Raw genomic sequence first — 57671 nt, forward strand, 5'->3', positions numbered from 1 at the left:
ACTATACAAGTCGGAAGTACCGTCAATTACTGTGGCGTTTTCAAATTAAGCAAAGCTTATCTCGACGGGGAAACTGTTGGGATAATAGCCCTATGGAGCGCTTCTTTAGAAGTCTGAAAACTGAATGGATAGCGACAACTGGATATCGTAATTTTACTGAAGCTCAACACGAAATTACACGATACATAATTGGATATTACTGTCAGCTTCGCCCACATCAATATAACGGCGGGCTGACGCCCAATGAATCAGAACGACTGTTCTGGTTAAACTCTAAGATCGTGGCCAATTTTAGTTGACCACTACAGAACGACTGCTCTGGTTAAACTCTAAGATCGTGGCCAATTTTAGTTGACCACTACAGTATCATGTGTTATGGTTTTGTTGCATCCGAAAATCTGTACCTACGATCAATCAAAAATAATTCTACGCGGATGCATTACAACAAATTAGGTAAGGGAGAGGTTTTTATGTCTGGAAGTAATGCCCGCGGGCGCTTTACGCCACGGAAAACATTGGCGGCTATTGCTGTCGGTTCGGTGCTGCTAATGTCTGCCCCTGCAGCAATGGCTGTGGATGGAAGTAGTATCGTCAAGGGGCAGGTTGCCTCTAGCACAGGAAGCAATATTGCGAATGCGACGATAACGCTTAAACATAAAACGAAAGGTCTAGTCTACACGGTTCAAACCAATGACAAGGGTGAGTACATTCTGCGTAATGTTCCCGTTGGCAAGTACGACATTACGATTAGTAAAGACGGGTTTATTCAGTCTGAACAGAATGATGTTGAAGTGACTATCGGCCAATCGATTATTCTTGATGGCCAACTCGCCACGCAAGGCGAGGACAATATTGAGCGCATTGCTGTTACCGGCAGTATGATTCGTCGCGTGGACATGGCTTCATCTACATCTGGGGTGACCTTTACTCAAAGTGATTTACAGTCGATGCCAGTTAATACTGGTTTCGAAAGTATCGCATTACTTGCCCCTGGTACTTCTGCACCTGGAGGCTCAAATTTCAAAGGTGCTTCGAGTTTTGGTGGGGCGTCAGCGGCTGAAAATGGTTATTATTTTAACGGTATGAATGTAACGAGTATTCGTACTGGTCTTGGCTCTATACGCCTACCTTGGGAAGCTATTTCTCAAACACAAGTTCAGACTGGTGGGGTGAGCCCTGAGTTTGGTGGAGCGCTTGGTGGTATCGTTAACGCGGTTTCTAAATCTGGTGAGAATGAATTTAGTTTTGGTACTGAAGTTCGTTGGGATCCATCATCAACGCGTTCAAGCCATGATTCGCTCTTCAACAGCGAAGGCGTTATTCAAACTAACACCGCTCAAGATAGTTACGATTTTAAAGAACTTCAATTATGGGCTAGCGGTGCGATTGTAGAAGATAAGCTGTTCTTCTACGGTTTATTTGCGCCTCGTCGTGAAGATCAAGATTGGGCCGGCTCAACCGTAAAGACCAATAGAGAAAGAGAGGAAGACCGTTGGTTTGCCAAGGTCGATTGGTTTATTAATTCAGATCATTCATTTGGTTTGTCAGCGATGAACAACAAACGTACTTGGACCAACACTAACTATGCTTACGACTGGGAGACGAACATCGTCGGTGAGTAAGAAGGCGTTGCAGCGCCTGGTGAAGATGGCGGGCAAATGTATAGCTTGAACTATAACGGCTATTTTTCTGATGATTTCTCGGTCTCTGCGGTTGTTGGTAGAACATCTGAAAACGTTGAAAATGTGGTCGCGTCGACCAATCCAAGTGTTTATGACTACCGCAATGGTTCATATCTTAGTACTCATACCAACTCTTCGGTATCAGAAGAAGAATACATTCGCGACCAAGCCCGTATCGATTTTAACTGGGATTTAGAGTCTCATTCTATTCAGTTTGGTGTTGACTACACTAAGGTGACAGTAGATTTCAGCTCTGGTCAGAATGGTGTTGGCGATGCGGAAGGTTGGTGGTCAGTTAAAACTGCGGGCGTAGATGATCGTTCTGGAGCGCCAGTGGGTACTGACTTTATCGAACGTCGTATTCGAACCCGTTACACCGATTCAGAAGTAACATCACTTGCTTTTTATGCGAATGACTCATGGCAGGTAACGGACCAGCTCGTGCTTAATCTAGGCCTACGTTATAGTGGTTTTGATAATACCGTATCCGATGGACGCGAATATGTGTCTATAGACAATCAAATTGCCCCACGTTTACAGGCTATTTATGACGTGTTTGGTGACGGTAGCGCTAAGGTGTTTGCGACTTACGGACGTTATTTCCAACCTGTCTCCGCCAACATGAACATTACTCAAGGCTCATCATCTATTGAATGGTTTGAGTATTCAGAGCTAGATCAAGTTGACGCCAATGGCCAGCCAATATTGGAAGCTGATGGTTCGCCAAGTCGCGGTGCAATGTTACGCGATAGATATTGGCGCCAACGTGGTATCACAGAGCCTGGACTGATTGCGTCAGCGAATTTAAAACCAATGTATTCAGATGAGTTTACAGTTGGTTACCAGCAAGAGTTGTTTGATACCATGAGTGGTGGTGTACGTTTTGTATATCGCGATTTAGGTCGTAGCGTAGAAGATACTGATGTGGGCCCTGTGTTAGCGAAGAAGTTACAAGAGTTAGGCATTGACGATAACGTGGGTCAAGGTTCTTATTATGTGCTGAATAACCCGGGTGAAGCGATTCAAATGTCTTATGACTTTGACGGTGATGGACAAGTTGACGATGTTACCCTGTCTGCCGAAGAGCTGATGTTGCCAAAGGCTGAGCGTAAGTACCTTGCTATGGAGTTCACATTAGATGGCAACGTGACTGATGATTTAACGATTAATAGTTCATACACATGGTCACACAGCTACGGTAACACTGAGGGATTGGTTAAGACTGATAACAATCAGGCAGATCCAGGCTGGACAACTTCTTATGACTATGGTGATCTGATGGATCATTCTAATGGTGACCTCCCTAACGACCATCGTCATTCGATTAAGATCAGTGGTGCCTACAAGATTACTGATGATCTTATTTTCGGTCTAGTAGCCAGAACTACCTCGGGACGTCCGCAGAGTATGTTCTCTCAACACCCTGATAGCGTAGATAGCTGTGCACCAGGTAATCCATGGGAAGATTGTATCAGTCGTTATTACGATCAAGCCTCGCACTATGATGAGAACGGAAATCCCGCTCCTCGTGGTACCGCGGGTAATTTACCTTGGGTGACCAATGTAGATATGTCTTTGATGTATAAGACTGAGTTACTTGGTGGTGGGTTTAGTGTCAAAGGTACTGTTTACAATGTACTTAATTCTGATACTGCAACTAATATTAACGAAGAGCGCGCCAGATACGCTGATACCGCCAATGGTTTAGAGTTGAATCCCGATTACGGTATGACAACCGATCGTCAAACTGAGCGATATTTCTCGCTAGTTGCTCGCTACGAGTTTTAAACATTATGACATGAGATAAAGGGGCCTTTTGGCCCCTTTTTTATTTAGAATTTAAACGCTTAATGATTGATGTAAATGGCGCAATAGCAAAACCTAATGCTTGCGAGTATTCTTATTAAGTCTTTAAAGCCAAGGTGCAGTCTGGATTTTTATGTATACATACGGTTAGTGTTTTATATTGTACATAGCAGACTTCATTGCTGGTCTAACGATTAAGAAGAGAAGAGCTAGCACCTTACTTATTGCGATACGCCATCCCTCTTTTTACGCCTAACTACCACCTTCTTTTACATTTACTCACTAAATTTACATTTTGACGTAAAACTTATCAAAATGACTTTTTATTCACCAGTCTTAGTCGCGTGACAGTATTTTCTATAATAATTAGCTGTTTAAATTATATTCATTTTCAAACCTCTTGATCACTGACTTATTAATCGTTTTTTATGGTTTTACATTCTTTTACTCATCATTGGTATATTGCATACAAAATACAATATGTGATACAAGTGTTGCCGCCTCGTAATGTCGCTGTAAATAATTGCCGCGCCACTGAAGCAATAAACCTATAAAAAAAGATTTGGGAGAACGGAAGCATGAAGTTTAATAAGATAGCTAAACTAGTGAGTTTGGCTTGTGGTGGTGTCGCTGCATTGTCTATGCCTGCGCATGCGGTTGAAGCTGATACAGACAAAAATGTTGAACGTATTGAAGTGACTGGCTCACGCCTAAAACGTGTCGATATGGAAGGTGCAAACCCTGTCACGACCATTACTGCAGACGATATGGCTACCGCTGGTTTTTCTACAGTAGGTGACGCACTACGCGCATCGACATTGAACTCGTTTGGCTCTTACGGCGGCACATCGAACAACAGCTGGTCGTCTCAAGCGACGATTCAGCTAAAAGGCGCCGATGCTAGCCACACTCTCACCTTACTTAACGGTAAGCGTATGGCTAAGTCACCTGTTTTAGGTGGTGGTGCCACCAACATTAATACCATCCCTACAGCGGCTGTTGAACGCATCGAGATTCTATCCGATGGGGCATCAGCGATTTACGGTACCGATGCGATAGCCGGTGTGATCAACATTATCTTAAAGAAAGACTTTGAAGGTGTTGAAGTTAAATTGCGTGCAGAGGAGCCAGATGCTGACGGTGGCGGAGATAATCATTCTGCTTCATTTACTGGTGGGTTGAGCTCTGATAAGGGCAACTTAATGTTCACGATTGAGCATTTTAAAAAGTCAGGCATATTGTTTGCTGATCGCCCCTATACCGCAGCGCATGTCAAAGATGGTGAAGATCCGAGTGATTTCAGAAGCTGGATTGGCTTAAGTCAAACTGGCCGTACTATCGATATGGGGCCCAATGGTGGTTGGGAGTACCAAACGCCATTTACCAATGCAGGTTTAGACTGTAAAGATGTCTATGGTGACAATTTTACTGGCCCACTCAATGACAGTAACTATGCTGGTGAAACATCTTGTGCGTACGACTATACAAAGGCTGCTTACAATGATGTTGATCAGGAGCGCACCTCAACCCTTATTAACTACAGTTATGAATTAAGTGATGATATCCAGTTAACAGCTCGCGCTTACTGGGCATCAAACAAGACTACTGATGTGTCAGCGCCTATCCCTGGCTACATAGTGTTTCCACAAGCTATGCCTGCCTATACCACTGCAGAGGGGTTAGATTTGCGTGCCGTACCAGAAGGTGGTGCTATGTTGTACCGTTTCGACACGGCGGGTAATCGTGTGCGCGAAAGTACAGACAACATTTATGACTTTCTCGTCGGGCTTGACGGCACGACCGACAGTTTCGATTGGAACGCCTCTGTGTCATATAACAAATATGACGTATTCAAATGGGGAACGGGTTACCAGTTGATCGGTGCAACAACCGATCTCGTTGGCGCATGGAATGATGATACTAATGCGTTCGAGGGTTGGGACCCACGTGATCCTAATTCTGAAATGCCTGGTGGTGCAACGGCTAACTCTGATGCGCGGTTAACCAGCAGTGCTTTAGAGATTGATGGTGGTTTGAGCTTTGAACTATTTGAACTCGCTGGTGGCTCAACAGGTTTATATGTGGGCGCCTCTTACCGTGAAGAGGAGTTAGACTCTCAAGTTGATGCGCTAGATGAAGCTGGTCTGATTGCAGGCGGCAGTGGTGGTGCTGGTGGTAGTGGTGATCGTGATGTGAAAGCTGTGTTTATGGAAATGACTTTCCCAATTCTTGACAACTTAGAGGTTAACCTTGCTGCACGTTACGATGATTACTCTGACTTTGGTGGTACTTTTAATCCGCAAGTCTCGGTACGATACAATGTGTTAGAGCCCTTGTTATTAAGAGCTTCGTGGGGAACAGGCTTTAGAGCACCGACTTTAGAAGATCTTAATCAGTCGACAAGTGTTGGCTATAACAATGTCACTAACTACCTTAAGTGCTATGAAGACGGTTTAGGTATTGATGGTTGTAGCATCGTTGATAACGTGCCTGTTTCTATTGAACGCAACGAGAACTTAGGTCCGGAAGAGTCTGAAAGCTATAACTTCGGCATGGTGTGGGATATTACTGACAACTTCAATATGACCATGGATTATTGGTCACTTGAAACAACGGGATTAATTGGGTCGTTGAATAACAGCGAGATAACCCGAACTCAAGCCGAGTTGTGGAAGGCTGCTGATGATGCAGGTCAACCGCGTCAAGATGTGAGTGCCATTTATCCTGGGACATCAATATCGCAAAATGGTGCAGGTAAGTTAACTGCGATGACCAATGTATTACAAAACATTGGTTTGAGTGAGCGCCAAGGTATCGATACTAAGTTTGCAGCAACGTTTGATTCAGAAGTGGGAGAGTTTAAGTTAGGTCTTGCTTGGTCTCATTACCTAAAATATACCGACTCTAGTCCAGAAGCTGGTGTGCAGACGATTTCACGTAACTGGAGCGGTACTCAAGATTATCCAGATGACCGTGTTAACTTCACTGCAAACTACTTGCTAGGTGATCATAGTGTGTACTATCAAGCAGATTATGTGGATCATCAGTCAACTACCGATACTAATGATGACGGTTCTCGCTACGAGATTGATTCAGTCATCTATCATACCCTAAGCTATTCTTATGCGACGCCATGGCGTAGCACTGTTTCTGCAGGTATCAACAACCTTACTGATGAAGATCCAAGGTTTGATGCGTACGGTGGATACAACGGAAGCATTTATGACATTATCGGTCGTTCATACTGGGTGTCATACACACAAACTTTCTAAGATTATTTAGCTGATTAGAAAACTAAAAAGGCCGCAGAAACGGCCTTTTTTATGTGATAAATCTTGATACTGATTAGTTTAAGATTTTAGCTAAGTCGATTTCTAGTGAAGTTTCCGGACGCTCAATAATACGGCCAACCTCTTCACCTTTTTGCATCACGATAAATGTTGGGATACGGGTGAATTCATATTGTGCGGCAAGCCCTTCAGGGTCTTGTTTCTTACGATCCACACCGATATAGGTCACCTTGATATTAGGATTGTTGACCTCTTCCATAATGCGAATAAAGCGCGGGGTTTCACGGTGGCAATCAGGGCACCAGGTACCGATGATCACGACAATCTCAGTAGGCTCTTTAATCCCTTTTAATGGGGTGATGGCTGCTGTATCGACTTGATACTCTTTATAGCCATGAGTGAACTCTTCAAGTTCAGTTACCAACGTTTGTGACGCGACTTGGCCTGTTAAAATCACTTCCTGTTTCTCCTCACTACAAGTGGCGATGAAGCCTTCTTGTTTTTCGTCAAAAGCACAACCGCTATTGGCAAGTGCCTGCGTGCTAAAAAAAAGCGCGGTGGTGGCAAGCAACGCTTTGATGTTGTTGGTCATGATAGTACCTCAGAGCAATAGAAAATGACTAGAGCAGTAATCTGCTTTATTACTCACTCCATTCAACCATCTTAAGTTAATGGGTAATAGAGGGGCTTTGAAGAGCTGTTAACTGGATCACTACCTAGGCAAGTAATCCCTTGGATTGATCACAGATGTCTGCAAGTTTGCAGCGTATATGGCGATATAGCTTACAAATTAACAGCAAATTAATAACTTCGCGATAGTACTCAAGCGCTTGTCGATAAAAAAAGCACCTGAAAAGGTGCTTATTACTAAACATTATTCGGTTGGCTACTTAAGCTTTAACTAACTTGTCTATATTGGCTGGTCGATAATATACCGATTTTAGTACTTTACCTTGGCGTACCACTTTACCTGCCATCTCAACATCTTTGGCGCATTTGGCAATAATGAAATCACCTTTTTGGCTACCCACAATCTCAACGCCTTGCTTAGCATAATGAGCGATGGTTTCTTCTAGTTCTTGTTCGTTGCGGCACACTTTGCTCATATTGCTCGAGTGAACCTCATCCCAGCAGCTAACAAAGTCGATATCACGGTTTTTTGCCACATGTAATAGCAGGTCGATAACATAGCTGATTTCTATGCGGTCGTTGACTCCTGTAGCGCCTAGGTGAACTAGGCGCCCCATCAATACATAAACAGAGTCCACAATGGCATCGGCTTGCTCAACACGGCTATCGGCTTCAGCCAATTCAGTAAGCTCTTCGATAGCGAGTGATGTGTGCAGCGTATCAGCTTTTTCATCCAGCGTAGTTTCGTCTTCAATTGGCAGGTCAAAGGTGGAGCGGAACTGGTGAATATCACGATATAAATGGTCGTAAAGTGGCTGGTCGAGTGCGGTGAGCTTCATCTATTGTGGCCTTGGCAGCTAAAATAATAATAACCCGCAATTCTAATTTACTGGCCACGTAATTGAAAGGCGCAGCCCGTTAACACCGCTATTCTTCTAGCTTTGATGAATTATTTGATTTAATTTTTGTTTAGCGATTATTAAAAATTGCTGCATAAGTAGTTAGATTAAATCGGATTGAGTGCATTTTTAGTCCGATTGCAATGAGGAGGTCGTCCGCTTAGTCGCTATGGTTGTAGTCGATACCTAGACGGGGTTGTTAATTTTGTGTAAAGATGTCCGGCCGCAATGTGCCTGCGAGCGGGCGAGGAGTGATTGAACGAAGATTCAACAACTCGACCAGCATAGGAATAATAAAAATTATAAAAAGGATGATCACATGACCTCTCATCAGCAGCCACCAAATAGTGATGGCGCAGACACTAAACCGAGCTCGGCAGTGACCCACAAAACCCCAACGCTATTAGATGCGCTGATCCCCATCATAGCCTTAGTCTGTATGTTGACGACGTCGGTGTACCTGTTTTCATCTGACAGCTCCTACGGCGCAAACCAAATTGCGCTCATCATGGCGGCCTGTATTGCATTAGTGGTTGGGGTTAAAAACGGCTACAGCTGGAAGGAGATGGAGGCGGGTATTGTTAAGAGTGTATCACTCTCAACTGGTGCCTTGTTGATTCTATTTTCTGTGGGCTCATTAATCGGCACCTGGATATTAGCAGGTACTGTGCCGACGATGATTTTTTACGGCATGAAAATTTTAAACCCAGACTACTTCTATGCTGCAAGCTGTCTGCTTTGTGCGGTCGTGGCCTTGAGTATTGGTAGTTCTTGGACTGTCGCCGGGACATTAGGTATTGCCTTAATTGGTGTCGCCGCCGCGATGGGGCTGAGCACAGAGATCACGGCTGGAGCCATCATTAGTGGGGCTTATTTTGGTGACAAAATGTCTCCTATGTCTGACACCACTAACTTAGCTCCCGCTGTTGCGGGCAGTGAACTATTTGCTCATATTCGCCATATGGTATGGACCACTACGCCGAGCATTATTATCGCCCTCATTGGCTTTTTAATTCTCGGGTTTAGTACCGAGTCCGGTGAAGGTGTGAGTAATTTGGCCACTACAATGGCGTTGATTGAACAGACCTATAATCCTGGGTTGCACCTGTTGTTGCCGCTATTGGTCGTACTGGTACTTGCCTACAAAAAGCTGCCCGCTTTTCCTACGGTAATTTTAGGCACATTAGCGGGCGCTATTTGTGCAGTATTATTTCAATTTGATGGTGTCATTAAGTTCGTCAATGATGACAGTTTGCCAACGCTCGTTGCCCTAATTAAAGGGGTGTGGGTGGCGATGTTTGATGGTTACACTGCCAACACGGGTGACGAAGTGCTCGACAGCCTACTGAGCCGAGGCGGCATGAGCAGTATGGTCAATACTGTATGGTTAATTTTATGCGCCATGGCATTTGGTGGTGTGATGGAGAAAACCGGATTACTCAAACGTCTGCTGCAAGGTGTGCTAAAGCTCGTCACGTCAAGTGGCAGCCTTATCATGACCACCTTGGTCAGTTGTATTGGTGCAAACTTGATCACTGGCGATCAGTTTATCGCGATTTTGTTACCTGGCCGAATGCTCAAAGTTGAGTATGAGAAACATGGGTTAGCACCTGTTAACCTCAGTCGCGCGCTTGAAGATTCGGCAACCATTACTAGCCCATTGGTACCATGGAATACCTGTGGCGCATATATGGCCAGTACACTGGGGGTAGCGACCATTGCTTACCTACCTTATGCCTTCTTCAATTTAGTGTGCCCATTGATCAGCGCGGCGTATGCGCGTTTTGATTTTAAGATTGAGCGCTTAGCACCAGCCCCTACCGAGGAAGCGTTGGCGTAAAACTTAAGCGGAGTGAGATTAGCGCAACTGTTGTAACGTCAGTTGCGTTTCAATTTCGCCAATCAGTTGCATCAAGCTTGCTTGCTGTTTTAGGGGAGCAAATATTGGATGTCGCTCAATCAGGGTGCTGGCCAGCCAACCCTGATTAATCGCTTGGATCAGATATCGATAAGCTTGCTCCTCTTTCCCCATCTTGCTGTAAATTAACGCCAGCGTGTAGCTATCACTCGGTCTATCTGAGCCCTTTGACAGGCGTTGTTGATAGAGCTGAATCAGCTGGCGGCTGTTGCTTAATTGGCTCTTGTTTAATTGAGAGGGATTCAAGCTGTTGTCGCTCGCGAGGTACTGCAATAACAGCCCTTGCTCCTGCATGTTGCTATCATCGCTCGCGATTAACTGTGCGGCGATAGAGAGGGTTTGCGATCTCTTATCAAGGTATAACGCGCTTTGGGCTAAACGCTCTAGAAACATCAGTTGCTCTGGATATTGGTTATTAAGGGCCTGATAGTATTGCCACGCTTGGGTAAATTCCCCCTGATGCAGATACCAGTGGCCAAGAGCCTCTTTGGCGAGGAGTGAATCGGGCTGAAGTAATAGGGCTCTATCTAAGGTATTTCTGGCTTGTGAGTATTGACCTAATGCCGTTAAGGTTTGTGCTTTATGTACCATACTAACGCTGTTTTTTGGGTTGGCTTTTAATGCTTTATTGGCCCAATTTAGCGACTGTTTTAGCTGGCCAAGCTCACGATAAATAAAGCTAAGGTTTGACATGGCCTCACTGTAATTGGGCGTCTTTTGCAGTGCTTTTAGATTGGCGTTTACTGCTTTTGTAAGCCAACCGCGGTTGTAATAGGCTAAACCTAATGACTTATACCCTTGGGCGAGGTTTGGCGCTAATGCGATCGACTTATATGCCGCGTCAATAGCCAGCTGTTGCCAGTGGCTCGGGGCATTAAATTGAAATACCCCTTGGCTATAGGCGTCTGACAGCCCGGCATAGGCGCGCGCCATATTGGGGTCGCGTTCAATCGCGGCCAAAAATAGATCGATGGCAAGGCGATTATCCTCTTGTCGATATCGGTGATAATACTCAAGTCCTTTCTGATAAAGCTCATTATCTAAACTATTAGCCATCACATCGACTAAAGAATCTTGATTTGGCTGAGAGAGGTGGTGATTAGATGACACCAAAATGGCTATGCAGCTAAAAAGCAGTAGGCAGGTAAATAAAACCAGCGAAGTAAGCTTCCAATAGGTGGGGTAGTTTTCTCCTTGTCTTAAAGGCAAATGGCCATCGGTTGCCAGATTAAGTGCTACTGATGGGTTACTGCTATGCAATGGTGTGACGTCTACTGAGGGCAGAATTCGATAGCCGCGGCCTCGTATCGCTTCGATATAAGTTGGGGCACTAGCATTATCGTTGAGCGATTTTCTTAATAACTTGATACGCTGCTTTAAGGTTTCGTCGCCCACTACATTATTGGGCCACACTTTTTCAATTAGACTTTGCTGACTGACAATCGCAGGTGCCGCCTCACACAAGGTGCATAGTAGTTGATAACTCAAGTGGGGCAACTGTACCTCTTCCCCTTGAGTATTGATCACAGTGCCGAGTTGGGTATTTAGAGTTAAGTTGGCAAACTGATATTGGTAATTGATGCTGTCATCCCTAAGCATTGTCTCTTATCGCTATTGTTGTAATACCCAAAGGTATCCTTTGTGTCCATAGGGTTTCACTTTACTGCTCTTTCACCGTTTCGCAACAGCTTTCACCAAGCTTCACCAACTATTCAGGTAGCCTTCACTCAGAGGGTCATCGGCAGGGTACCGATAAATGGTCAACGCATTATTGAAAAAAGTCCGTCCGGCTAAAGAGGTGGCGCGCTGCCGGACGGGAGCAATAAAAAGGGTAATGGTCATCGCTAGCCTTGGCTAATGAGGACGGGTTTGCAGGGTATTGCTTAAATTTGTTATTAAAGATGCTGTGGTGTCGCGTACTTTTGAGTGAGTCCTTCTAGGTAGGCTTGGATCGCTATGTCGCCCCAATCTAAGTAGCCGCGAAGAAAGCCGACCAAGTTGCCCTCGCCGTCAAATACGTATGTGGCAGGTACCACATCGGCAGGTAGCATCTTCTCCACCTGCTGTTGTGGGTCGATAAGCGTTGGATAATTTGGCTGTTGATGACGCGCTAAAAATGCGGCGACTTTGTCATACTCTGCATCGATAGACAGCGGCAGCACCACCAGGTTTTTGTCTTGGTTGTCACGACGTATCTTATCCATCATAGGGATCTCTTTAATACAGGGCGCGCACCAAGTAGCCCACAAGTTAATGAGTACTAACTTTCCTCTGTAGTCACTAAGTTTTACAGTATCGCCTTGGAGGTTTTGAAAGGGGACCTCGGTGACTTTGCGGGCGTAACTCATCTCTACAAACCTAGACATGATCATCGGCTTGGCCAGACTATCGCCTGTGGCGTAGACCTTCTCATTTGGCATTGAGGCGAAGCTTTGCGCACTTAAAAGTAACAGTGATAGGCCAAAGAGCCTTGCAAAAGGTTTAATCATGATGTGTATCCAATGAAGGCGGTTGTTGGGTTTGCGTGTTGCTGCGCCGGAGCCATAAAGCCCACGCAGCAATCAACGCGACTAAGAATAAAGGAAACAAGAATAGCACCATTGTGCCGGGCGCTAAGTTGGGCATATAACGTATCTTTTCACCGTAACGTTGCACCATAAAGTCGATGATCTGTGCTTCGCTGCGTCCCTGTTCAAGCTGAAGAAATATCTCAGCTTTTAGTTCGTTAGCGATGGGGGCTTGGGAGTCGAGTAAATTTTGATTGGTCGACATAGGGCAGCGTAACGTTTTAGCTATCGATAAGCCTATGGTTTTAATCTCTGTCTGGGTGTAATGCATGACAGAGGACTCTGCCGCCCAAATTGACGTTGAAATCAGTGTTGCGCTAAGCAAGAGCAGCGCAAGGCGTAATGTTATTATCTTCATGGTTGGCCTCCCGTTGCACTGATAAATGAGTACGGCTGCCAATACTTGCCTGAGTGAACAACTAACCTGCGTTGCCATAACACCATCAATCCCGCAAACATCATGAGTAGTGCGCCAATCCAGATCCAGCTCACCATAGGTTTGTCGCTAATGCGAACCAGATACTCCTGTTCACTGAGCTGGGTTCCCATAGAGATATAGATATCGCCAAATAGGCTACGATGGATCCCAGCTGCAGAGATCTCCATGGCGTTAGTGTTGAAAGTTTGGCGTTGAGGGTAAATGTAGGTGATCAGTCTATCTCGACTGTCTTTAACCGCTATTTTTGCCTGCAGTGCGCTATAGCTTGGATATTCAACCGTTTCGGTTGCTTCATAAATAAAAGTATAACCCGCTAAGGTTTTGCCTTGGCCTGGTCCCATTCGCAGCAGCTCCTCCTGTTCTAAATAGGAGACAGTCGTGGCGCCGAAAATGGATAGGGCAACGCCCATGTGGGCGATAAACATACCAACAAAGCGAGTCTGATCATGATGCGCTGACTTAGCGCGACGTTTTTGCCGCTCAGTGACACTTTTTATTAGGCATAGCGGCAGCCAAATGATGCAGAAAACCCCACTAATAAGGTACAAGTCTAGCTGTTGATAAAGTCCGATAGTGGTGACAATAGCCACAGCCAATACTCCTAAGGCGTAAATGGCCAACTTTTTTATCGCCTTGTGCGAACTGGTGTGCCAGCTAAGCAGCGGAGCCGCCCCCATTAGTAATACAATAAGTAACAGTAGCGGAATAAAGATACTATTGAAGTAAGGGGCACCAACAGAGATGGTTGCGCCAGTAAGCACCTCATAAAGTAAGGGATAGCAGGTACCGAGTAAAATAGATAACGCTGTGGCTAATAGTAAGAAATTGCCCAGCTGCAATGCGACGGTTTTACCCCCTAGCGTCACCTTGGCGGAACTTATTAATCCGGGTGCTCGATAAGCAAATAGCGCCAAACCACAACCGACAAATACCATCAACAGGATTAAAATCGACGTGCCACGGGTTGGGTCAGCCGCAAAGGCATGCACTGACTGAACCACCCCTGAGCGCACCAAAAATGTTCCTAAAAGGCAGAGTGCAAAGCCCAGCAGACAGATAAATAGGCTGGATGCATGAAAAGCGTTGCGTTTCTCGCTCAAAATTAACGCATGCACCATAGCGGTTGCAACGAGCCAGGGAATAAATGAGGCGTTCTCAACAGGATCCCAAAACCACCACCCGCCCCAGCCTAATTCGTTATACGCCCACCATGAGCCGAAGGCATTACCACCTGTCAGTGCGATCCAAGCGATAATCGCCCAGGGTCTTAACTGCTTGCAGTGTTGTTGTATTTTGTCTCGACTCTCGAGCAAAGCAGCCATTGCTCCAGCAAAACAGACGCTTAGACCAACATAGCCGATGAATAGCGCTGGAGGATGCAGAATCAAACCAATGTCCTGCAGTATAGGATTGAGGTCGCGCCCTTCAACAGGGATTTCTGGTAGCAAACGCGCAAAAGGGTTAGAGGTAAACAGCAAAAACAGTAGAAACCCCAATATCAGCATGGCGAGTATGGCGCAGAGGTATTGATGAAAATTGTCACTCTTGCGGGTGTTTAATGTGATGCAGCTATTCCAAATAGCGATAGCGACAATCCAAAACAACATTGAGCCTTCATGGCCACCCCACACTGCGGCGATTTTGTAGAGTGTCGCTAGTTGGGTGTTGGAGTTGTTGGCCACGTATGCGACAGAGAAATCATTACCAACAAATAACACACCAAGAGTAATTATCGCCGCCAATAATGCAGTGGTATTAAGGTGAACAAATAACGAAGTGTAACTTTTTAAATAACTGCTATTTTTTCTAACGGCAATAAAAGGTGTTATTGCAAGTAATAGAGATATTACGCTGGCAATAATAAGTAGTATTAATCCAATCTCTGCAGCCATGGTTTCATTACCTAATGTTATGTCTACTTTAACACTCGAATATTATGATGACCTTTTCAGTCAAGTTAGCACCTGAGTATCTGTCTTGTTACGTGACAGTAAGCTATTGGTCAGCGCTATTCTGTGAGCGACATCAGGTAAAAAATATCGATAGTTTTCTTTGTCAATTTTTAAAAAGTAAAACCAATCCATTAGCTTTTTTTAGATCTAAAAAATGCCAATTTAATTATTAAAACTTAAATATATAGCTCTGTAAGTTTATGTAATTGTTGGTACTTTTAATTTTTACCTTTGTTGAGATCTAATCCCTTTAGTGGTGTGCGCTAGGTCATGTTTTTACTCGGTTTTATATGGAGAATACTGAACTTGCTCAGTTGTATCAGTCGTTCGGTTAACGATTAGGTTTACTAAATCCAATAGATGGCTGCGTAATGGATGAGCAGTTATTCATTGGTCAATAAATATAAAACCAAAATAATATTTAGGAGTGAATGATGAGACGATGGAAACACAAGGTAGCTCTAAGCGTGCTATTTTGTTTCGGTGCCATTGCTAATGTTAACGCTGCTGGTGGTAAATATAACAGCGTACCAGAAATGGGCAAAACCGCTAAAGAAGCGATAGCCAACTACCAAGGAACAGAAAAAGTTAGTGGTGTAAAAACACTGCAAGATTATATTGTTCAAGAGGCTGAGTTATTCGATTTCTTATTCGAAAACCATCCAATGTTTAAGTATCAAGAAGCGGGAAACTTAGTGGGTGATTACCACATCAGTGACCGTGGTGAAGAGTATTTAGATACTGGCCATAGCCCCGAGTACAGTAAAAATGCTGGCGCTCCAAGAGCGGTTCAGTATCGTTTAGGTGCTAAATCTATTCTTGATTACCCCAATAATTTTGTTGGACCAGAAAAGTGTGCTGAGTGTCATGCGACGCAATATGAGAAGTGGAAACGCTCACGTCATGCAAAAACGATTCGCTTCCCTGGCGAACATCCAGAGGTCGATAACGACCTAGAAAAAACCATGTATAGCACTGAAGGTACCTCTATTTTACCAGATGGTATTACCCCTGATGCTATCTATGCAACGGTGGGGACACCCCGTACCAAGTATGGCTTTATCGATGCGTGGTTAGTGCGCGGCAGCTACCACATTGAAGGTGGTTTGCTCAAAGATGGCACTGGTAAAATGGTCGCAGGTGCAAACCAGTTCTCCCGTGGTTGGGCCGAATGGTTAACCCCTGAAGTATCGAAAAAAATTAATGCCGTTATTCCTGAGTTTCCACTGACGTTAGAAGACTTTGGCGCGTCTGGTTCTCACCAACGCGGTATGAGTTCTTATGGTGCTAAGTATCGTAAAGAGATGTTGTTCCAACCTGCCAGCTCTTACTGTGAAGTGTGCCATACATTCAAGTTTGATTTTAAGAACAAGCAAGAGTTTTTTGATGCGCTAGGTGATCCCAAGAAACTGCAAGAGCACACCATCAGCCGTGGTATCGCGTGTGAAGAGTGTCATGGCGCTGGTGGCCACTTAGATGGCGGTACAGGTGGCATGCAGTCAAATTGCGAACGTTGTCACCAACGTTTCCAATACGATCCTGTTATGGCTGAAACCGATGCAGCGAAAGAGAAACCTGAGCTTGCCTTTGGTGTGAAGATGAAGTCGTTATGCCCATCTTGTGGTACCGAGGGCTCGCAAATGTATGGCTCTGCGCACTATGAAAAAGGGATGCGTTGTACCACTTGTCATGATCCTCATGAGGTGACTGATGGTTCATGGATGACAGAGTTTACTAAGCCAAAGCTGAAGAAACAGTGTACTGACTGTCATGAAGCGCAAACCTTGATTGCGAGTAATACCGATACTCATAGCAACCAAACTTGCCAAAGCTGTCACATGCCTAACATGGGTAGCTGTGAAAACTTCAAGGCGATGCAGTTCCCTGATCAAGCCGGTTTCGACGCTGTGCGTAAGTCGCACATGTGGAAAATTGATGTTGATCCGACCCGTAAAACCCTTAACCCACCAGAAGGTGAGCCGCGTACACAAGGGCCTAAGGCGGGTAAAGGTTGGACGGTTGCTAAGAACGAAGAGGGTCGCACTTACCTTGATTTAATGTGGTCTTGTGCCCGTACCGCCATCTCGGATCACGATGTGGTTGACAATAAAGGTTGTCATAGCCAGTTCCAATCCGAGCTAGAAACCGGTCTTCACTACAAGGATCAGATGGAGATCTACGGTGAAGTGATGAAGTGGCAAAAGCCGATCAAACAGGTGTTTACTGAAGTTGAGCAAGCACTAGAGCGTATCGACCAGCTATTGGAAGTCACTAAGCTATCTACTGAAGACAAGACTCAAGTACTGATGCTTGCCGAGAAGGCACAGGAAACGGTGGATCTGATCAAGGCTGATGGTTCTTGGGGGGTTCATGGCTTCCGTTACAGCCAGAAACGTCTTGATGCCGCACTGACTTATGTCACGCAGGCGCAAAAAATCTTAGATGGTAGCGGCTATACAGCTAAAGCTAACTAAGTGGCGTAACCAATCTACCTCGGCACTTTTGTGTAACGAATAAAGGTGTCGGGGTATTCAGGAGAAATCCAATGAAACAACTTGCTGCAATAACCTTGGCTGGCATGTTGGGCATCACTAGCTTCACTTGCCAAGCTGGTGGCGGCTCTGAAATGGCACCTGCCCACCAGTATGAGCATACGCTACAAACCATCAGCCTAACCCAAGGCGAGGCGTTGTTAGCGCAGCCCGGAGTGCTTTTTTTTGATGTGAATACCCTAGAACTATGGGCGGAGGGCTTTATACCCGGTGCAATTTTTTTCAACGTCAGTAACTGGAAAGAGCTACTTCCCGAGGCCAAAGACACCGTCATGGTGTTCTATTGTGCTAATCGGCTTTGTAATGCCAGTGAAATAGCCGCCCATGAGGTGATAAAACTGGGATACACCAATGTCATGCAGATGCACGACGGTATCTATGGTTGGCGATTATCGGGCCGACCCACAGAAAAACCATAATAACAATATTGAGTGATTTATCTGTCATTTGAGCAATTAAATTTAGAGAGAAACTTTATGAAAATGTTCGCTAAAACAGCATTATCGACAACAACTTTTGCGGTGTTATGTGGCCTATCTTTTGTGGTATCAGCCAGTGAAACACGTCAACAAGTGGATGATGCATCCTATGCCTTGGGCGCATCTGTGGGTCACTACATTTCTGGAAAAATTTACAGCCAGGTTGAGCTAGGCGCCGAGGTCAACGTGGATATTGTGGTTGAGGGCGTTATCGATGCACTAAAAGGCAAAGGCAAGATGTCTGACGAAGAGATTTTAACTCACCTGAATGCACGTGTAGAGCTGCTTAATGCAGCCAAAGATGCGCGAATTGAGGCGATCTCGGTTAAGAACTTAGCTGAAGGTGCTGCTTACTTGGCAAACAATAAAACCAATTCGGCGGTAACGGTAACCAGCACGGGATTGCAATATGAGGTGCTTGAGCTGGGAGAAGGGGTCAAGCCGCTTGAATCCAACGTGGTTACGGTTCATTACAAAGGTCAACTCGTCGACGGCACTGTGTTTGATGACTCTTATGAGCGAAATGAACCTAACCGTTTCGCCCTTATGTCGGTGATTGACGGTTGGAAAGAGGGGATCGCACTGATGCCTGAAGGGTCAAAGTTTCGCTTAACTATCCCTGCTGAACTGGCTTACGGCAAAGAGCAGGTTGGCATTATTCCGCCAAGTTCCACCCTTATTTTTGATGTAGAGCTGCTTAAAGTTGAAGAGCCTGGCGCTAATTCTCATGGTATGGGACTGAGCGGTATGGGGATGGGCGGCATGATGGGAATGGGTCACTAAGTTTGGTCACCAGCAGTAGAGTATTGTTATGAATAGTCTTGTCATTGCCATAGTCGTCATCCTATTGAGTTTCATCGCTCCTTTATGGTTACTTCATCTCCGTGCCGTAAACCCCAATGACACTAGTGTTGCAACACCATCACTGACCCCTGCTAAGTTGATGTGGTTAATACCAACGATGATAACGCTTACTCTGCTGCTGGTAACCCTTACTGTTTATGTTCAAATTGGTCGTTTCGCCGATTGGGATAAAGGTTATGTCGATGAAAACATCGACTACCTTATCGCCGCCGATATTAACAAAAATGCCAAGGCAGTCAGCGAAACACCCCATGACAAGATAGCGCTGCTTAAGCTTGCGCATGCCTACGCCGAAGGGGGCTTATATGCCCAATCGGTTGAAACCTTAGATAAATTATTGGCGATAGAGTCCGACGCTGAAGTGCTTGGCATGAAGGCTAATGCACTCTATTACCGTGATGGTCGAGACATGAGCTTAGAGGTGTCAATCATCCTATCTCAAGCCCTTGCGATCGACCCAAATGAAATTCAATCTCTGCTGTTAATGGCGACCCATGCTTATCTGAATAAGGAATTTCAGCAAGCAATCGCTTATTGGCAGCAGTTGTTGGATAGCAACAACCCAAACGTAAACCGAGCATCAATAAACCGTGCGATTTTAAAAGCTGAGCAGAGCCAAGCTAACCGTACCGTGACTGCATCTGAGTAAAAGAGTCACCAAAAATCGAAAAGCTTAAATAGGTCAGCCCTGTGCTGACAGATGGAGGATGCTGTGAGTGAAAATATAGAGAGACGGAGGTTCCTTAAATGTTTGGGAGCCGGCTCTTTGATACTAGCGCCCTTAGGGTGCACTTCGGTCAAAGAGGAGACCACCGATAGCAATAAACCGCGCTATGGGATGGTGTTTGATCAAAATAAATGTGTGGGTTGTGGTGAATGTAAAGAGGCCTGTAATAAGGCCAATAACCTACCCGAAGGTAAGTCTCGTATGCTACTTGAGCAGCAATCGGGTGGCGTTGAGGGGCAGGTTTGTCCGCATTGTGGCAAGAGCAGTTGTGATTGTCAGCGTAAGTATGTGCGTGTTTCTTGTCAGCAGTGTCAGAACGCACCATGTGTCACGGTTTGTCCAACGGGGGCGGCTCACCGCGACCCAGAGACAGGTATTGTGACCATGGATGCTAGCAAGTGCGCAGGGTGTAAATACTGCATAGCAGCTTGTCCTTATGATGCACGCTATATCAATAAGGAAACAGACGTTGCCGACAATTGCGACTTTTGCCTGCACAGTAAATTGGCAAAAGGCGAACTACCAGCCTGTGTCCAGCAGTGTCGTTATGATGCGCTGATCTTTGGTGATCTGAATGATCCCAATTCCTACGTGAGCCGTCTGCTGGCGGTTAAAGACGCCGTTCGCATAAAGGCTCATTTCGGCACCGAGCCAAGTTTACGCTACATTCCTGTAGTGAAGTTGGGGGTATAAGAGATGGATGGAACACTTGAATTCTCCATGGGCCTGTCGGATGGCATCGCATGGCCTTGGCCGATTGCCGTTTATCTATTTTTTGCTGGGATCTCTGGTGGCGCGTTGTCGGTGGCACTGTTTATCCGTTTTTACAAAAAACAGACGGTTAATACGCCATTTCTTAAAGCTTCGGCATTGGTCTCATTTATCACTATTGCACTAGGGATGTTGTGCTTGGTGCTGGATTTAACCAACCCGCTATTTTTCTGGCGAATATTGGTTTACTACAACCTTAACTCAGTGATGTCGGTTGGGGTAATAGCACTGTCGGCTTACATTCCTTTGGTGGCGTTAATTGCACTATTTGCATTGGAAGATGAGATTAAGCGAATACCTCTGCTACATCCACTGCTGCCGATTATCGATAAGCTGCGTGGTGTCCGTCGTCCCAGCGAGATGTTAGTGCTGGTATTGGCGCTGTCGGTGTGTGCCTATACCGGCTTTCTCATCTCTGCATTGATCCGCTTTCCGATCATCAATACATCGGTATTGCCAGCTTTGTTTGTGGCATCAGGATTGTCGGCGGGGGCTGCGGCAGCCAAGATGCTTGCAGTTGGCATGTTTAAGGAAGATCTACACAGCCAAGATATGAAGATCTTACATGGTGCAGAGTGGCCAATTATGCTCGCTGAGGCGCTATTCCTGTTCATGATCATTATGTCATTGATGACAGGTAATGCGGGGGCGCAAAGCGCCTTTGAAGCCTTTCATTCTGGCACTTGGTCTATGGTGTTTTGGCTGGGCGTTGTTGGTCTGGGTTTTGGTGGGCCACTGCTGCTCAACTTCGCTACGGGTAAACAGTTTAGCCATTCGGCAAAGGCATTTTACTTGTCAGGTCTTTGTGCCGTGAGCGGCATGATGTGTTTGCGTATGTTTATCCTCTATGCAGGGCAAAACTTCGCGATTTAATCACTCTTATCCCCTCTCTTTAATATGTGATTGAGAGGGGATACTGCGACATTTGGAGCTTTAATGAGAACCTTAGTTTTAATACTTTCTGTTGTATTTTTGATGTCAGGCTGCGGTGCAGCAGAGCCTGAGGTGAATGAGATTCAAGCCGTTACCATTGGCGATCATGATCGCTGCCATATGTGTGGCATGATGGTCAAAAAATATCCCGGACCTAAGGGGGTTATTGCGCTCAACAGCAATAGCATTAGCCCAAGTTTTTGTTCAACTCGCGACATGTTTATGTTTGCGCTTCAGCCAGAAAACCAGCGTCAGGTGAAACACCTCTATGTTCATGACATGGGTAAGACAGATTGGGAACACCCTGAAGATGTGCACTTTATCGATGCCACCAAAGCTTGGTATGTCTATGGTACCAGCCGTAAAGCGGTAATGGGCAGTGCTGTGGCCCCCTTCTCAACCCGCAGTGACGCTGAGGCTTTTGCCAAGGAGTTTGGTGGGGCGGTACTCGACTATGATCAAATCACTTTGCCGCTGTTGTCTGGCGAGTAAAGTGCGATGAAGCCGATGTCATGGTCAAGCAGCTTACCTCTTTTGGTGGTGTTATTACTGCTTTGCTGGCCAGGCTTGCAGGCCTATGGCGACGACCAAACCTTAAGTCAGGATGTTAGTCGTGGCAGTCTCAATTCAATCGGCAACGACTTTCATGGCACTTACCATAGTGTGAGCAGTGCTAGTGAGTTGACTTTGCAGTTGGCTCAGGCAGAAGCTGGTAGCACCATTGAGCTACAAGCCGGGCTCTACTCTGGGCATTTTGTTATAGATAAACGGCTGCATTTAGCTGCGCAACCTGGCGCAGTGATCGATGCACAAGGGCAGGGTACAGCCGTTAAGATTATGGCTGCGGGTGTCGTGGTGAGTGGTTTAACTGTGCGTAATTGGGGCCCAGACCTGTATCAGAAAGACGCGGCGTTTCTCTTAAGTGAGGCCAGCGACAGCGTGCGCTTACTCAATAATCACTTAACGGGACCTGGTTTTGGTATCTATACCTATCAGCTAAAAGATCTGCTGGTGCGGGATAATTATATCCGTGGCGATGCGAGGCTCGGTAAGCTTGATAGGGGGGATGGTATCCATCTATTGCGAGTCGATAAGCCGCTGATCAGCGATAACCAGATTCATCATGTGCGTGATGGGGTTTATTTAGAGTCGGGCAGCGGCAGCCAAGTCTACGGCAATACCTTTACCGAGCAGCAATATGGTATTCACTACATGTATACCCAAGACGATGAGGCGATGGATAATCGTGCTTCTCACCTTGATGGGGGGTACGCGCTGATGAATGCCGAGGCAATAAACTTAGGGTATAACCGAGTATCACAAGCGCGTGAGTTTGGAGTGCTGCTCAACATGACCAACAATGCACGAATTCATGGTAATCAAATTGAGTTGGTCAGTGCGCCCGATGCAGCACTTGGCGATCTCTTTGCCCAAGGTAAGGGGCTTTTCATCTATGGGGCTCGCGACAATCAAATCTATGGCAACTACATTGCCGCTAATGACATAGGTATCGCGATGGCGTTGGGTGGTGAAGGTAATCAGGTTTATCAAAACCAATTTATCGATAACAGCACTCAAGTGCGTTATGTCGGTGAGCAGCAGGTAGAGTGGAGCCTGCATCAGCATGGTAATTTCTGGAGTGACTATCGCGGCTGGGATCTTAATGGTGATGCAGTCGGAGACAGTATTTACCTTCCTAATGACCGCTTAGACCGATTATTTTGGCTCTATCCCGAGGCGAGTTTCTTAATGGAAAGCCCGGTGGTGAAGTTACTTAAGTGGGTGGATAGTCGCTTACAACTCAATAATTTAACAGGGGTGATGGACAGTTATCCGTTGATGAATCGTCAATCATTTTTGGAGGCTTCACAATGAGCGAACTAGAGCCGGCGGTGCGACTAGCTGGGGTGAGCCATCATTTTGCCGAGCAGCGAGTGTTACATGATGTAGAGCTGGTATTAGCACGAGGCACAACACTCGCCTTGCTAGGCCATAATGGAGCGGGTAAGTCGACCCTGATGAAGATGATATTGGGCTTGATCTCTCCAGCGCAAGGCCAGGTTGAGGTGCTTGGGCAAAGGTTACAGTGCGGTGAACGACCCACCTCAATTGGCTACTTGCCAGAAAATATTAATTTTTACGATAAGCTCACGGGTCATGAAGTGCTCAGTTATTTTGCGGCACTCAAAGGCGAGCGTTCAACACGAGTGAGCCAATTGATTGAGGAGTTCGGCCTAGGTTATGCGCAGCATAAGCCCGTAAAAAGTTACTCGAAAGGGATGAAGCAGCGATTGGGTTTTGCCCAAGCCATTATTGCCCAACCCAAACTGCTACTGCTCGACGAGCCGACCGTTGGTTTAGACCCGCAGGCATCGCAGTTTCTCTATAGCAAGGTAAATCAATTACGGGATCAAGGATGTGCGGTCATTATCTGCACCCACGAGCTGAATCTAGTGGAGCCCCATTTGGATGTTGCCATGATGCTCGGTCGTGGCAGGTGCTTAGCCTTTGGCTCACTCGCGCAGTTGCTAGCGCAGAGCGAGCTAGGTGTTCAGATAACATTTAACGCCATAGAGAGCGTGGTGTCCAAGCATGCTCCTTTAGCTGAGTTTTATCATCAAGGCGATTTACGCTGCTCTATCAGCCAGCGAGCATGGCTCATTCAATACCTTACTCGCGAATGTGGAATTTTTGACTTTGATATAAAAAATCCATGTTTGGCAGACATTTATAACGAAAAAATGACACAGATGCAGTCTTGTAATGAACAAGGCCTCAGTTTCACATCATCGATCTCATATTCATCCAATTGGAGTCTGAACAATGTTACCCCATGAGCTTACAGTATGGCGTGGCCCTGTAATGATTATTGCCGCTAAAGAGATCAAAGACAGTTTACGTAATCGCTGGGTTACGGTTATCTTTGCCATTTTTATGTTATTAGCGCTCAGTGTCACCTTTGCAGGGAGCGCAGTATCAGGCACGTTATCGTTTCCTGCGCTAGCCAGTGTGATCACTAGCTTGTCGACAGTATCTGTATTCATTATTCCCCTTGCGGCAATTTTACTTAGCTATGATGCGTTTGTCGGGGAGGAGGAAGCGGGCACCATGCTACTGTTGCTGAGTTACCCATTGACTAAGCGACAGATTTTCATGGGTAAATTTGTTGCCCATAGTGCAATCATGGTCACTGCTATTACCATCAGTTTCGGTCTTAGCGCCGCTATTTTATTAGGCTTTGGTGATGGCTATCTTTGGGGGAAGACCTTGAGTGCGTTCGGACAATTTATTTTAAGCAGTAGCTTGCTTGCCGTCACTTTTATTCTTATCAGTTATCTGGTTAGCGTAAGGTCGAGTGAGAAGGCTAAAGCGGTGGGCAGCCTGTTGTCGATCTGGTTTAGTTTAGTGTTAATTTATGACCTGATTTTGCTGGCGCTGCTTGTTGCCGATCTGGGGAGCACGGCGCAAGTAATCGTTAATGCCATGATGTTGCTTAACCCTACCGATATTTACCGTGCCATTAACCTTTTTTCAACGGGCACACAGTTTGGCGGTGTGGCCTTGCTGACTAAATCGAGTTTGAGCAGTGGTCTGCTATATATGTTGTTATCGATTTGGGTCGTGTTGCTGGCATGGTTATCCCAACGTGCCTTTGCACGTAAAGCGATTTAGTCAGTCCATCCCGCAGGCAGATCTTTTGTGTAACAAATCTGCGCTATGCCTCACACTCTCTGACTTTTCTCTGTTTGATGAGGAGCAAATTGAGTAAGTTATCACAGTAAGTTGTGCAGGTAATAACTAAAATCTTCAATGATAATAACAAGATATTTCTAATGTATGCATATAGAAATGACAGAGGTGTAAGGTGGTTAAAGTTACTCCATATCTGGAGTTCGATGATGAAGCGCAACAGCTTTTCGACCGTACCTGTAGTGAGACGGTTCATTTAACCTTTTCAGAATCGGCGATTTTGGCACATTTGTTGACCATGCCAGACGCTATTTGCGATAAAGACTTGTTATTACAGGTTGGATGGCCAGACCGCGTGGTGGCTGCAACGTCGCTAACACAGTGCATCAGTACGCTGCGTAGAAAGCTCGAACCCTACCCTGAAATTCAATTGAAGACTATTGCCAGACGCGGTTACCAGCTGCATGTGTCGGCAAAATCCCATGTGACCATGCTGGCGGTTAATGATGCTGAATCAATAAAAGATGCATTGATTGATGTGTCATTGATGGTCAAAATCGGCGGCATTTTAGTGTTGCTTGGTATCATAGCAACGCTTTGGTATGGTAGTGACTATCATCAAGTGATGAAGCAGACGGGACATTGGCAAGCGGATAAGAGTATCGACCTAAATATTGGTGGCACGACGCGGCCGTTGACGCTTATCTATCCTCGTGATGAGCAAAGTTTACATCCTTCTATGTGGCAAAAGCATATTGCTCCTGAGACAAACAAGATCGTCGGCATGGATGCATTCAATGGCTTTGCGCTGACTGATGGCAACCACTATTCGGTTGCCACTTGTCCACCAGATGCTGCAGGTAATTGTGTTGGTGAGCACATTATTAATCTTACCGCCACGGACCTCGCCCCGGCAGGGCTAGACATGCAACAATTTATGGCGTTGAGTGAGTTGATGGAAAATAGAATTCGTTTTAATCGAATACTTATCCCTGCTACTGCGTCAGACAGTGCCGACTTAGTCGAGCATCATTATCATGGCGATATCTACTTCCCCGTGGCTAATGAATTGCTGGTACGGGCAGATATGAGTATCTCTATGGTGTATGAAAAACCGTTAAGCGGTAAGTTTTACTCTAGCGCCTGCATTACCGATCAAGACTGTATGACCACGCCAATCAAGTATCAGGTACGAGGTATATTTGAGCAATACCGACAGCAGATTGGTGAACTTGACGTCGATGTATTCCATGTCAAAGTGCAACAAAAGGATTTGATAAAACCGGATGTTGTTAGCGACTCGGCGATGCATTTTTATCGAGAGATCCGTAAGCATAATATTCGTGATGAAGAGCTGTTTTATTACCGTATCTACACAGATAAGGAGACGGCTGTTTGGGTGGTGCCGTTACTTGGTAACCTGATCACTTGGACAAAGTATGAAAAAGTTGCGTTATAGCCGCAGACAGTAAAAAGCCCTAACCGCTGGCGGTTAGGGCTTTTATGAAGCTGGCATTGAGTTATTTTATGAAGGCGAAGGCATCACCATATAGATGTTGCTCTTCTACACCAATAGTGCGGAACACTTCTCGTGCAGCACCCACCATATCGAAACGGCCTGCAATGTATATGTCGTAGCCGTTAAGGCTCACGAAATCTTGCTTTATCTGAGTAAGTAGGTTGGCTTGTTTACCTTCCCAATCAGCGGTTGCTTCTTCGACAACCGGGACGAAATGGAGCCATGGATGAGCTTGATGCCATTGACGGGCAATAGATTCATAATACATCGCATCTTGATTACGGCAGCCCCAATATAGGGTTGTTTCTACTGTTTGCCCCAGGGCAATTTGCTGCTCAACAATACTCTTAATGTAAGAGAAACCGGTACCTCCGGCGATTAACAGACGAGGCCTGCGGCTATCGCTGCGCAGGTAGGCGTCACCACCGGGTGCTTCGATATCGATATACTCACTGTTTTGTAGCTTTTCGACCACTTGCATTGGGTAGCTCTCGCTAACCGCTGCGCCAATGTGCAACTCAATTTTTTCGGCATTAGGTGCTGAAGCAATTGAGAAAGGACGTTTATCTTTTTCACCCATTACGACGCAAAGATATTGACCTGCTTTATAGTCAAAGCCGGTCTCAGGGGCTAATGTTACCTGGTAAACGGCATCATTAAAGGCAGTAACATGTTCTACTTTACAGCGAATGGTGTTCATTAATTTTCCTTCTAGACCCCTCTTTGGGGGCTTGCTTTTACGCTTAATACTTGACTAATTATATCGGTTATTATGTCGCTTGGCGCTACTAAAAATTCAATATGTTAATTATGCTAAATATTTCAGTTGATTAGCGCCTAATTACAGTGTTGGTGCATCATCGATACCCAACTCATCCCATATTTTGTCGACCTTTTGTTTAATGGCCTCGTCCATCACGATAGGGGTGCCCCATTCGCGATCGGTTTCACCAGGCCACTTATTGGTAGCATCCATACCCATTTTGGAACCTAAGCCTGCTACTGGTGAGGCAAAATCAAGGTAATCGATAGGAGTGTTGTCTATCATCACAGTGTCGCGTTTAGGGTCCATACGGGTGGTAATTGCCCAAATGACATCATTCCAATCACGGCAATTAACATCTTCATCGACCACAACAATAAACTTGGTATACATAAACTGACGCAAGAACGACCAAGCGCCCATCATCACCCGTTTAGCATGACCTGGGTATTGCTTACGAATGGAGATCACCGCCATGCGATAAGAGCAGCCTTCAGGCGGTAGATAAAAGTCGATAATTTCTGGGTATTGCTTACGTAATATCGGCACAAATACTTCATTGAGCGCCACACCTAGCATGGCTGGCTCATCGGGTGGACGGCCTGTATAGGTGCTGTGGTAGATGGCATCTTTGCGATGGGTAATATGGGTTACGGTAAACACAGGGAACTCATCGGTTTCATTGTAATAACCTGTATGGTCACCATAAGGGCCCTCTTCTGCCATCTCATTTGGATCGATATAACCTTCTAAGATAATTTCGCTGGTGGCAGGGACTTCAAGGTCGCAGCTAAGCGCCTTACAAACTTCGGTGCGCTCACCACGGAGTAACCCTGCAAAAGCGTACTCACTCATAGAGTCTGGTACGGGGGTCACAGCACCTAAAATCGTCACGGGGTCGCTGCCTAGGGCTACAACCACAGGGTAACGCTCACCTGGGTGTTTCTCTTTAAAATCTTTAAAGTCGAGTGCGCCACCGCGATGGTCAAGCCAGCGCATGATCAGCTTATCTTTGCCTAACAGCTGCTGACGATAGATACCTAAATTTTGTCGTTTTTGACGTGGCCCCTTGGTGATGGTGAGTCCCCAAGTGACCAGTGGCGCGACATCTCCAGGCCAGCAATGTTGAATTGGCAGTTGGGTTAAATCGACATCATCACCTGTTAACACCACCTCTTGGCAAGGCGCATTGCGTACCGTTTTAGGTGGCATGTTCAGTGCTTGCTTAAACATTGGGATTTTAGCAATCGCATCTTTAAAACCACGAGGAGGCTCTGGCTCTTTCAAAAAGGCCAATAGCTCGCCTACATCGCGCAGTGCCAGTGGGTCTTCTTTGCCTAAGGCCATGGCAACACGCTTAGGTGTGCCAAATAAGTTGGCCAGCACGGGCATGGTTTTGCCAACAGGATTTTCAAACAGTAATGCAGGGCCCTTGGCACGCAAGACACGGTCGGCGATCTCTGTCATCTCTAAATGTGGATCGACAGCATAGCTAATACGTTTAAGTTCACCATTGCTTTCAAGGTGATCAATGAAACTGCGTAAATCCTTAAAACTCATATGGAAATACTCGTGCTGAGAAAAATGTGATATGGCGCGCACTATACCATTTTTGAGCGCTATTCCCAAATGACTTCAGTGGTCAGTTAGTGACAGTAGAGCCTTGCTTTGACCCTTAGTGGAATCGGCGTAAACTGGCAGGAATATTCACGGCGGGAATAGGTGATATGAATAAGATAAGACAAGCTAAAACGAGTGGGCTGTTTTTGCTGCTGAGTATCGGTTTTGGATTATGCTCAGTATCTATTAATGCGTCGGAATTAGCGCGGCATCATGATCGCTTTCAGTGGACCAGTAATGTTTGGGTGCAACCAACATGGAGCTCAAGTTGGGGAGTCGGCTGGCACAATGGTTATGGTGATCCTTGGCGAGTCGGTATTGGGTTTAATACAGGTTATCCCTATTGGAATCATCATTACCGTCCTTACTGGAGAAACAGTTGGCGTTACCCTTATCGTTATGAGCGGCGTGAATATGTAGAAGAACCTAAGCCGCGCGTGATCGCGCCATCGCAGAGCATCACCACTAGCGTACAGGTTAGCCATGGGATTAAGCGTTTACCCGCCAATGCAAGAGTCAAGCAGAAGAACGGCCGTACTGTCTATGAGTGGCAAGGTATTGAGTACGTTTATGATTGGACAACTGAGCGTTACAAGGTAATAGAGTAAGCTCGCTTGGTTTAGTGCTTACTATTAGAATGAGTTGTTTTTGATGGTTGAATTAAAAAGTTGGAGAGTTTGATGAAGTACCAATGGATATTGTTTGATGCCGACGAAACCCTGTTTCATTTCGATGCATTTAAGGGATTGCGTCTTATGTTCTCGCGTTTTGGCGTGGATTTTACTCGTGAGGACTTTGATATTTATCAAACCGTTAATTTACCTCTTTGGGTTGACTATCAAGACGGAAAAATTAGTGCTGCGCATCTACAAGTCACACGTTTTCAGGCTTGGGCTGAAAAGCTGAAAGTCAGCGCGCAGCAATTGAATGATGCCTTTTTAACGGCAATGGCCGACATTTGTACTTTATTGCCTGGCGCTGAAGAGTTAGTTAATGCGCTACATGGCAAAGTCAACATGGGCATTATCACTAATGGATTCACCGCGCTACAAACCATACGTTTACAGCGCACCGGTTTATTACATGCTTTTTGTCCCGTAGTGATTTCAGAAGAAGTTGGTGTCGCGAAGCCCGATTTGGCTATTTTTGAACATGCACTCTCTCAGATGAATCATCCAGCCAGAGAACACGTGCTGATGGTGGGCGATAATCCTCATTCTGATATTCAAGGGGGACTCAATGCGGGTTTTGATACGTGTTGGCTAAATCATAGCAACCAGCTGACGCCTGAAGGGATCATGCCTCACTATCAGGTGAGCTCTTTGGTGGAGCTACAGCAGTTACTATTTAAGCCATAAGTAGACTGGCTGTTCAGCAGCCCGTTACGACAATCTCGAAACTCGGTGCCTGATTGCTGCTCTGAGCCTGCGTATATTTCAGGTAGCAGTTGTCCCCGCTCGATTTTTTACTTGGATGCATAAAACGGATAAAGGGTTCCGCTTTATTATTGTGGAAGTACCAGTCGGCAGGGTCATCGGCATTAAATATGGCATCGGCAAAAGTGGCCTGCAACAGCAGATCCCAAGCATTGGCTGAGTCTGCTGCAGGATATCCATAGGCGAGTTCGACCTGATCGCCATTGAGACTAATTTGAGTGCTGGGCTGGGTGGCTAAGTTTTCGATCACAGCCTTGGCGTGTACTTGTGGCAGCGTGCCGCTCATTTCACCTTTCAAGCCTTGCAAGGCGGCAATCCTAGCGTCCGACTGGATATTGATGAATTTAGGCAGTGCGACTGTCGCCAATATCGCCAAGATAATGATGGTGACGACCAACTCTATCAGTGTAAATCCGTTTTGTTTTATTGCATTCAATACCAAGTTGTTTGCGTTTATTTTATACCGCGAAACATGAATCGACAGCTGAATACGGATAAAAAGGTTGTTTTTAAGGCATTTGTCAGCAAAAAGCGCCTTAATGGATTATTTGTTGCTCAGTTAGTGAAATTTGGGCTTTACATTTAAAGTCCATTTCCTTACTATTCTCGGCGTTCGGAGAGATGGCAGAGTGGTCGAATGCACCGGTCTTGAAAACCGGCACGGGTTTATAGCCCGTCTAGGGTTCAAATCCCTATCTCTCCGCCACATTAAGAAAAAAGGCTTCCAGTAATGGAAGCCTTTTTTCGTTTAATTTAATGTCTTTTATAAAAGGCTTACCAAAGCAGCTTTAACAGGGATTTCGATTGTTTAAAGCCAGCTATCTCAGTGCCACAATAAGAAAGTCCATTATCGAAAGATAACGGGCTTTCTGCTATTTGTACTGTTTTAACTGAATCACTTGAACCTAGAGTTCTTTTTTCTCGTTTAGTTTGATGTCTCTTTAAAAAGGCTTATGAAAACGGTTTGAGCCCTGAGATTCTCGGTTTTTATAGTGATACCTTTCAGATAAGCGCAAGTTTCAAGCCTCAAACTTTCTCTCCGTTAGATAAACATCTAACTCAACGCAAAATAGATATCCGTGACTAATTCGTGTTCTGCAACTTCGGGGAAGAAGTTGTGGTATTCAAAGTAGAGTGGAAAGTCTCTCAGTTCTTCGCCACTGTCTGGTAGCCACTCGCGATAGAACTGATAGATTTTCGCATCCATTTGGTCGTGTGAACCATGATGACGGATCACTGCGCAGCGCCCACCTGGAATGAGCTTGGTTATTACGCCAAAGTCATTGGCGGCAACATCCTGATTGACTGAGCCACAGATATCGAAGCGAAATGCGTCGGGCGTGACCGTATTTGGGTCATTTAAGGGAATGCCTAAGGTTTGACTGCTGGCCACAGGAGACTCGCCACTCTGTTTACGCCATGCGATGAATTGTTGAATCGATTGGTTGAGTGATGCAGGGCTGCCCTGATGCTCCAGCGCCGCCACCTTAATGTTGCCTGTCTGGCTGATATTAACTTGCACAGTTTCTCTCCTTGTGATGTTAACGTTGGCATATTGTGCGCTCCATGCTTCCCACTTAGGGGTTAACCTGAACTGAGACGGTGTTTGTTGGAACTGCGCTTTAAAAGCTCTCGAGAAGGATTCGCTGTTTTCGAATCCTGCACTGAGGGCGATGTCGGTGATTTTCAGTTGTGGATGAAACACCAAGCGATAGGAGGCGCGCTTAAGGCGTAACATAGTGATGTATTTGCCTACATTGATGCCGGTATAGACCTGAAATTGACGATGGAAATGATATTTAGAAAAGTGCGCGACGGCGCTGAGCTGTTCGACACTGAGGGGCTGCTCCAGATGTTTGGCAATATAGTCGCAAACCGCCTCGATACGAGTACTGTATAGGTGCTGAGCTTCTTTGTTCATATCCATCTCGTTTTCAAGTGAGAGGTTATTGTGCGTTGATGGGACAGTTTATACCTGACCGAAATTGCTCAATAGTGCTTTAAAAGCCTCTGTGTTTCCAAAAGGCGGAGATCTGGCTATCTTCGTCGTTCAAATGCACATTAAAGGTTTTCTCCGCGACAACTTTGCCTTTTAGTTCTAGCGTCATACGCCATTTGCCGACTTTATTGTATTCGGGTGCCCAGATGGTGTCACCGAGGTAAAACTTCCAGTCATTGGATTCGACATATACCTCGCCATCAAATGGTGGGCGGACATCACCGTTATCATCAGGAATGCTGGGATGATAAATGCAATATCTTAGTTTTTGGTTCTTGGCTTTTTTGATGTTGGCGATAAAGCCAAATTCGACATCAATCTCGGCGGGAACATGCACCGTTGCTTTAGTGAGCTTAGGTAACGCTGCGCTCTCGGCATCCCATTGGGTAAATATACCTGTATGTATGATGGTGACATCGGCTTTTAACTTGGACACAAAAGCACTCAGTGGTGGTGAAAACCACTAGTTTAGCAATCTGTCGTGCGGCTTACTAGGGGGTTAAATAGCAAAGGGGTTGCTGTGGCAACCCCTGCTAATCATGTAAATCGTAGAGACTCTTTACCTTGTCGAAGGCACGGATCTATTGGTGATATTTCACCGCCATATCAATAAGTGGCTCACGACTGGCTTTTTCTGCACGCAGTCTGGCTAGATAGTTCTCCCAGCACTCGACCTGATTTACCGCGAGATCATGCAGCACTTTCCAAGAGTAAAGTCCGGTATCATGGCCATCGTCGAATACGATTTTTACCGCGTAGTTACCCACTGGTGTAATGGCGGTGATATTGACGTTTTTTTTGTGGGTGACCAATACAGGATTACCATGGCCATGTACTTCTGCAGGGGGCGAATAAACTCGTAGTAGCTCACAGCTAAGTGAGTAAGTTTTCTCATCGGCAAAGGTGACCTCTAACAGGCGTGATTTACGCTTGAGTTTGAGACCGGTAACAAGAGGGTCTTTTGCTTGAGCTGTCATTGGGTGGCCTTTTATGAAAATAGGGCCTTAGGCCCTATTGATATTACAAAATGAAGCGACTGAGATCTTCATCTTGGACTAAGTTATCCAGATGCGCATTCACATAGTCGGCATCAATCACTGTGCTACTACCTGATTTGTCTGATGCCTCGAAGGAAAGATCTTCCATTAGGCGCTCCATAACGGTGTGTAGACGACGGGCACCAATGTTTTCAGTGCGCTCGTTCACTTGCCATGCAGCTTCAGCAATACGATCGATACCAGTTTCACTAAACTCAACCTTAACGCCTTCAGTTCCCATTAGCGCCACATACTGTTCAGTCAGTGAAGCATGAGGTTCAGTTAAAATACGTTTGAAGTCATTTGCAGTTAACGCTTGTAATTCAACACGAATAGGCAATCGACCCTGAAGCTCTGGAATTAAATCAGATGGCTTGGACATTTGAAATGCGCCCGATGCAATAAACAGAATATGGTCAGTTTTAACCATGCCATGTTTAGTGGTCACGGTGCAGCCTTCTACGAGCGGCAGTAGATCACGCTGTACCCCTTCACGAGAAACGTCTGGACCAGATGACTCGCCGCGTTTACAGATCTTATCTATCTCATCGAGGAACACGATACCGTGTTGCTCTACCAGCTCAATAGCTTGCTCTTTAAGGTCATCTTGATTAACTAATTTGGCCGCTTCCTCTTCTATGAGCAGCTTATAGGCCTCTTTGATTGGCATCTTACGACGCTTGCTGGCTCCTGGCCCCATATTTTGGAACATGCTCTGCAATTGATTGGTCATCTCTTCCATGCCTGGTGGAGACATGATCTCAATGCCTACTTGTGGCGCAGAGATATCGATTTCAATCTCTTTGTCGTTCAGTTGACCTTCGCGCAGCTTTTTGCGAAATACCTGACGAGTGGCTGAATTGTCTTGATTTTCGCTATCCCAATCCTCTTTTGGCTTAGGCAGCAAAGCATCAAGAATACGCTCTTCGGCGGCTTCTTCGGCTCTAAATTTACACTTAGCCATCTGCTCTTCACGGGTAAGCTTAATGGCGGCATCGGTGAGATCGCGAATGATCTGCTCGACTTCTTTGCCCACATAACCCACCTCGGTGAATTTGGTGGCTTCAACCTTGATAAATGGGGCTTTAGCGAGTTTGGCTAGACGACGGGCAATTTCAGTTTTACCGACACCCGTTGGGCCGATCATCAAGATGTTTTTAGGGGTGACTTCTTGGCGCAGATCCGCTTCGAGCTGCATTCGGCGCCAGCGGTTACGCAGGGCGATAGCAACAGAACGTTTGGCGGCTTGTTGGCCAATGATGTGACTATCCAGCTCGTGAACAATCTCTCTCGGCGTCATCTCAGACATAGTTTTCCCTTAATGCAGATGCATAGGTTATTGATTTCGAGCTTAACTCAAAATCAGTAATTGAGTTCTTCAATCGTTTTAAACTGGTTGGTGAACACGCAGATATCACCAGCAATAGTTAACGACTTTTCAGCGATCTCTTTGGCACTTAGCTCGGTATTCTCTAATAGCGCCGTTGCAGAGGCTTGAGCGAAATTACCACCAGAGCCGATAGCAATCAGATCGTTCTCGGGTTGTACTACGTCACCATTACCCGTAATGATCAATGAGCATTCACTGTCGGCGACAGCCAGCAGCGCCTCAAGTTTACGTAGCACTTTATCTGAACGCCAATCTTTGGCCATCTCGACAGCGGCGCGCATTAAATGACCTTGGTGCATCTCTAATTTGGCTTCAAAGCGCTCGAAGAGCGTGAATGCGTCAGCGGTACCGCCTGCAAAGCCTGCTAATACTTTGTTGTGATAAAGGCGTCGAACCTTTTTTGCGTTTCCTTTCATCACTGTATTACCCAGTGATACTTGGCCGTCACCGGCTATGACAACTTGATTGTTGCGACGTACTGAAACGATTGTGGTCACGATATTTCCTCTTCTCTAGCCGAAGGGTAGGAAACCCGTCGGTGGACAATGTTTAAGATATGGGGGATGGGGTTTGGAAATTCAAGGGATGAAAGTCGTCGTTGATTAACTATCCCTCTATTTTAAGACTTAGGTGAGTGTAAGTGGCCAGAATGTCGATGTTTACTGCATTGTTCTGCGTAAAAAGTACTACATAATCGCTAATACTTTAGTGGGGGTTGGTGTGAGTAAAACTAGTCTATTGGTGTCTTTTGTTTAATACCTTAGCTGGATGATGAAAAGGTGTTCAAGCAGCATACTTTTGCCTGTTAGCGCTAGCTAACGGTTTTTCTCGGAGATCGAGAATCAAGAAATAGGTCGCTGTGCATATTGTCAGCTAGCTGAAGTGCATGGTGAAGGTTGTTTGGGGACGTTGACTCATTGAGTTCATCGGGTTGCGCTCCAGTATCTAGTAATCGCAAGTTTCTAGCGCGGTGTTCAAAGCGCATATGAATATTGCTCAGGACAACATCATTGTTCGTCGATGGTGATTTGGTTGGCCAACGAAATGGCTAATCTAACTCTTATTTTGTAAAGGATATTACAGATGACAAAGCTACTTCCACTGGCCGCTGCTATCGCAATGGCATTCGGTACTGCTCACGCTGCAGAGAGTACTGCGACTACGTCTCAAAATGGTTCAGGTAATACAGCAACAACGATGCAAACGGGTACCAATCACAATGCGACAATCGTAACGTCTTTGGGTAATAGCAGCTCTGCTGCTGTCACCCAATCTGGTGATGCTCAGCTAGCGAATATTACTCAGGCTGGCGGCGTTGATAGCTCAAGCGCAATCATTAATCAGACAGTGCAATCAAACACTGCCAGTATTAATCAGGTACACATGTTTAATACCCAAGCCTTGGTTAACCAAAATGGTACTGGTAACAATGCAGGCGTTGATCAACAGCACGTAGATGACACCTCTGCAACCGTACAGCAAGATGGTGAAAGTAACGTCGCAGATGTTAGACAGTATGGCTTCGGTATCCACAACCCAGCTGGCTCAAGCATTACCCAAACAGGTAATCGTAATAATGCGACTTCAGATCAAGATACATCGACTGATGCGCTATCGACGATTACTCAAACGGGTAATGGTAATACAGCAAATGTTGATCAATTGAATGGTGCTGAGCGCTCAGAGGTTTTAGTGACGCAAACAACCAATAACTCAACGGCTGCAGCGACGCAAAACAATTCAGCTGACTCTAGAGTGACGATTACTCAGAATAGCAGTGTTGCTTCAGCGACAGTGACGCAGTCTAACGGTGGATTCAACACCGCTTCTGTGACGCAAACTGACTTCAGTGACACAGCGTCGGCAACAGTGACACAAAATGGCAATAACAATGACGTGACGACTTACCAAGAGCATGTAATCAACACCACGTTAAATGTTTCTCAAAATGGTGATCAGAACACCGCATCTGTCAATCAAGAACATGTTAATAACAGCACAGCGTCAGTTGATGTGACGGGCAGTAGTAATACGTCAACGGTACGTCAATATGGCTTTGGCGCTCATGAGCCTGCATCTGCGACTGTGGTAACTGCTGGTAATTTAAACAATGTTAATATCAATCAAGATGACTCTTTCCAAGCGGTAGCAAGTGTTAATCAAGTGGGTGATAGTAACGTTGCTCTAGTGGCTCAATTAAATGAGTCAGACAACTCTAAGGTTTCTATTTCTCAAATTGATGCGAGTCAAAGCGGTAACGTTAATGTGGTACAGGATCAAGCCGAAAATTCGTTTGTAACAGTACAGCAGTCAGCGGTATCTGGTTCAGTGGTGGTTGTGACTCAAGGCCCAGGTTCTGCGTTGACCGCTAATGTAACACAGACAGGTTCTGTTGGTGGCAGCGCAACTGTAGACCAAGATGGCTCAACGCAAAATGCGACCGTTAACCAAGGTGGTCTAGATAATATTGCTAACGTCTATCAAACTGCATCATTAAATATGGCGAATGTTAGCCAGTTTGGTGAGTTTGGAACGGCTGATATTGACCAAACTGGTGCAGACAACGAAGGTTGGGTAAACCAGTCTGGTGGCGCTTATAACGACGCAGTATTGCTGCAAGATGGTTCTGAAAACTACGCTAGCATTACGCAATCAGGTGTAGGTTTTGATGGTTCGCAAAACCTAGCGACGATTAATCAGCATGGCACAACAGATTGGGCTTCAATTACCCAAACTGGCGGTGCAGGTAATACAGCGACTATTACTCAAAACTAATAGGGTTTAGGGTAGTAAAATGTAAAAAAAAGCCAGCTTTTGCTGGCTTTTTTATTATCTATTGGGCACTCAGGTTGTTGAGTGTAGACTGGCATTAACTGCCTTCCCAAAACCAAATTTGGCAACCATTTAAACCGCCACGTTGCAATATATGACGATGTTTCTCTGCAGCACGTTTGCGATCATAAGGGCCTAAAACAACCTTATACCAAATACCACTGCTCCCTTCGACTTTACGCACTTGTGCTTCAAGCCCTTGGAAAGCGATCATGGCTTTCATTTGGTCTGCTTGAGATTGCTTTCTAAAGGAGCCACACTGCATCTGATAAGGGCGAGTCGGCGCGGTATTTTCTGGAATATCCACCTCAACTTGCTTGTTTTCTAACTCCTGCTGATAGGTCCACTCTTCCTTTGGTTTTGGCGGTAGCGCATTAGGATCTTTCTTCTGCACCTGCGGCTTAGCAGGTTGAACAACCACAGGTTCAGGTGTTGTGTCCGTTGCGCTGTCGTTAATGCTCCAAAGAAAATAGCCGAAGCCACCCACTAAACTGACAGTAACTAAAGATAGCAGCAGTGGGAAACGCTTTGGCGCAGGCTGGGCAGACTTGCGTCTGCCCCCTTTAGCCTTGGTTCGTCCTTTGGACGCTGGCTTTCTATTTGCGTAATCGCGATTGCTCATCTTACCGCCTTACTTTACATGCGCTCTAAGGTTTCGATGCCAAGTAGATCTAAACCTTGCTTTAATGTTTTAGCAGTAAGTTGTGACAGCAGTAAGCGACTCTTCTTCTCTGCTTCTGAATCAGCAGCCAGTACCGGGCACGCTTCATAGAAGCTAGAGAATGCGCCAGCAAGCTCAAATAGGTAACCACATAGTGCATGTGGCTGACCTTTAGCGACCATACGGTTTAGCACTTCGCCAAATTGCGCCAGTTTGCTGCCGAGTTCTTTCTCTTTATCGTGCTCAAGCTTAATACTTGCATCACTGAGATCGATATCTGCAGCACGTTTGAAAATACCCGCGACGCGAGTATAGGCGTAAAGTAGGTAGGGGGCTGTGTTGCCTTCAAAGCTCAGCATCTGCTCAAAGCTAAAGATATAATCGCTGGCACGGTTTTTAGATAGGTCAGCATATTTTACTGAACTAATGCCGACAACTTTAGCAATCTGTTCTAGCTCTTGCTGGTCCATATCTGGATTTTTACTACGCACTAACTCTAAGGCTCGAGTTTCCGCTTCGCTCAGCAGATCAACTAATTTAACTACGCCACCAGAACGAGTTTTGAATGGGCGACCATCTTCTCCGTTCATGGTGCCAAAGCCCATGTGTTCAAGGCTCATTTCTGGCTTGACGAACTTGGCCTTACGCGCCAGGTTAAACACTTGTTGGAAGTGCAGGCCTTGGCGTAAATCAACAAAATAAAGTGCGCGATCGGCGTTAAGCACATTTGAACGGTAGCGCATAGCAGCCATATCGCTGGTCGCATACAGATAACCACCATCGGCCTTTTGGATGATCACTGGGAGTGGTTCACCCTCTTTGGTTTTAAATTCCTCTTGGAATACCACTTTGGCGCCATTGCTTTCAGCGAGTAAGCCTTGGGTGTCCAAATCGAGCACGACTTGCGCTAAGTCGTCGTTGTAGGCACTTTCACCGCGAACATCGGCGCGAGTTAGGCTGACACCTAAGCGGGCATAGACATCGTGGCAGTGACTCAATGAGATGTCGTTAAACTCTTGCCATAGTTTGTTGCAGTAGGCGTCGCCTGACTGAAGTTCAACCACGAGCTTACGGGCACGGGTGGCAAACTCTTCTGACTCATCGAAACGTACTTTTGCTGCGCGATAGAAGCTTTCTAAATCTGACAGCTCCATTTGAGCCTGTTCGCCATTTTTGGCGCGCAGCTCTTCCATGTAGGCCAGTAGCATACCAAATTGGGTACCCCAATCGCCTACGTGGTTTTGACGGATCACCTTATGGCCTTGAAACTCCAGTGCACGTACCACACTGTCACCAATGATGGTTGAACGTAGGTGGCCTACATGCATCTCTTTGGCGAGGTTGGGGGACGAGTAATCAACGACCACGGTTTGTGGTGTCGGTAATACCACGCCTAAGTGCTCATCTTTGAGTGCAGCCATCAATTGATTAGCTAAGGCGCTTTCATCGATAAAGAAGTTGATGAAACCTGGGCCTGCGATCTCTACTTTTGAGACTTGGCTATCTTGAGGCAGGCTATCGATAATTAGCTGGGCTAATTCACGCGGATTTTTACGCGCCACTTTGGTTAACATCATGGCTAAGTTGGTGGCAAAATCACCGTGAGTTTTGTCTTTAGTTCGGTCTACCTGAATACGCGCTTCAAAATCGGCAGGAATGATCGCCTGCTGTTTTAGGGTATTGATGGCTTGTTCGAGCAAAGATTGAATATGTGATTTCATTGGCGTTTAATCGACAGTTACTTAAGATAAAAAGATTCAGGGATAACCGCGTATTTTAGCCGCTACTGGTGGCTAATTGCTATCCTCTAAGGCGAAATAACCCATCTATTTTGCATATTTTTAATTACAAAAGATCTTGTGGGTCACGATCTAGGCTCCAGCGACACTTTTTTGCCAAGGGGAGGGCTTCGATTTGTGGCAGCGCGACCTCGAACGAATGCTGCAGTTGACTACGTTCTTTTGTTTGAAACATGAGTTGACGACGGAATTTACCCGCTTTCTTATCCATCGGCGCTGGCATAGGGCCAATCACTTCGCAGTTATCATTTTGCGGCAAGATGGCGGCCACTTGATTAAGAAACTCATCGGCATCTTCTGGTCGATGTGCTTCGGCACGCAGCAGTAGCATGTGCCAAGCTGGTGGCAGCAGGGCTTGTTTACGCTCTTCCAGTTGACCGCGCGCAAACTCGCCGTAACCTTTGTGCATGAGCTCTCGTAGTATTGGATTGTCGCACTGATGAGTTTGCAGTAATACTGTTCCAGCTTTACGCGCGCGGCCTGCACGGCCTGAGACTTGTGTGTAGAGCTGCCCAAATCGCTCAGGTGCTCTAAAGTCGGCGCTAAATAGTGCACCATCGACATCAAGAAGGCCGACTAAGGTAACATCGGGAAAGTGATGTCCCTTTGCAAGCATCTGTGTGCCAACTAGGATTTTATATTCCCCTTTATGAATAGCGTTAAGGTGGCCTTCTAGCGCGCCTTTTCGGCTGGTGGTATCTCTGTCGATACGCACTACTGGGTATTTAGGAAACTCCTTGGTTAACGCTTCGGCAAGTTGCTCGGTGCCGACACCTTGCCCCATCAGCATTGTACTGCCACATTGATGACATTGGCGCGGAATCGCATAGTGATTACCGCAATGGTGGCAGCGGATCTCGCCTAAGGACTGATGCACGGTAAAGAAGGCATCACAACGGTCACATTCATGGAGGTGACCGCACTCATGGCACAACAACGCTGGTGAAAAGCCGCGACGATTGAGAAATAGTAATACTTGATTGCCTGCATCTAGATGAATACGCATTTCGTTAAGCAATGCGTGAGACAGGCCATTTTTTAGCGGTTGGTTACGTATGTCGACAATGCCTTGGCGGACTTTTTCTGCGGCGCCTGCACGCTGGCCTAAGCTTAAGTGGTGATAGCGTCCACTTAATGCATTTTGTAGAGTCTCCAGCGATGGCGTTGCACTGCCTAGCAGCACAGGGATCTTCTCTAAATGGCCACGCATAACGGCTAAGTCGCGGGCGTGATAACCGACACCTTCTTGCTGTTTGAAGCTGCTGTCATGTTCTTCGTCTAAGATTATCAGTCCTGGGTAGGGCATTGGTGTGAAGAGCGCCGAACGAGTACCGATAATAATCGCCGCTTCACCGCTTCGGGCCTGTCGCCAAGCGTTTAACCTTTGATTGTCGGTAAGGCCTGAATGGATCACCGCAACCTGTACATTAAATCTATGTTTAAACCTACTAATGGTTTGTGGTGTCAGGCCGATCTCAGGCACCAAAATAAGTGCCTGTAAGCCTTTTTTTAGCACACTCTCTAGCAGTGCTAGATACACCTCTGTTTTCCCTGAGCCTGTAATACCCTCTAGTAGTGTGCAGTGATACCCGCTTTGCTGATTAAGCGTGGCAACGGCGATAGCTTGTTCTGGGTTGAGTTGGTGAGGGTCTTCGCCAAGCGTCAATTCCTCTCGCCATGATAGGTCAAGCGCTTTGGCGCGAACCTCTTTAGCTATCCAACCTCGCTCAAGCAACGCTTTTAACGCAGCCTTACTCAGCTCAAGAGCATTGACTTCCTCTTGGGTTAAAGCGCGCTCAAGAAATAGAGTCATCACTTTTCTTTGTGCCGGAGCTCTTTTTAAGGTGTCTAAGTCAGCTGACTTTCCGTCGGGTGTTGCCAGAAAAAAGGTAGTGCTATTTGCGGTGACTTCGGCCCCTTTTCTCAGTGCAACGGGGAGGGCTTGCGAGAGCATCTGTCCAACACTGCAAAAATAGTAGCGGGCCGCCCAATGGGTCAATTTGTATAGTGAGTCAGGTAGTAGTGGTGCATCATCGAGAAATTCAATGACAGACTTTATCTGCTGAGGCGTGAGTGAGCAGGTGTTGCTTATGTCTGTGACTAAGCCAATTAGTTGCTGCCTGCCGAAGGGAACTTTTACCCTAATACCTTTATGTACGCGATGTTCATCTGCAGCGTTCACTTGATAACTGAAAGATTGACGCATAGGAACAGGCAGGGCAACTTCGACGAACACGGGCATAGTTTATCTAAAAATCGGTTGAGAGATGATTGAAGTGTAACGACCCAATAAAGGCAGGGCTACAACTATCTGTTTCTTTGGTAAATGAGTCACCGTCTCGATGGGATTAATGTGACAAATATGTTGAATGATTTTGGCTATTTGTGCTTAATAGAGGGATAGGTTTTGCATAAGACGACACCATGAAAACGACTCTATACATTTCGATACTTGCCGCATTATTGCTTTGTCCATTGGCCTGGGGAAAGGTCTCTCACGTCAGTATTAATCAGCAACAATTTAATTTAGGCGCCAGCCCTCGGCTCAAGGTCAATATTGTTACCGACACTAAGTTTGACAAATTACAGTTTGTGGTGGAACAGCGCGCTGGTAACGAGCGCTTGATGGTCAATCCAATCAATAGTTTTATGTTATTGCTATCGGGCGTAGAGGATGTCAGTGATCCTGATGCGCAATTAGTGATTAAAGAGTACCGAGTCAATCGTTGGTATGATGTCAAACGGTTAGCGCTGTTTAGTGGTAAAACTATTGCAGTCGCGCCTTCTGAACAGAACCTTAAGGCGCCCGTTCAGGCTCAATCGAATCCTGCCGCAACGGGAGGTGCAGAGTTAAAGCCTAATCTGGCATCAGAGGCGATGGTGGATACTGGTTGCATGCTAGATTATTCCGGTAAGCAAACACTGTGGCGCCTCGGTTCCCATTATGGCGGGATTTGGCAACTCAATACCTATGGCGCTATTTTGGCTATTTTTGATGCTAATCCTAAGGCGTTTAGTGGTGGGGATATTAATCGACTAAGAGCTGACGCTAAGCTGGCTTGTCCATCAGAAGCACTTAAACAAGGTTATCGCGACGCAAAATTGGCTCGACAGATCTTTGAGTCAAAGTGATCGTCTTTATTATTACAAGATTTTGTTTTAATTGGTAAACAATGCCTTTGCCTGTTGTTGGTTACTTAATTAATAGTGTGGGTGCTTGTATCTATTGTTGCTATCCTGTAGTATCTCGCGCCTGAATATTCTATTAATTACATGTGGTGCCTGACTTCGGGTTGGGAGTGCGACGTGGCCTTAAACTTGAGGTAATCCAAATGAAACCAGGCATTCATCCTGATTATGCTGAAATCACAGCAACTTGTACTTGTGGTAACGTTATTAAAGTAAACTCAACTGCAGGTAAGCCACTGCACTTGGACGTATGTGGTGCATGTCACCCATTCTACACTGGTACCCAGAAAGTTATGGATACCGGCGGACGTATCGACAAGTTCAACAAGCGTTTCGGTATGCTTGGCAAGAAGTAATTGTTACTTCTGCGTTGAACAAAAAAGGTGCCTATATGGCACCTTTTTTGTTATTTGCGTTTTACGTTTTCGATTGTGCTATAACTAGGGCAGTTGTTCGCCACTTGATCGAGGGATTTGATAAGCGATGAAGACAATTTTCGTGATGCTGATACTCCTGTTGTCGTTTACTGCCATCGCAGGTAATAGCGTTTGCGTACCAACGCAGTATGATGAAACCGTTAAGCTGAAATATGTAAATGATGGCGACACTATTACGCTTAGTGATGATCGTCTTGTCCATTTGATTGGTGTCGATTCACCTGAAATTGATCATCAGTACCCCGAATTATCTGAACCATTTGCCAACCAAGCTCGGCAATTCATGCAGCAGCACCTTACTCAAGGTCAAACTCTTCACCTCGCATTTGATCGGCGCAAGCTCGATCCTCACGGTAGGACGCTTGCTTATGTATACACTCAATCGGGTCAGCATCTACAAGAGTTGTTACTTAGCAATGGGTATGCAAAAGCAAGGGTCTATCAAAATGACTACTTTTGGCAGTGTTTGGCTAATATTGAACGTCAAGCTCGTGTTCAAAAAGTGGGGTTATGGGGACATCCAAGTTATCAAGCCAAGCGTGTTGATGAGTTAACCCGAGATGATCGTAATCGTTGGAGAGAGGTCAGAGGAGTCGTAACGGGTTTTGAAAGAAAAGGTCAGCATTTATGGTTAATTATTGATAATAAGTTTTATGTGGGCATACCTAGAGAGGAATCTGGTAAATTTAGCAACATTTTGACCCTAAACTTGCTTGAAAGCCCCGTAATTGTCCGTGGAGAGTTGTATTATTCCTACAAAAAGTGGCAGTTAATCAGTTACCATCCATCGCAGATAAGTCTACAAAATAAGCCTTAGACCATTTGGCTTCATAATAAACTGAAATTTTCTAATATCTTGTTTAAAAAGTGGCTTTATTCGAGTATCTTAGCGACTTAACAGCTCACAGTGTTAACAGTTGTAAAACTGTTGGCAGTGATAGAGATGTAAGACCTCACTCGAAATATCATTTGTCGCATTTTGCAGGATTATAAAAATGGCCGATTTCCGTCAACAAGCCCTAGATTACCATGAGTTCCCCGTCCCAGGTAAAACCGCTGTTAGCCTGACCAAGCCCGCTGCCACCAGTATGGATCTGGCGCTGGCCTATAGTCCTGGTGTTGCAGAGCCTGTGCGTGAGATAGCCGCCAATCCTGACGATGCTTATCGTTATACTGCCAAAGGCAATACGGTCGCAGTGATCTCAAATGGCACCGCTATTTTGGGACTAGGTAACTTAGGTCCGTTGGCTTCTAAGCCGGTGATGGAAGGCAAAGCCTTACTGTTTAAGCATTTTGCCAACATAGATGCGACAGATATTGAAGTTAAACATCGCACCACAGAAGAGTTTATTAATACCGTAGAAGCGATTGCGGATACCTTTGGTGGAATTAACCTTGAAGATATCAAGGCTCCAGAGTGTTTTGAAATTGAAAAGGCCCTCATTGAGCGTTGTAATGTCCCTGTATTTCATGATGATCAACATGGTACGGCTATCGTAACCGCTGCAGGGATGATCAACGCGTTAGAGATCCAAGGTAAGAGATTGGAAGATGCGGTCTTTGTCTGTATGGGAGCGGGTGCAGCGGCTATCGCGTGTATGACCATGCTGGTTAAGTGTGGTGTTCAGCGTGAGAACGTTTACATGCTTGACCGTAAAGGGGTTATCCATACTCGTCGTGAAGATATTAATGAGTATAAAGCCCTGTTTGCTAACAATACCGATAAACGTACCTTGCAGGATGTGATCAAGGGCGCTGATGCATTTCTTGGACTTTCAGGCCCTGATGTTTTGGCTGCTGAAGATGTGGCGTTAATGGCCGATAAGCCGGTTATTTTTGCTTGTTCTAATCCTGACCCTGAAATAAAGCCAGAACTTGCCCATGACGTGCGTAAAGATCTGATTATGGGAACTGGCCGCAGTGATTACCCTAACCAAGTTAATAACGTGTTGTGCTTTCCATTCATCTTCCGCGGTGCTTTAGATGTCCGTGCGGCGCAGATTAATGATGAGATGAAGATTGCTGCCGTGCAGGCTATTGCGGCGTTGGCGAAAGAGCCAGTACCGGCTGAAGTGCTGGCTGCTTACCCTGATGTCTCTGAACTGAAATTTGGTCCAGATTATGTCATTCCAAAGCCGATGGATACTCGCCTATTATCAAACGTAGCTAAAGCAGTAGCGCAAGCTGCCATCGACTCAGGTGTGGCGGCAGTAGAAAGCTTGCCTGAAAACTATATGGCTTAATGCTGTACTCAGTGTTGATAAAGGGCCTACGGGCCCTTTTTTATTGTGTAAAAGGGGGTTTGTTTGTATGGTGATTCATAGTCACTATTTTCCCAACTAGGCTTTATCGAGTGAAAAAAGAGTGAGGCGTTGTCCTCGGGTGACAGAAGATCTTTTTTTAGAAAATAAAAATAATAATCCTGCAGGAAGCGGAAATGAAATTGACTCAAATTTTGACTAAAAAGCTAACAGGATTCTGGCTACTCTCTTTAGCCGCTGTGGCATTTATTTTTTTACTTACCGCTTTGGTGAGTTTTGTGCAGTTAACCTTTAAATTTCAGCAACAACAGGTTTCAGAACTAGGCCGAATGTTAGCGAAACACCAGGTTGAACATCAGTTACAGCATCTCGATATTTGGTTACCACAAATTTTAGCGGCTTATGATACCCAGGCCTTCGTATTGATGCATAAAGACGAAGTCCTATTTAGGTATGATCATGAGGAGTTAAAGTCAGGGGTTGTTAGCTATGAGCGAATCATCGACACCAGCAACCCGTTAGCCTTTCAAATCACTTTGCCGCAACCCTTTCTGTTGAAAAACATCAGTTGGCATGGGTTGTTAGTGTTGTTATTCGGTGTCGCAGCTATCGCACTATTTGTACGTTGGGGCTATCGGTGGCTCGCGCAGCAACTGGAAGGTATAGAGGACTTGGCTAAGCGCAGTCATCTTATCTTATCTGGCGACTACGACCGCGCTCTTGCAGAAAGTGGGCATGGCCGGCCGCGTTTAATTAATCGCGCGTTAACGCAGATGTTGCTAGAGCTTGATGATGCTCAAAAACAGCGAGCCCGATTCGATCAATTTATTCGCTCTAATACCTTCCTTGACCCTGAAACGGGTATCGGCAACCGTTTGTTTCTTAAAAATCGTCTCGACGCGTTGAGTAACGTCGATGGAATGATGGCTCCTGGTGTGTTGTTTCTGCTTGAGATGGAAGATCTGGATCTGCTGCAACAGCAGCTTGATGAATTTGCGATTCAAGATATGTTGGCGCAAACCATCAGCGGCATTAGCCAAGTGTTGGACTCTCAAGCAAATAGTATTTTCTCCCGCCGCTCATATAATCAATTTGCGATTGTCGTGCCGCAAATCTCACTGGCAGATGCTGAAAAAATCGCTGCCAAGCTACTCAAAATCTGTTTGGCACAGCCGCTCACTGCAATTGAAAAAGCTGACGATTTTTTCCATATCGGCGTGGCCTATTTTAAGGTGGGTGAAAGCAAGGAACAGCTGTTAGAAGAGGCTGAAATGGCATTGAGAGCAGCGCAATTTCAGGGCTGCAGTGGCTGGTTCATGTACGATAAAGGATCTGTCGATGAGGAGTTTGCTAAGGGCTCTGTACGTTGGCGTAGCTTTTTAGAATATGCACTGGTAAATAAGCGTGTGGTGGCTTTCTCGCAAGCGGTTTTAGACAGTGATGGTATTGAGCATCATAATGAAGTTTCATGTCGTTTACGCGATAACAGTGGCAATTTAGTCCGCGCAACGCTGTTTTTACCCATGGCGATTAAGTGTGGTCTGACACCACAGATAGAGCGACAGGTGATTGAAATCGTGCTGTTCGATCTGCTGGTGTCTCCTGAGAATCGACAGCGGCAATACAGTATTAACTTGAGCTTAGATACATTAACGAGTCGAGCGTTTATCCGTTGGCTCAAAACGACCCTGTTGGAATATCGTCACTTGACGCCCCAACTCATTTTTGAAGTCAATGAAGATATTGTCGTTAATCACCTAGATCGTCTAAAGGTGCCACTGGATATGATCAGTAAAATGGGCGCCAAACTGTGTGTTGATAGAGTTGGCCAGCAGGTGGTCAGTATGCAATACATTCAGGCCTGTCACTTTGACATTATTAAGTTGCATCGTTCCATTGTAAGGCAGATCCACTTACGTCAAGAAAATCAATTGTTTGTTAGGAGCCTGATCGGAGGACTGTACCGCACTGAAGTACAGGTATTTGCCGAGGGCGTGGAGTCATTCGAAGAGTGGCAAACATTGAAAATCTTAGGTGTTAGCGCAGCTCAGGGCAGCTTATTTAGCGACCCCATAGAAGAGTTGTAGTTTGGGTTGCCTGATTGTTGTTTGTGTGTACGGCTTGTAGCTTGATAGTTGCTGTTCTATGTTTAATCGAGGCTATCTAATTGATGTTATATTTTATCTATAAAATTAGATGATTACTCGCTACAATAACGATAATAATTTGACGCTTTTGTGCATGCTTGAACGCAGCTAATAAACACTGATTAACGGATAACACTGATTAACGGATAACACTGGTCAGTGATACAAGTTCACCTCACTTTGGGTACCGCATTTATGGATATTCGGTAATGGAAAATAGTCTTTGGAACAAAATTGCTTTTTGGCAAAAGACACAAAGTAAAGTTGATTTGGGTGTCTACTTGTCTGCTGACGAGCTCACTGTATTTGAGCCGTCGGCGCAGCCATCTCATATGAAAATTGCTTTTGAGCAACATGATTGGCATAGCGCGTTTAGCCAATTATCTCGAGAACTCTCTGGTGCGAACCTTCAGATAGTGCTTAGCGCTGACTACTATCAACTGCTTGTTGTCGATAAGCCTGCCGTTGAAGAGGCCGAGATGACTCAAGCCTTGCAGTGGGCCATTAAAGATATGGTTTCTGTGCCTGTGACAGAGCTGCATTTAGATTATTTCGAAACGCCCCAGTCTACAGCCAATAAGCTGACCGTTGTTGTGGTTGAACGAACCTTGTTAAGCAATATGGTCACTGTCGCAGAGCAGTTGGACGTCACTATTGCTGGCATTAGCATTGAAGAGATGGCCATTAGCAACCTATCTAAAGATGCGCATCAAGCTAAGTTGGTGCTGTGCCATAAACCGGGTAGCGAGTTGATGCTGACGGTCATCAAGCAGGGACAGTTGTTTATGCAGCGGAGTGTACGTGGCTTCAGCCAAATTGATACCGTGGCTGCCGCTGAGCTGAGTTTTGGTGTGGCAGATAACTTGAGCCTAGAGCTACAACGTTCGATGGATTACTTTGAGAGCCAATTGCGTCAAGCACCTGTTACCTCCATTGAATTATTGATGGGAGGAGCAAGGGAGGAGTTAGCCAAGCTACTATCGACTAATTTTAATCAACAGGTCAATGTGGTTGAGTGTCAAAGTGTTGCAGATAAATTGAGTGAGCTAGCCTATCTTGAGTTCTCCCTTTCTGTGCAAGAGGAGGCTGCTTAGATGAGCTTAAAATTGCGCGTTAACCTTTACAATGCATCGCTATTGCCGCCTAAGCTACGTCTCTCTTTTTCTCGTTTATTACGTGTATCAGTCGCACTGTTATCGCTGCTATTACTGGCTAATATTTTTGCCTACTTTAGTGTGTCATCGCTAGAGCAAGAGAAGCGCGACCTAGTACAGATAAAGAACCAGTTATCGTCTGAGAAGCAGGTGTTGGAAGCTGAAATCGCAACCCGAACGCCATCACTGGCGTTAGTGAAACAGGTTGAGTTATTGGCCCAACAAATAGAGTTAAAACGACTACTACTTGGCGAGCTAGGGACATTAAAAGCGATCACGAGTAAAGGGTATTCCGCATTGCTGACCGATCTGGCAAGTGTGGCAGACAGCTCAATTTGGCTGAGTCGTATTCAAGTGATTGAAGAACGTATGCGATTCGAAGGCTATACCAGTGCGCCACAACATGTGCCGCGATGGGTGGAAAAATTACAACAAGTCGACACTTTGAAGGGCCAGGCGTTCAGTACCTTGACCATGAGTCGTGGTGAGGATAAGCCGTTGTCTTTTGTGTTACGTAGCCAAGATACTGAGGAGAAAAGCCAATGAAACAGGCATTGAATCAGTGGGCTGAAAAATTTGATGCACTGTCGCAACGTGAGCGAGTCATGGTGGCGGCTGCGGTAATTGTTGTCGTGGGAATGACACTCTATATGCCGCTTGAGTCTTTGTTGCTAAAACGAGACGCGCTGCAACGAGAGTCGAAAGCGCTTGTCGCAGAAAATAACATTTCTGAACAACAGATAGCGCTTTACCAACAGAAATTGGCACAAGACCCAGATGAAGAGTATCGCGCCCGTTTGACAATATTGACGCAGCAGATGGCTGATATTGATAGCCAGTTGACTGAGCAGATGGTTGACATGGTGCCCGCGGAGCGAATGCCGGCCATGTTAAGTGAGCTGTTAGTGAGGATTAAAGGCGTTAAGCTACAATCTTTTGACTCCATTGCTCCAACGCCGTTATTAGCGGTAGGCGAGGAGAATAAGCTCAACCTCTATAGTCATGGCATTAAATTAGTGTTGGAAGGTGACTACTTCTCCACCGTTAAGTTTATCGAAGCGGTTGAAGCCATGCCGAATAAGCTCTATTGGAAGCAATTGGACTACAGCGTAGATCAATATCCGAAGGCGAATATTGTACTTGAGCTATACACATTAAGTATTAATGAGGACTTCATCAGTGTTGCAGACCAAGGCTAAGTTACTGTTAGCGGTGCTATTGTTCACCGGAGTGGTACAAGCGCAATCGTTACGCGATCCTACCCGACCTGGCGTTGGGGCTGTGACGAGTGCATCAAACAACAGTGCAATGACTACTCAACTCATTTTAAACAGTGTTGTGATATCTGGTAACAGTGCAACGGCTGTTTTTAATAATAAAATGTTCACCATAGGTGACAGTGTGCAAGGCGTTAAGATAGTGCGCATTAATGCCAAAGGTGTTTGGCTTGCCGACGGCCGCCAATTCACCATGTACCAAGCGGTAACAGGGACTAAGGGACAATAAATGAAAGTAATAACCACAGTGACGCCTCTGCTTGCGCTTGTATTGGTGGCGTGTCAGACAACGGATAGACCACTGCCAGTTGAGTCTAAGTCGGCACTGGATTCTTCAATGGTACAGCAAACTGAAAAACTGGCGACGCCGCCAGCTGCTGTCATGCCCGATTCGGTACAACGAGAACTGTCCGCTTCATCATTGCTGGCGGGTGTTTCACCAAACATGCCTTCAGAGCGTCGTTTTGATGTGTCGGCAAGTGATGTTGATGCTAAAGTCTTTTTCCCAAGTTTAGTGCAAGGCACACCACTGAGCGTTGCCGTTCACCCCGATGTCTCCGGGACTGTTTCACTGTCGCTCAAAGGGGTGACATTGAGTGAAGCATTACAAGTTGTTGAAGATATTTACGGTTATGAAGTGAGCCGTGAAGGACGTATTTTACGTGTTTTTCCTGCTGGCATGCGTACCGAAACGTTCCCGTTAAATTACCTTTACATGGAACGTCATGGTCTATCGTTGACGTCGGTAAACTCGGGGCGTATTTCAGACAGCAATAACTCAAATAACAACAATAACAGCGATAACAACAGTAGTAACAACTCGTCTAATAATGATAGCAGTAGCAATAACAGTAATGAGACGACCAATGGCACCTTTATTCGCTCTAAAACCAAAACCGACTTTTGGGGCGAGTTAAAAGAAACCTTGGTATCTATCGTCGGTGATACGGGCGGCGGACGCCAAGTAGTGGTGACGCCACAGGCAGGCTTGGTGACCATTCGTGCTTATCCTAATGAACTTAGACAAGTGCGTACCTTCCTGCAAACCGCGGAAAGTCATCTGCAACGCCAAGTGATTTTAGAAGCCAAAGTGCTCGAAGTGACGTTATCAGATGCATATCAGCAAGGGATACATTGGGAGAGTGTATTAGGGCATGTTGGCAGCACTAATATTGAGTTCGGTACTTCGAAACCAACGAGTGGTTCTGTTGGCGACCTGATCACAAATGCGATTGGCGGTGTAACATCGCTGCAAATTAAGGGTTCAGATTTCAACACCATGATCAGCTTGCTTGATACGCAAGGAGATGTTGATGTGTTATCGAGTCCACGAGTAACGGCATCGAATAACCAAAAAGCGGTGATTAAAGTTGGTCGTGATGAGTATTTTGTCACTGATGTCTCATCAACGACAGTCGCCGGTACCACGCCAGTGACATCACCAGAAGTCGAGCTCACGCCATTTTTCTCGGGTATCGCATTAGATGTGACGCCACAAATCGATTCAGAAGGGAACGTGTTATTACATATTCATCCTTCGGTTATTGATATTAAAGAGCAAACCAAATCGATAAAAATATCAGAAAGCACGCTAGAGTTGCCATTGGCGCAAAGCGAAATCCGTGAGTCGGATACCGTGATTAGAGCGAGCACAGGTGATGTTGTTGTGATTGGTGGTCTAATGAAGAGTCAAAATATTGAAGTGGTATCAAAAGTCCCCTTGCTTGGTGATATTCCATTCTTAGGTGAGGCTTTTACCAACCGTTCAAAATCACTTAAGAAAACCGAACTGGTGATTTTGCTCAAGCCAACGGTTGTGGGCGCTGATACCTGGAAAAACGAGTTGAAGCGCTCGAAAGCCTTGTTAGATCGTTGGTATCCAGAGGCTGAGAAGGAGTAATCGCCCTTGTACCTGCAGCACTTTGGCTTGGGTGAAGCCCCATTTTCCTTAACACCTAATACCGGATTTTTTTTCGGTTTGGCTCCCCATGTTGAGGCGCTGCAGGTGCTGCAAACCGCGTTGCAAACTGGCGAAGGTTTCATCAAAGTTACTGGTGAGGTAGGCACGGGAAAGACGCTCATCTGCCGTAAGCTGCTTAATGAGATCCCTTCAAGGTTTCATTGCGCTTATCTGCCTAATCCCTATTTAACACCTGATGAATTGCGTTGGGCGGTGGCATTAGAGTTAGGACTTAAGTATTCAACTAATATCGATCAGCAACAACTAACGACTCTTATCCAGCAACAGTTGATTGCGTTGTCAGCCCATGGACATTCGATTGTGTTGGTATTAGATGAAGCACAAGCACTGCCTGATGAAAGCTTAGAGGCATTACGGTTATTTACTAATTTAGAAACCGAGAGTCGAAAACTACTGCAGGTGGTGTTGTTTGCCCAGCCAGAGCTCGACGAACGACTCGCATTAAAACAGTTCCGCCAACTGCGTCAACGCATCACTTTTAGTTATCCATTACGTCCGTTAACACGCGGTGAAACCTCTGCGTACCTTGCTCACCGCTTGCAAATAGCGGGTTATCAAGGGCCGGAACTGTTTTCGCAAAATAACTGTATGCGACTTGCTAAGGCGTCGCGAGGGATCCCAAGATTGATCAATATTTTGGCGCATAAAGCATTGTTGTTGGCTTTTGGTGAAGGGGCGCAGTGTGTATCTCACCAGCATATTAAAGCAGCCATTAATGACACCGATGATGCAAAAGGTTCGGCCATGCTAACGCGTGGATGGTTTGCTGCACTTGGTGCTGCTGCGATTGTCGTTGTCTCGGCCACGGTGCATTGGTTTTTAGGGGCTGCAGCATGAGTGTGATTAATACCATGCTAAAAGATCTCGATAAGCGTCAGCAGAGTCATGATTTAGATGAACTGCCTGTGCCTCCGTTACAGTATCAAGGTCGGCAACCGCACCGACTCCCTTGGGTGCTGCTGGTTGTTTTCGCTAGCCTTCTTCTCATTGGTGGAGGTTTGGGTTGGACGCAATTATCTCAGCTTCGCCATGACAACGCTTTATTAAGCCAGCAGGTGGAAGACGCACATACTGATAAGGCGACCGATACCCCTATCTCGGTTCAAACAGATAGGAGTTCAGTTGAGCCAGCAAGGGGAGGTGCCAAGTCTGCACAAATGACGACGAAGTTGGCTGGGGATAAAACGATTGAGCAAAACCGCTCACAGCCGCGTCAACAGTCGAATGTGCAATCTGATAATGTTCAAGATAAGCCCAAGAACCCAGCTACACCTGATGAAGTGCCTGTGCAGATTACTGCTGAAACAGTGACAGTAACGCAAAAGCCTCCAGTCACTGCGGTAAAGCAAGCGCCTAAAAAGGTCGACAGAACAACCCAAAGCACACCATTAAGCGGGAAAATGGCGGTGACCGAAGTTAGATTGACTCCGAAACAGCTTGCAGAAAAACGTTTTGCTTTAGGGATGGCGGCACAGAATGAGGGCCGTCAGAGCGAGGCTCTGGGGTATTTCTCCGAAGCATTAAGATTAAGTCCACAGATGCATAAAGCCCGGCAACATTTGGCCGCACTTTACTATGGGCAGGGAATGTTTATCGAGGCGCAATCGATACTCGAACAGGGTTTGAGCCTGTATCCATTGGAACTCGATTATGCCTTGCTATTGGCAAGGGTGCGTGAGGCTGGGGGCGATAAGGCCTCTGCATTAACAGCCTTAGCCTTGATCCCTGATAGCCATCTTTTGGCTAAAGATAAGTGGACAATGCAAAGCCAGCTTGCTCAGCAGTTGGGGCAATATGAGTTAGCCGAGGCAAGCTATCGTCAGTTAGCGAGGCTTGAGCCGAGTCAGGGCCGCTGGTGGATGGGGCTGGGCTACGCCCTCGACTCACAACAGAAATATGCGATGGCTAATCAGGCCTACAAGCAAGCTTTAAAGCAGAGTGGTTTATCTAATGAAGCGATTAGCTACGTGGAAAGTCGCTTAGCGCAGTTAGGAGAGTTCGAGTGAAACCAAAGTTAAAGATGCGTTTAGGCGACCTACTCGTTCAAGAACAAATTATCAGCGAAGCACAGTTGATGCAGGCACTGGCCGAGCAAAAAAACAGTGGTAAGAAGCTAGGGCGTACCTTGATTGATCTCTCATCAATCACAGAAGATCAACTGCTGAAATTCCTGTCGCAGCAGCTTAATATTCCTTTCTTGGATATCAGTCGTCGAGCGATAGCGCCTCAAGTGGTTAATTTGCTGCCAGAGGTTCAAGCGCGCCGCTATCGTGCTTTGGCCGTCGAAGATGACGGTGAAAGTGTCTTGGTAGCAATGAGCGATCCAGCTGACTTACAAGCGCTCGATAATATTGAAGTGATGTTAGCTCCGAAGCGATTAACGCTTGCTGTGGTTACTGAGACACAGCTGCTTGATGCCTTTGACAATCTGTATCGCCGTACGGGCGAGATTGCACAAATTGCGGGTAAGCTTGAAGAAGAGTATGCCGCTGACGACCAGTTTGACCTTGCCAGTTTAACCGACGCCGATAGCGATAACGAAACCACGGTTGTTAAGTTACTTCAGTCAATTTTTGAAGATGCGGTACAGATGCGAGCGTCGGATATTCATATTGAGCCGGGTGAAAAAGTGCTCCGTATCCGTCAGCGTATTGATGGCCAATTGCAGGAGAATATCTTACAAGAGGTTAATATTGCCGCCGCATTAGTGTTGCGTTTAAAGCTGATGGCCGGACTCGATATTTCTGAAAAGCGCCTGCCGCAAGATGGGCGTTTTCACATGGAAATAAAAGGCCATAAAATCGACGTACGTATGTCGACGATGCCTATCTATCATGGTGAGTCGGTGGTGATGCGTTTACTCGATCAATCGGCAGGGTTACTGACGTTAAATGAAACGGGTATGCCGCCCGAGATGTTGGCGAGAGTGCGTAAACAGATTAAGCGCCCTCACGGAATGTTGTTGGTAACAGGTCCAACGGGTAGCGGTAAAACCACCACACTCTATGGCGTACTAAGCGAGCTTAATACCGCCGATAGAAAGATTATTACTGTTGAAGACCCAGTTGAATATCAATTACCACGGATTAACCAGGTGCAAGTCAATCACAAGATTGGCTTAGACTTCTCCAACGTACTACGTACGACTTTGCGTCAAGACCCCGATATTATCATGGTGGGTGAGATGCGTGACCAAGAAACGGTAGAGATTGGTCTGCGAGGCGCTTTAACGGGTCACTTTGTCCTGTCGACCTTGCATACTAATGATGCGGTAACCAGTGCACTGCGTCTATTAGATATGGGCGCGGCCAGTTATCTCGTTGCTAGTGCTCTTAGGGTGATAATTGCCCAGCGTCTAGTTCGTCGAGTGTGCCATAACTGTGCGCAAGCCTATGAGATGGGGCCACAAGATCAGGCTTGGCTAAAATCGGTAACTAAACAAGATTTTTCACAAGCCACATTTAAAATGGGTGCCGGATGCCAGAGCTGTAACGGCAGCGGTTATCGTGGTCGAATTGGTGTATTTGAGATTCTTGAGTTAGATGAATCTATGATTGAAGCAATGCGCACGGGTAACCCACAGGACTTTGCGGCCGCGGCTTATGCAAGCCCCAATTTTACGCCGTTAGCCGAGTCAGCGTTGACCTACTTAGCACAAGGACTTACCACGCTCGAAGAGGTCGCTAAGTTAGTTGAAGATGCATCGGATGCGCAGATCCCCTTGATGCTCCATCAAGGGGTTGAGGAGTAACTATGCCGGTATATCAGTACAGAGGGCGAGACGCACAGGGGAAATCTGTCACTGGACAGCTTGATGCTGCGACTGAAAGTGCTACTGCTGATCAGCTTATGTCTCGTGCTGTGATCCCGTTGGAACTCAATGAAACTAAGCCCAAACGTGATTTTGACCTAGGGACCTTGTTTAAGCCGAAAGTAGGTCTCGATGAGCTGCAAATTTTCACTCGGCAGATGTATTCACTGAGTCGTTCGGGGATCCCAATACTGCGTGCTATTGCAGGCCTGTCGGAAAGTACCCATTCTCGACGCATGAAAGATGCACTCAATGATATTTCTGAGCAGTTAACCTCGGGCCGCCCCTTATCCTCGGCAATGAATCATCATCCTGATGTATTTGATGCGCTATTTGTCTCAATGATCCACGTTGGCGAGAACACGGGTAAGCTGGAAGATGCCTTTATTCAGCTATCAGGATACATAGAACGCGAACAAGAAACTCGCCGACGCATTAAAGCGGCGATGCGTTACCCGATATTTGTATTGATTGCCGTGGCATTGGCTTTAGTCGTGCTTAATATCATGGTGATACCCAAATTTGCTGATATGTTTTCCCGTTTTGGCGCCGATCTCCCCTGGGCAACAAAGTTACTGATTGGTACCTCAAACTTTTTCGTTAATTATTGGTATCTGTTGCTGGCGGGTATCGCCGCGCTATTTGTGGGTATTCGTTATTGGCATAACAGCGAAAAAGGTGAGCGGCAATGGGATCAGTGGAAACTCAAAATACCCGCGGTTGGCAGTATCATTGAGCGCTCGACCTTATCACGCTATTGCCGCAGTTTTGCCATGATGCTCAGTGCGGGCGTGCCGATGACACAGGCGCTGAGTTTGGTCGCCGATGCAGTAGATAATGCCTATATGCATGACCGCATCGTAGGCATGCGACGTGGCATTGAATCCGGTGATTCTATGCTGCGAGTTCATAACGCAAGCCAACTGTTTACGCCGTTAGTATTGCAGATGGTGGCAGTGGGTGAAGAGACTGGTCAGATCGATCAATTGCTTAATGATGCGGCAGATTTTTATGAAGGTGAGGTCGATTATGACTTAAAAAACCTGACAGCTAAGTTGGAGCCTATATTGATAGGAATCGTTGCGGTAATTGTATTGATCCTTGCGCTTGGTATCTACCTGCCAATGTGGGATATGCTCAATGTGGTCAAGGGTGGGCA

At 45.9% G+C, this 57671-nt stretch carries 48 protein-coding genes, 1 tRNA gene and 1 pseudogene (1 of these 50 running past the window's edge); 33 read left to right on the top strand and 17 right to left on the bottom strand.

Annotated features, from left to right (window positions below):
• From L876_RS22380 to L876_RS0103285, 3 genes and pseudogenes are all read left to right on the top strand, one after another.
• The coding region (locus tag L876_RS22380) for an integrase core domain-containing protein (protein ID WP_156029368.1) at nucleotides 1-299 on the top strand (299 nt) is incomplete at its 5' end.
• Nucleotides 300-470: 171 nt separating this feature from the next.
• Nucleotides 471-3470 (top strand): annotated as a pseudogene (locus L876_RS20980) (TonB-dependent receptor).
• A gap of 596 nt (nucleotides 3471-4066) precedes the next feature.
• The gene (locus tag L876_RS0103285; protein ID WP_028762488.1) at nucleotides 4067-6760 is read left to right on the top strand and encodes a TonB-dependent receptor domain-containing protein; all 2694 of its coding nucleotides are present in this window, start codon (nucleotides 4067-4069) and stop codon (nucleotides 6758-6760) included.
• 73 nt (nucleotides 6761-6833) lie between these two features.
• Here L876_RS0103285 and L876_RS0103290 read toward each other — a convergent pair whose 3' ends face one another.
• Both L876_RS0103290 and L876_RS0103295 read right to left on the bottom strand, forming a co-directional pair.
• Entirely contained in the window at nucleotides 6834-7370 is a 537-nt protein-coding gene (locus L876_RS0103290) for a thioredoxin family protein (protein ID WP_028762489.1), read from the bottom strand.
• A 298-nt stretch (nucleotides 7371-7668) separates the two neighbouring features.
• A complete protein-coding gene (locus tag L876_RS0103295; RefSeq protein WP_028762490.1) occupies nucleotides 7669-8247 on the bottom strand; it encodes a nucleoside triphosphate pyrophosphohydrolase family protein in 579 nt (192 codons plus the stop codon).
• Nucleotides 8248-8626: 379 nt separating this feature from the next.
• Here L876_RS0103295 and nhaC point away from each other — a divergent pair, with 379 nt between their 5' ends.
• Nucleotides 8627-10147 carry a Na+/H+ antiporter NhaC gene (nhaC, locus tag L876_RS0103300; protein WP_028762491.1) on the top strand — a complete coding sequence of 507 codons (1521 nt, stop codon included), beginning with the start codon at nucleotides 8627-8629 and terminating at the stop codon, nucleotides 10145-10147.
• A gap of 18 nt (nucleotides 10148-10165) precedes the next feature.
• Here nhaC and L876_RS0103305 read toward each other — a convergent pair whose 3' ends face one another.
• From L876_RS0103305 to L876_RS0103320, 4 genes are all read right to left on the bottom strand, one after another.
• Nucleotides 10166-11824 (bottom strand): winged helix-turn-helix domain-containing protein, encoded by a 1659-nt coding sequence (locus L876_RS0103305; RefSeq protein ID WP_028762492.1) that lies wholly within the window; start codon nucleotides 11822-11824, stop codon nucleotides 10166-10168.
• 296 nt (nucleotides 11825-12120) lie between these two features.
• Complete coding sequence (locus L876_RS0103310; protein ID WP_028762493.1) at nucleotides 12121-12714, bottom strand: TlpA family protein disulfide reductase; 594 nt, start codon at nucleotides 12712-12714, stop codon at nucleotides 12121-12123.
• Nucleotides 12707-13150: a cytochrome c-type biogenesis protein gene (locus L876_RS0103315; RefSeq protein WP_028762494.1), complete on the bottom strand. Its 444-nt coding sequence runs from the start codon at nucleotides 13148-13150 to the stop codon at nucleotides 12707-12709. The genes L876_RS0103310 and L876_RS0103315 overlap by 8 nt, the downstream gene beginning before the upstream one ends.
• Nucleotides 13147-15123 carry a heme lyase CcmF/NrfE family subunit gene (locus tag L876_RS0103320; protein WP_028762495.1) on the bottom strand — a complete coding sequence of 659 codons (1977 nt, stop codon included), beginning with the start codon at nucleotides 15121-15123 and terminating at the stop codon, nucleotides 13147-13149. The genes L876_RS0103315 and L876_RS0103320 overlap by 4 nt, the downstream gene beginning before the upstream one ends.
• 494 nt (nucleotides 15124-15617) lie before the next feature.
• Here L876_RS0103320 and L876_RS0103325 point away from each other — a divergent pair, with 494 nt between their 5' ends.
• From L876_RS0103325 to L876_RS0103375, 11 genes are all read left to right on the top strand, one after another.
• Entirely contained in the window at nucleotides 15618-17657 is a 2040-nt protein-coding gene (locus tag L876_RS0103325) for a cytochrome c3 family protein (protein WP_028762496.1), read from the top strand.
• Nucleotides 17658-17728: 71 nt separating this feature from the next.
• Nucleotides 17729-18154 (top strand): rhodanese-like domain-containing protein, encoded by a 426-nt coding sequence (locus L876_RS0103330; protein ID WP_028762497.1) that lies wholly within the window; start codon nucleotides 17729-17731, stop codon nucleotides 18152-18154.
• 57 nt (nucleotides 18155-18211) lie between these two features.
• On the top strand, nucleotides 18212-18997 hold the full coding sequence (locus tag L876_RS0103335; RefSeq protein WP_028762498.1) for an FKBP-type peptidyl-prolyl cis-trans isomerase: 786 nt from the start codon (nucleotides 18212-18214) through the stop codon (nucleotides 18995-18997).
• A 28-nt stretch (nucleotides 18998-19025) separates the two neighbouring features.
• Complete coding sequence (locus L876_RS0103340) at nucleotides 19026-19727, top strand: tetratricopeptide repeat protein (protein ID WP_028762499.1); 702 nt, start codon at nucleotides 19026-19028, stop codon at nucleotides 19725-19727.
• 63 nt (nucleotides 19728-19790) lie between these two features.
• Complete coding sequence (locus L876_RS0103345) at nucleotides 19791-20498, top strand: 4Fe-4S dicluster domain-containing protein (RefSeq protein WP_028762500.1); 708 nt, start codon at nucleotides 19791-19793, stop codon at nucleotides 20496-20498.
• Nucleotides 20499-20501: 3 nt separating this feature from the next.
• Nucleotides 20502-21449: an NrfD/PsrC family molybdoenzyme membrane anchor subunit gene (gene nrfD, locus L876_RS0103350; protein ID WP_028762501.1), complete on the top strand. Its 948-nt coding sequence runs from the start codon at nucleotides 20502-20504 to the stop codon at nucleotides 21447-21449.
• A 63-nt stretch (nucleotides 21450-21512) separates the two neighbouring features.
• Nucleotides 21513-22001 (top strand): nitrous oxide reductase accessory protein NosL, encoded by a 489-nt coding sequence (locus tag L876_RS0103355; RefSeq protein WP_028762502.1) that lies wholly within the window; start codon nucleotides 21513-21515, stop codon nucleotides 21999-22001.
• Between the two features lie 6 nt (nucleotides 22002-22007).
• Complete coding sequence (nosD, locus tag L876_RS20985; protein WP_248674462.1) at nucleotides 22008-23384, top strand: nitrous oxide reductase family maturation protein NosD; 1377 nt, start codon at nucleotides 22008-22010, stop codon at nucleotides 23382-23384.
• Nucleotides 23381-24346 carry an ABC transporter ATP-binding protein gene (locus L876_RS20990; RefSeq protein WP_051412896.1) on the top strand — a complete coding sequence of 322 codons (966 nt, stop codon included), beginning with the start codon at nucleotides 23381-23383 and terminating at the stop codon, nucleotides 24344-24346. Before nosD ends, L876_RS20990 begins: the two co-directional genes overlap by 4 nt.
• Nucleotides 24333-25181 carry an ABC transporter permease gene (locus L876_RS0103370; protein WP_028762503.1) on the top strand — a complete coding sequence of 283 codons (849 nt, stop codon included), beginning with the start codon at nucleotides 24333-24335 and terminating at the stop codon, nucleotides 25179-25181. The genes L876_RS20990 and L876_RS0103370 overlap by 14 nt, the downstream gene beginning before the upstream one ends.
• 193 nt (nucleotides 25182-25374) lie before the next feature.
• Complete coding sequence (locus L876_RS0103375; RefSeq protein WP_028762504.1) at nucleotides 25375-26658, top strand: winged helix-turn-helix domain-containing protein; 1284 nt, start codon at nucleotides 25375-25377, stop codon at nucleotides 26656-26658.
• 61 nt (nucleotides 26659-26719) lie between these two features.
• Here L876_RS0103375 and fre read toward each other — a convergent pair whose 3' ends face one another.
• Both fre and ubiD read right to left on the bottom strand, forming a co-directional pair.
• Nucleotides 26720-27418: an NAD(P)H-flavin reductase gene (gene fre / locus L876_RS0103380; RefSeq protein ID WP_028762505.1), complete on the bottom strand. Its 699-nt coding sequence runs from the start codon at nucleotides 27416-27418 to the stop codon at nucleotides 26720-26722.
• A gap of 141 nt (nucleotides 27419-27559) precedes the next feature.
• Nucleotides 27560-29041, bottom strand: a complete 1482-nt coding sequence (gene ubiD, locus L876_RS0103385) for a 4-hydroxy-3-polyprenylbenzoate decarboxylase (RefSeq protein ID WP_028762506.1) — start codon at nucleotides 29039-29041, stop codon at nucleotides 27560-27562.
• 167 nt (nucleotides 29042-29208) lie between these two features.
• On the opposite strand from ubiD, the gene L876_RS0103390 reads away from it, so the two are divergent.
• Complete coding sequence (locus L876_RS0103390; protein WP_037427918.1) at nucleotides 29209-29709, top strand: hypothetical protein; 501 nt, start codon at nucleotides 29209-29211, stop codon at nucleotides 29707-29709.
• A gap of 72 nt (nucleotides 29710-29781) precedes the next feature.
• Nucleotides 29782-30459, top strand: coding sequence for a pyrimidine 5'-nucleotidase (yjjG, locus tag L876_RS0103395; RefSeq protein WP_028762508.1), 678 nt, complete (start codon nucleotides 29782-29784; stop codon nucleotides 30457-30459).
• A gap of 13 nt (nucleotides 30460-30472) precedes the next feature.
• Here the strand turns inward: yjjG and L876_RS23145 are convergent, their stop codons facing one another.
• On the bottom strand, nucleotides 30473-30973 hold the full coding sequence (locus tag L876_RS23145; RefSeq protein ID WP_037427920.1) for a type II secretion system protein: 501 nt from the start codon (nucleotides 30971-30973) through the stop codon (nucleotides 30473-30475).
• 179 nt (nucleotides 30974-31152) lie between these two features.
• On the opposite strand from L876_RS23145, the gene L876_RS0103405 reads away from it, so the two are divergent.
• Nucleotides 31153-31243, top strand: a tRNA-Ser gene (locus L876_RS0103405).
• A gap of 348 nt (nucleotides 31244-31591) precedes the next feature.
• On the opposite strand, the gene L876_RS0103410 is transcribed toward L876_RS0103405, so the two are convergent.
• The 5 genes from L876_RS0103410 to hslV form a co-directional block, all read right to left on the bottom strand.
• A complete protein-coding gene (locus L876_RS0103410; RefSeq protein WP_028762510.1) occupies nucleotides 31592-32458 on the bottom strand; it encodes an AraC family transcriptional regulator in 867 nt (288 codons plus the stop codon).
• Between the two features lie 79 nt (nucleotides 32459-32537).
• Nucleotides 32538-32972 (bottom strand): DUF3859 domain-containing protein, encoded by a 435-nt coding sequence (locus L876_RS0103415; RefSeq protein ID WP_028762511.1) that lies wholly within the window; start codon nucleotides 32970-32972, stop codon nucleotides 32538-32540.
• Nucleotides 32973-33117: 145 nt separating this feature from the next.
• Nucleotides 33118-33513, bottom strand: coding sequence for a gamma-butyrobetaine hydroxylase family protein (locus tag L876_RS0103420; RefSeq protein ID WP_028762512.1), 396 nt, complete (start codon nucleotides 33511-33513; stop codon nucleotides 33118-33120).
• 43 nt (nucleotides 33514-33556) lie between these two features.
• Nucleotides 33557-34882, bottom strand: coding sequence for an ATP-dependent protease ATPase subunit HslU (hslU, locus tag L876_RS0103425; protein ID WP_028762513.1), 1326 nt, complete (start codon nucleotides 34880-34882; stop codon nucleotides 33557-33559).
• Nucleotides 34883-34935: 53 nt separating this feature from the next.
• Nucleotides 34936-35460 (bottom strand): ATP-dependent protease subunit HslV, encoded by a 525-nt coding sequence (gene hslV, locus L876_RS0103430; protein ID WP_028762514.1) that lies wholly within the window; start codon nucleotides 35458-35460, stop codon nucleotides 34936-34938.
• 586 nt (nucleotides 35461-36046) lie between these two features.
• On the opposite strand from hslV, the gene L876_RS0103435 reads away from it, so the two are divergent.
• Nucleotides 36047-37738, top strand: a complete 1692-nt coding sequence (locus L876_RS0103435) for a beta strand repeat-containing protein (RefSeq protein ID WP_028762515.1) — start codon at nucleotides 36047-36049, stop codon at nucleotides 37736-37738.
• A 94-nt stretch (nucleotides 37739-37832) separates the two neighbouring features.
• On the opposite strand, the gene L876_RS0103445 is transcribed toward L876_RS0103435, so the two are convergent.
• From L876_RS0103445 to priA, 3 genes are all read right to left on the bottom strand, one after another.
• On the bottom strand, nucleotides 37833-38417 hold the full coding sequence (locus L876_RS0103445) for an SPOR domain-containing protein (RefSeq protein WP_028762516.1): 585 nt from the start codon (nucleotides 38415-38417) through the stop codon (nucleotides 37833-37835).
• A 14-nt stretch (nucleotides 38418-38431) separates the two neighbouring features.
• Nucleotides 38432-40177: an arginine--tRNA ligase gene (gene argS / locus L876_RS0103450; protein ID WP_028762517.1), complete on the bottom strand. Its 1746-nt coding sequence runs from the start codon at nucleotides 40175-40177 to the stop codon at nucleotides 38432-38434.
• A 124-nt stretch (nucleotides 40178-40301) separates the two neighbouring features.
• Nucleotides 40302-42497, bottom strand: a complete 2196-nt coding sequence (gene priA / locus L876_RS0103455; RefSeq protein ID WP_028762518.1) for a primosomal protein N' — start codon at nucleotides 42495-42497, stop codon at nucleotides 40302-40304.
• Nucleotides 42498-42679: 182 nt separating this feature from the next.
• Here priA and L876_RS0103460 point away from each other — a divergent pair, with 182 nt between their 5' ends.
• The 14 genes from L876_RS0103460 to L876_RS0103525 form a co-directional block, all read left to right on the top strand.
• Nucleotides 42680-43387, top strand: a complete 708-nt coding sequence (locus L876_RS0103460; protein WP_028762519.1) for a type IV pilus assembly protein FimV — start codon at nucleotides 42680-42682, stop codon at nucleotides 43385-43387.
• A gap of 200 nt (nucleotides 43388-43587) precedes the next feature.
• Nucleotides 43588-43800, top strand: coding sequence for a 50S ribosomal protein L31 (rpmE, locus tag L876_RS0103465; protein WP_028762520.1), 213 nt, complete (start codon nucleotides 43588-43590; stop codon nucleotides 43798-43800).
• Between the two features lie 127 nt (nucleotides 43801-43927).
• Entirely contained in the window at nucleotides 43928-44698 is a 771-nt protein-coding gene (locus tag L876_RS0103470) for a thermonuclease family protein (protein ID WP_028762521.1), read from the top strand.
• A 178-nt stretch (nucleotides 44699-44876) separates the two neighbouring features.
• Complete coding sequence (locus L876_RS0103475) at nucleotides 44877-46124, top strand: malic enzyme-like NAD(P)-binding protein (RefSeq protein ID WP_028762522.1); 1248 nt, start codon at nucleotides 44877-44879, stop codon at nucleotides 46122-46124.
• Between the two features lie 194 nt (nucleotides 46125-46318).
• Nucleotides 46319-48229 (top strand): RNase E specificity factor CsrD, encoded by a 1911-nt coding sequence (gene csrD, locus L876_RS0103480; RefSeq protein WP_028762523.1) that lies wholly within the window; start codon nucleotides 46319-46321, stop codon nucleotides 48227-48229.
• A gap of 269 nt (nucleotides 48230-48498) precedes the next feature.
• Complete coding sequence (locus L876_RS0103485; RefSeq protein ID WP_028762524.1) at nucleotides 48499-49383, top strand: hypothetical protein; 885 nt, start codon at nucleotides 48499-48501, stop codon at nucleotides 49381-49383.
• Nucleotides 49384-49989 (top strand): PilN domain-containing protein, encoded by a 606-nt coding sequence (locus tag L876_RS0103490; protein ID WP_028762525.1) that lies wholly within the window; start codon nucleotides 49384-49386, stop codon nucleotides 49987-49989.
• Entirely contained in the window at nucleotides 49986-50642 is a 657-nt protein-coding gene (locus L876_RS0103495; RefSeq protein WP_028762526.1) for a hypothetical protein, read from the top strand. Before L876_RS0103490 ends, L876_RS0103495 begins: the two co-directional genes overlap by 4 nt.
• Nucleotides 50623-50949 (top strand): hypothetical protein, encoded by a 327-nt coding sequence (locus L876_RS0103500; RefSeq protein ID WP_051412898.1) that lies wholly within the window; start codon nucleotides 50623-50625, stop codon nucleotides 50947-50949. The genes L876_RS0103495 and L876_RS0103500 overlap by 20 nt, the downstream gene beginning before the upstream one ends.
• Nucleotides 50950-52620 carry a pilus (MSHA type) biogenesis protein MshL gene (mshL, locus tag L876_RS0103505; protein ID WP_028762528.1) on the top strand — a complete coding sequence of 557 codons (1671 nt, stop codon included), beginning with the start codon at nucleotides 50950-50952 and terminating at the stop codon, nucleotides 52618-52620. It begins immediately after the preceding gene.
• Nucleotides 52621-52626: 6 nt separating this feature from the next.
• Nucleotides 52627-53538 carry an ExeA family protein gene (locus tag L876_RS0103510; RefSeq protein WP_028762529.1) on the top strand — a complete coding sequence of 304 codons (912 nt, stop codon included), beginning with the start codon at nucleotides 52627-52629 and terminating at the stop codon, nucleotides 53536-53538.
• Nucleotides 53535-54707 (top strand): tetratricopeptide repeat protein, encoded by a 1173-nt coding sequence (locus tag L876_RS0103515; protein ID WP_028762530.1) that lies wholly within the window; start codon nucleotides 53535-53537, stop codon nucleotides 54705-54707. The genes L876_RS0103510 and L876_RS0103515 overlap by 4 nt, the downstream gene beginning before the upstream one ends.
• Nucleotides 54704-56452: a GspE/PulE family protein gene (locus L876_RS0103520; RefSeq protein ID WP_028762531.1), complete on the top strand. Its 1749-nt coding sequence runs from the start codon at nucleotides 54704-54706 to the stop codon at nucleotides 56450-56452. Before L876_RS0103515 ends, L876_RS0103520 begins: the two co-directional genes overlap by 4 nt.
• Before the next feature lie 2 nt (nucleotides 56453-56454).
• A protein-coding gene (locus L876_RS0103525) for a type II secretion system F family protein (RefSeq protein ID WP_028762532.1) crosses the window boundary here: on the top strand, nucleotides 56455-57671 show its 5' portion. The gene runs 4 nt beyond the window's last position; 1217 of the gene's 1221 nt are visible here — the first part of the coding sequence; it begins with the start codon at nucleotides 56455-56457; the stop codon falls past the right edge of the window.

Source organism: Shewanella colwelliana ATCC 39565 (assembly GCF_000518705.1).
Classification (GTDB): domain Bacteria; phylum Pseudomonadota; class Gammaproteobacteria; order Enterobacterales; family Shewanellaceae; genus Shewanella; species Shewanella colwelliana.

What these genes read in the sequence shown, in the direction of transcription:
- L876_RS0103490 (WP_028762525.1), top strand. Translation starts at nt 49,384, where the DNA reads ATGAGCTTAAAATTGCGCGTTAACCTTTACAATGCATCGCTATTGCCG.
- L876_RS0103390 (WP_037427918.1), top strand. Translation starts at nt 29,209, where the DNA reads ATGAATAAGATAAGACAAGCTAAAACGAGTGGGCTGTTTTTGCTGCTG.
- L876_RS0103370 (WP_028762503.1), top strand. Translation starts at nt 24,333, where the DNA reads ATGTTACCCCATGAGCTTACAGTATGGCGTGGCCCTGTAATGATTATT.
- ubiD (WP_028762506.1), bottom strand. Translation starts at nt 29,041, where the DNA reads ATGAGTTTTAAGGATTTACGCAGTTTCATTGATCACCTTGAAAGCAAT.
- L876_RS0103295 (WP_028762490.1), bottom strand. Translation starts at nt 8,247, where the DNA reads ATGAAGCTCACCGCACTCGACCAGCCACTTTACGACCATTTATATCGT.
- L876_RS0103315 (WP_028762494.1), bottom strand. Translation starts at nt 13,150, where the DNA reads ATGAAGATAATAACATTACGCCTTGCGCTGCTCTTGCTTAGCGCAACA.
- L876_RS0103330 (WP_028762497.1), top strand. Translation starts at nt 17,729, where the DNA reads ATGAAACAACTTGCTGCAATAACCTTGGCTGGCATGTTGGGCATCACT.
- L876_RS20990 (WP_051412896.1), top strand. Translation starts at nt 23,381, where the DNA reads ATGAGCGAACTAGAGCCGGCGGTGCGACTAGCTGGGGTGAGCCATCAT.
- L876_RS0103340 (WP_028762499.1), top strand. Translation starts at nt 19,026, where the DNA reads ATGAATAGTCTTGTCATTGCCATAGTCGTCATCCTATTGAGTTTCATC.
- csrD (WP_028762523.1), top strand. Translation starts at nt 46,319, where the DNA reads ATGAAATTGACTCAAATTTTGACTAAAAAGCTAACAGGATTCTGGCTA.
- L876_RS0103475 (WP_028762522.1), top strand. Translation starts at nt 44,877, where the DNA reads ATGGCCGATTTCCGTCAACAAGCCCTAGATTACCATGAGTTCCCCGTC.
- L876_RS0103435 (WP_028762515.1), top strand. Translation starts at nt 36,047, where the DNA reads ATGACAAAGCTACTTCCACTGGCCGCTGCTATCGCAATGGCATTCGGT.
- L876_RS0103305 (WP_028762492.1), bottom strand. Translation starts at nt 11,824, where the DNA reads ATGCTTAGGGATGACAGCATCAATTACCAATATCAGTTTGCCAACTTA.
- nhaC (WP_028762491.1), top strand. Translation starts at nt 8,627, where the DNA reads ATGACCTCTCATCAGCAGCCACCAAATAGTGATGGCGCAGACACTAAA.
- hslU (WP_028762513.1), bottom strand. Translation starts at nt 34,882, where the DNA reads ATGTCTGAGATGACGCCGAGAGAGATTGTTCACGAGCTGGATAGTCAC.
- priA (WP_028762518.1), bottom strand. Translation starts at nt 42,497, where the DNA reads ATGCCCGTGTTCGTCGAAGTTGCCCTGCCTGTTCCTATGCGTCAATCT.
- nrfD (WP_028762501.1), top strand. Translation starts at nt 20,502, where the DNA reads ATGGATGGAACACTTGAATTCTCCATGGGCCTGTCGGATGGCATCGCA.
- L876_RS0103325 (WP_028762496.1), top strand. Translation starts at nt 15,618, where the DNA reads ATGAGACGATGGAAACACAAGGTAGCTCTAAGCGTGCTATTTTGTTTC.
- L876_RS0103470 (WP_028762521.1), top strand. Translation starts at nt 43,928, where the DNA reads ATGAAGACAATTTTCGTGATGCTGATACTCCTGTTGTCGTTTACTGCC.
- L876_RS0103515 (WP_028762530.1), top strand. Translation starts at nt 53,535, where the DNA reads ATGAGTGTGATTAATACCATGCTAAAAGATCTCGATAAGCGTCAGCAG.
- L876_RS0103410 (WP_028762510.1), bottom strand. Translation starts at nt 32,458, where the DNA reads ATGAACAAAGAAGCTCAGCACCTATACAGTACTCGTATCGAGGCGGTT.
- L876_RS0103460 (WP_028762519.1), top strand. Translation starts at nt 42,680, where the DNA reads ATGAAAACGACTCTATACATTTCGATACTTGCCGCATTATTGCTTTGT.
- L876_RS0103445 (WP_028762516.1), bottom strand. Translation starts at nt 38,417, where the DNA reads ATGAGCAATCGCGATTACGCAAATAGAAAGCCAGCGTCCAAAGGACGA.
- L876_RS0103335 (WP_028762498.1), top strand. Translation starts at nt 18,212, where the DNA reads ATGAAAATGTTCGCTAAAACAGCATTATCGACAACAACTTTTGCGGTG.
- L876_RS0103285 (WP_028762488.1), top strand. Translation starts at nt 4,067, where the DNA reads ATGAAGTTTAATAAGATAGCTAAACTAGTGAGTTTGGCTTGTGGTGGT.
- L876_RS0103420 (WP_028762512.1), bottom strand. Translation starts at nt 33,513, where the DNA reads ATGACAGCTCAAGCAAAAGACCCTCTTGTTACCGGTCTCAAACTCAAG.
- L876_RS0103495 (WP_028762526.1), top strand. Translation starts at nt 49,986, where the DNA reads ATGAAACAGGCATTGAATCAGTGGGCTGAAAAATTTGATGCACTGTCG.
- nosD (WP_248674462.1), top strand. Translation starts at nt 22,008, where the DNA reads ATGAAGCCGATGTCATGGTCAAGCAGCTTACCTCTTTTGGTGGTGTTA.
- fre (WP_028762505.1), bottom strand. Translation starts at nt 27,418, where the DNA reads ATGAACACCATTCGCTGTAAAGTAGAACATGTTACTGCCTTTAATGAT.
- L876_RS0103290 (WP_028762489.1), bottom strand. Translation starts at nt 7,370, where the DNA reads ATGACCAACAACATCAAAGCGTTGCTTGCCACCACCGCGCTTTTTTTT.
- L876_RS0103485 (WP_028762524.1), top strand. Translation starts at nt 48,499, where the DNA reads ATGGAAAATAGTCTTTGGAACAAAATTGCTTTTTGGCAAAAGACACAA.
- rpmE (WP_028762520.1), top strand. Translation starts at nt 43,588, where the DNA reads ATGAAACCAGGCATTCATCCTGATTATGCTGAAATCACAGCAACTTGT.
- yjjG (WP_028762508.1), top strand. Translation starts at nt 29,782, where the DNA reads ATGAAGTACCAATGGATATTGTTTGATGCCGACGAAACCCTGTTTCAT.
- argS (WP_028762517.1), bottom strand. Translation starts at nt 40,177, where the DNA reads ATGAAATCACATATTCAATCTTTGCTCGAACAAGCCATCAATACCCTA.
- L876_RS0103355 (WP_028762502.1), top strand. Translation starts at nt 21,513, where the DNA reads ATGAGAACCTTAGTTTTAATACTTTCTGTTGTATTTTTGATGTCAGGC.
- L876_RS0103320 (WP_028762495.1), bottom strand. Translation starts at nt 15,123, where the DNA reads ATGGCTGCAGAGATTGGATTAATACTACTTATTATTGCCAGCGTAATA.
- mshL (WP_028762528.1), top strand. Translation starts at nt 50,950, where the DNA reads ATGAAAGTAATAACCACAGTGACGCCTCTGCTTGCGCTTGTATTGGTG.
- L876_RS0103310 (WP_028762493.1), bottom strand. Translation starts at nt 12,714, where the DNA reads ATGATTAAACCTTTTGCAAGGCTCTTTGGCCTATCACTGTTACTTTTA.